The following is a 55,794-nucleotide window of genomic DNA, read 5'->3' on the forward strand; positions in this document are numbered from 1 at the left end:
CCTGTGGATCAATCATCAGCGCAGAGCTCCATTTGTGACGCAGTCATGGGGAGTACAACGGATGCTCGGAATGAACATCGTCTCCTCACGGTAAACAGCGCTGATGTCGGTCCAGTGTCCTCACTGTTAAAGCAGCGACCCCGGTACCGCCACTGGAACGGGTGCCGCGTTACGGCAGTACTACCGGACGGTTACCCGCGTTAACGTCAGCCCCGCTCAACGTCAACCCCGCAGGGCGAGTGCGAACGGCAGTACCGCCGTCGCACCCGCGCGACGTAGCTCGCGTCCGGCCACGGTCATCGCCCAGCGCGACCCGACCTCGGTGTCCACCAGCAGCACGACCTTCCCCTCGACCGCCGCCGCAGTCCCGGGGGAGACCACGAACGCACCGGCGAGGTTCTTCACCCGGAAGGCACTGTTGACGTCCGGCGTTCCGGGATCGCGGGTGAGCTCCAACGACCCGGCGTCCACCATCCGCCCGATCGTCGCCAGGCCGGACGCCAGGTCACCCGCCGTCGTCGGTCGGGTCACCGAGGGCATGCCGACGACCACGGAAGGACGCTCATCCCAACCCCACTCCTTGAGAACCTGGACACACCAGTCTGCGATGTTCTTCGGCACCGGCAGGTCCTCGGCGCCCTCGGCGAGGAAGCTCCGCAGCACCTGGCCGGCGCCGAGGTCGGTGAGACGGGCGATGGCGCGGCCCTCCGCCACCCGCTCGTCGGTCGGGATCTTCCCCTTGAGCTGCACGCCGACCTTCTCCATCCCGGAGGGCCACTGGCCCCGCGGATCGACGGGCACACCGATACCGGAGAGCACCTTGCGTGCCCCGGACTCGTTGTCGGCGCTGACGGTGGCGTCCCACCAGACCCTGGTGCAGACGTCGCAGCGTCCGCAGTCGTGGGCGGTCGGATCGTCGAGCGCCTCGGCGAGGAAGCGCATCCGGCACATCTGACCTGCCTCGTAGTCCAGCATCGCCTGCGCCTCACGCTTCCGGGCCTCGGCGACCGCGGCGTAGCGCGGCGCATCGTAGGACCAGGGCGCGCCGGTGGTGACGAAACCGGACCCGGCCCGGTCCACCGCGCCGTCGACCTGCAGGGTCTTGAGCAGCAGGGCCAGTTTCGTGCGCTTGATGCCGACCAGAGGTTCCAGCGCGGGGACGGACAGGGGAGCGGGGGAGTCAGCCAGGGCGCCCAGCACAGTCAGCGCGTCCTCCTCCTCGGGCATGGACGCGGTGGCGAAGTACTCCCAGATGTCAGGATCCTCGTCGCCGGGCAGCAGCAGGACGTCCGCGGACTCCGTGGCACGACCGGCGCGTCCGACCTGCTGGTAGTAGGCCACAGCGGAACTGGGTGCGCCGAGGTGGACGACGAACCCGAGGTCCGGTTTGTCGAAGCCCATGCCCAAAGCGCTGGTCGCCACCAGTGCCTTGAGACTGTTGTCCTTGAGTGCCTGCTCCAGGCGGGCGCGGTCCTCGGCGTCGGTGCGTCCGGTGTAGGCGGCGACGTCCCAGCCGGCGTCCTTGAGCGCACGGGTCGTGTCCTCGGCGGCGGAGACCGTGAGGCAGTAGATGATGCCGGAACCGGTGAAGTCCCCGAGGTGCTGGACCAGCCAGCCGATCCGGTGACCGGGGGACGCGGTCGGCGCGACGCCCAGGCGCAGGGAATCGCGCGACAGCGCGCCGCGGATGACGGCGGTGTCCGCCCCGAGCTGGGCGGCGACATCGTCGACGACGCGGCTGTTCGCCGTCGCCGTCGTCGCCAGCACCGGCAGGTCGGCGGGCAGGGACGCCAGCAGTGCGCCGATCCGGCGGTAGTCGGGCCGGAAGTCATGGCCCCAGTCGGAGATGCAGTGCGCCTCGTCGACGACGATCATGCCGACACCGGCACCGGCACCGGTCGCCCCCAGCAGCGGGTCGAGGACGCGCTCGCGGAAATTCGGGTTGGTCAGCCGCTCCGGCGAGATGAGCAGCACGTCGAGGCGTCCTTCCCGCAGGGCGGTGAGGACGTCATCCCACTCGGTGACGTTCGCGGAGTTGATCGTCGCCGCGTGCACCCCGGCACGTTCGGCGGCGGCGACCTGGTCGCGCATCAGGGCGAGCAGCGGCGAGATGATGAGGGTCGGGCCTGCGCTGCCGCCGAAGCCTTCCCTGATCAGTCGGGCGGCGACGAAGTACACCGCCGACTTTCCCCAGCCGGTGCGTTGGACGACGAGGACGCGTTTCCGGTCGCTGACCAGTACTTCGATGGCGTCGAACTGGCCGTCGCGGAAGTCGGCGTCCGCCCGTCCGGTGAGTTCGCGGAGGATCTCCGTGGCGCGGGTGCGGAGGTCGGTGGTGGAGGCGGCGGGAGTAGTGGCGGCGTCGGTCGGGCTCATGCGCCCCACCCTAGAGGAGGGACCGGACAGCTTAGGGACGGTCAGGGGTGACCCTTCGTCGGTGTGCGCGGCATCCTCGGCATCCGGACCAGCATGACTCCGCTCGCAAGCAGGGCGAGAACCACTCCGCCGCCGATGACGATCATCATGTAGCCGACACCCCACAGCGCGGTGTCGTCACTGTGTGCCATCTGGATGCCGCAGGCGGTGGAGAAGCCGAACAGGCCACCGAGGGCGCCGACGAAAGAGCCGGTCCAGCGCCACCGCGAGATGAATCCGAGTGCGATGACCGCGATGACGGAGGTGACCACACATCCGACGATCGCCCAGGTCGGGTACTCGAAGTTCCCCCAGCTGATCCATGCGGCCCACAGTAGGACGCCCACGACAATGCCTGCCAGAGCAGTGACTGTATTGCCGAACTTTCGGTGCGGGTCAATGAATCTGGAGGGTTCGGCGGCCTCACTGCGGTGGAACACGACGAGGGCGAGTATGGCCAGGATGAACGGAACGCCGCCGAGTACGGCGATGGCGAAAAGAATGCTCAGGACGCTGGCGGTATCCATGACCCCACGGTACGTATGCCCCGGGGAAAGGGGGTTCCGCTGGCGTCGATCGAACATTAGGGTCGCCTGACATGAGTAGAACGTCGAAGACCGTACCCTCACCACTCGACGCCCGGGCCCGCGAGGTCGTCGACCGGCTTCACGCGCAGAACCGGCACCAGTTCCTCCGCAGTATCTGGCCGCTGATCCGCGAGATGGTGAAGGCGAAGTTCGGGACCGGGAACTGGGACTCCACCCAGACCGACTCCGGCAAGGAGATGCTCGCCGACAAGATGGTGGCGCTCGATCCGTAGAAGGCCGCGCTGTGCCATCTGCTGTGTCGCAGCATCCGGGCACGCACCGTCGTCGAGATCGGGCATCATTCGGGGTGTCTACCATCTACCTTGCCGCCGCAGTGCGGGACGTAGGGATCGACGCCGGGGAGGACGGCCTGGTTATCGGTACGCAGCATGAACCCGGGAAGGTGAAGATCGCCGAGAAGAACCTGGCGGACGCAGGGGTCGATGAGCACGCCGAAATCCTCGCCGGTGACCTGCTGGAGACCCTGCCGCCCCGGCTGGCGGCGCTGGCTGACCTGGACCGGCCGGTGGACTTCGTCCTCATGGACATCCGGATCCCGATGGCGTTGCCGGCCCTGGAGCTCCTCATCCCGCACCTGCGCCTCGGAGCGCTGGTGGCCTGCGACAACGTGGTCTCGGTGGCATCCGACTACGCCGGGTACCTGGACCGGGTACGCAACTCCGGTGACTTCGTCTCGGTGACGGTGCCTGGCCAGGGTGGCACCGAGATCTCGATGAAGGTGTGACCTGGACTGACTGTCCGTGGCGGTCCACCGTCATTTCCCGGGGTCGCGCAGCGTCCTCGCCCGGTAGAGGTAGGCGCCGCCGCCGAGCACCGGGACCAGGAAGATCACGAAGAACCACGCCGTCGCCTCACCTGTGCTGAGTTGCGGCCTGGTCCGGTACCACCGGAGAAACCCGACGAACATCAGGATCACGGTGGCCAGCAGGAAAACGGACCAGACGCCGTCGACGCCGTCCTGCAGCAGCGGGTTGCCCGAGGTGTTCATGGTGCTCACGCTACCTGCCTCTCACATCCGGGGGTGACCCCTGCGTCGGGTCCCGTGCAGCACCGGCGGGTGGGTTCTACTCTCGGGAAGTGAACGACATGTACTTTCCAGGGAGCTGACCGTCGATGACCGCACCCGTCTGGCACACCACCGGTATCGAAGAGGTCAGAGCCGCTCTCGATCTCCCGGATGCCGGGACCGGCCTGACTTCCGCGGACGCCGCCGCCCGACGGGAACGCCACGGTCCCAACAAGCTCACCGAGACCACCGCCGACCCCTGGTACGTCGTCCTCGGGCGGCAGATCGCGTCCCCGATGGTGATCTTCCTGCTGCTCGCCGGCATCGTCACCCTTATCCAGCAGGAATGGTTCGAAGGCGCGGTGATCTTCCTCGTCGTCGTGCTGAACTCCTCGATCGGCTACTGGCAGGCCCGCAAGGCGGAGAAGGACGTCGCCGCCCTGGCGGAACTCTCCACCCCCGAGGCCACTGTCGTCCGCGACGGAGCAGTGACCGGCATTCCGGCCACGGATCTGGTCCCCGGGGACACGGTCCGTCTCGAATCCGGCGACATGGTGCCCGCTGACCTGCGGATCACGGCGTCCATCGGGCTGCGCGTCGACGAGTCGATGCTCACCGGCGAGGTCCTGCCGACCGCGAAGCGTTCCGGTGTCTCCGACCACGGCGTCGAGCTGGCGGAGGACGCCCCGCTCGGCGACCGTGTCACCATGGCCTACTCCGGCACGCTTGTCGTTTCCGGCCGTGCCACGGGCCTGGTCGTCACGACCGGCCGCGACACCGAACTCGGCTCCATCGCCGACCTGGTCCAGACCGACAGCGGGAAGACGCCGCTGCAGGTTCTCACCGACCGACTCGAGAAGACCATCGCCGTACTGTTGGTCGTCGTCGGCGTCGCGGTGTTCATCACCAATCTGATTCTCGGCACCGGACTGGGGGACGCCTTCCGCTCGACTGTCGCGCTGATCGTCTCCTCGATGCCGGAGGCGCTGCCGGTCGTCCTGTCGGTGGCGATGGGGGTGGGGGTGTCGCGCATGGCGACCCGCAATGCGGTGGTCCGTCATCTGCCCAGCGGGGAGACCCTGGGTTCCACCACCGTCATCGGTTCGGACAAGACCGGCACGCTCACCGTCAACCGGATGACCGTGGAGACCGTGTGGACGCCCACCGGTCTCGACGAGACCCCGTCGCTGCGCACCGGCGCGCTGACCAATGACGCCACCGTCCACCCTGACGGCGACACCCTCATCGGGGACGCCGTCGATGTCGCTATGGCCACCGCAGCCCTCGACCGGGGTGTGGTCACCGGTGAGGAGCGTAGTACGGCACCGGTGGCGGACATGCCCTACGAGCCTGAGTACGCCTACTCGCAGACGCTGCGCCGGGAGACCGGGGAGGACGGCACGGACCGGCTTGTCCTGCACGTCAAGGGGGCGCCTGAGGTCGTGGCGTCCTTCTGCCGGGGGATGGGCGGGGGAAGCGTCCGCCACGAGGCGATGGTGGAGGCGAACCACGCGATGGCTGCTGACGGGCTGCGCGTCATCGCCACCGCCTCCCGCGTGCTCGATGAGGGTGAGGCGGTTCCGAAGTCCCTTGACACCCCGCATGACCTCCAGTTCACCGGCCTGCAGGGGATGATGGACCCGCCGCGCGAGGGCGTGCGTGAGGCCATCGGTCAGTGCCGTTCCGCCGGCATCCACGTCATGATGATCACCGGTGACCACCCCGTCACCGCCGTGGCGATCGGCAGGCGGCTCGGGCTGGGACGTCCCGGCGACGAGCCGATCACCGGCCGAGACATGGCCGGGCTGGACGACGCCCAGCTGCGTGAGAGGCTCAGGCACACCAGTGTCGCCGCACGGATGAGTCCGCAGGACAAGCTACGGATCGTCAAGCTGCTCAAAGCCGACGGAGAGACCGTCGCCGTCACCGGTGACGGCGTCAATGACGCTCCGGCGCTCAAGGCGGCGTCCATCGGTGTGGCGATGGGAGATTCCGGCACAGATGTCGCCCGCGAATCCGCCGACGTGGTCCTCACCGACGACAACTTCGTCACCATCGTCGATGCCGTCCGGCTCGGCCGGGTGACCTTCTCCTCGATCCGGAAGGCCACGTTCTTCCTCATTTCCAACGGCCTGGCGTTGATGACCGCGGTGGTGGTGAACACCTTCACCGAACTACCGCTGATCTTCCTGCCGGTGATGCTGCTGTTCATGAACATCGTCACCAACGGCATCCAGGACATCGCCCTCTCCTTCGAGAAGGGGGAGGGCGACGAACTCGACCAGAATCCCCGGTCGAAGGATGAAGGTGTGCTCGACACCCACATGTGGATGCGCTCGGTCATCACGGGACTGTGGATGGGCATCGGCACGCTGCTGGTCTACCGTGTCGCCAACGACCAGGGACTGGCGCTGGAGGAATGCCGCACACTGGCCCTGATCACCATGGTGATGTTCAATTTCTTCCAGGTGTTCAGTGCCCGCGCCTTGCACATCTCCGCCTTCGCGATGAATCCGCTGGGCAACCCGCTGCTGCTCGGTTCCGCGGTGGCCGCGCTGGTGCTGCAGTGGGCGGCGACCGCGTGGACGCCGGCCGCGGACCTCATCGGACTGACCTCGTTGAGCTGGCAGCAGTGGCTCATGTGCACCGGCATCGGGGTTACGGTGTTGTTGATCGTCGAAGCAGAGAAACTCGTGGTGAGGTGGATGGAATGGCGGAACGCACGGCACGTACGGCACGCACGGCAGACGGCATGACGCGCACCGACGTCTGCGTCATCGGGGCGGGCGTCCTCGGACTGACGGCGGCACGGGAGCTGGCGTCCCGCGGGCACACGGTGACCCTGCTGGACGCCGAGGCGCCGTTCGCCGGGGCGTCCCACCGGTCGTTCGCGTGGATCAACGCGAACAACAAGCCGCCGCACGCCTACCACCGGCTCAACGCGCTGGGCATGGAGGAACACGACCGGCTGCAGGACGAGCTGGGTGGGCAGTGGTTCCACCGCTCCGGATCGGTGCTCGCCTCGTCCGCCGGGACGCCGGAGCAGCGCGCGGAGTTCATCTCCGAACGGCTCGACCGGCTGTACGCGGAGCACTACCCGGTCGAGCCGGTGACGCGGGACGACCTGGCCGGTCTGGAACCGGTCGTGGACTGGGCACACCTGCTTCCCGACGGCGGGGAGGCGCTGTTTTTCCCCGACGAGGGGTACCTGGACGCGGATCTGTTCGCCGCGGGTCTGCTGAACGACCTCGCGTCCCGCGGGGTGACGGTGCAGCAGGGGCGGGTGACACACCTGGCCTCGGACGCGGTGAGCGCCCACGTCCTGCTGGACAACGGGGTCGAATTGACGCCGGACGCCGTGGTCGTCGCCGCCGGTGCCGGATCGCGGGCGCTCGGGCTGCCGGTCGCTGACCTCGCGGCACAGGAGGGTGCGACCGCGCGCACCCACAGTTTCCTGGGACTGAGCGTGCCGACCGATGTGCCGCTGGGCCGGGTGGTGATCACCGACGTGATCAATGTCCGGCCCCGCCACGACGGACGCCTGTGGATACAGCTGCCGGGCGTGGAGCACCGGGTGGCCGAGGCGGTGGACGCGACGTCGACGGACGCCGTGTGCGATGAGGTCCGTCATCTCATGGAGATCGAACTGGAGAAGATTCTGGGCACGCCGGTGCCGGTGCCGACGGTGTACCTGTCCGGCCGCAGTGTGCCGGAGGACGGTTTCCCGCTCGTCGGGTTCACCGATGAACCCCGCCGGATCTACGCACTGGTCGCGCACTCGGGGATGACGCTGTCCGCGCTGCTCGGCCGACTGGTCGCCGAGGAACTTGATGGTGGTTCCGGTGCAGGGGAGGCTGGAGAGGCTGCTGAGCTGCTGGCGTCCTTCCGTCCGGACCGCCCGGCGGCCTCGGAACCTGCCCCGTCCACCCCCTTCATCGGGTGGCAGTAGGCGCAGCACTGCAGGTGCAGTGGGCGTGGACGCACAATGGAGGCATGACCACGCACACCGCCCCCACCACCATGCACGCCTGGCAGGTCACCACACCCGGGCCGGTCGACGGGGCGGACGCCCCACTGGAGCTCGTCGAGAAGTCGGTGCCCGCCCCGGGGCCGGGTGAACTGCTCGTCCACGTGCACACCTGCGGGGTGTGCCGGACCGACCTGCATGTTACCGAGGGGGACCTTGACGTGCACCATCCCCACGTCACGCCCGGCCACGAGATCGTCGGCGTGGTCGTGGCTGTCGGCGAGGGTGCCGATCCGTCCTGGAAGGACGCCAGGGTCGGCGTCGCCTGGCTGCGCTCGACCTGCGGGGAGTGCCGGTGGTGCCGGTCGGGGCGCGAGAACCTCTGCCCGCACTCGACCTACACCGGGTGGGACGCCGACGGTGGCTACGCCGAGTACACCGTGGTGCCCGCCGACTTCGCGTACCGGCTGCCGACCGGGGAGGACGCTGCGTCCGAAGTTGCGTCTGATACCGCGCTGTCGCCCCTGCTCTGCGCCGGCATCATCGGCTACCACGCCCTGCAGCGCGCCGGGCTGCCCGAATCCACCCCGGACAACCCCGCCCGGCTCGGTCTCTACGGCTTCGGAGGGTCGGCCCACCTGTGCGCCCAGCTTGCGCTGGCCTCCGGTGCCCGTGTCCACGTGCTGACCAGGGACAAGGCGGCGCAGGAGCTGGCTCTGTCGCTGGGATGTGCGTCGGCGGCCGGTGCCTACGACATGCCGCCGGAGCCCCTGGACGCCGCGGTACTCTTCGCCCCGGTCGGGGACATCGTGCCACCGGCCATGCGGGCGCTGGACCGGGGCGGCGTCCTCTCGATCGCCGGGATCCATCTCTCGGACACCCCGCCGCTGAACTACGAGAACGAGCTCTTCTACGAGAAGGAGATCCGGTCGGTCACCTCGAACACCCGGGCCCGGGGCCGCGAGTTCCTGTCGCTGGTGGAGGAGTACGGGGTGCGCGCGACGACGCACGAGTACCCGATGTCGCGCGGGCTGGACGCGCTGCGCGACCTCAAGGCGGGACGCTTCGACGGCGCGGCGGTGCTGGTCAATGACTTCTGACTCTGCGTCCGAATCTGCGTCCGCGCTGGTGGGCGGTGTGGGGTGCGCGCACTGGCGCTCACCGCTGGACATTGTGGCGATCCGTTTCCGCTGCTGCGGGCAGACCTACCCCTGTCTGCACTGCCACGACGAGGCCGAGGACCATCCGGTGACGCCGTGGCCGACGGCCACCGCATCCGACCGGGCACAGAAGGCCGTGCTGTGCCGGTCGTGCGGAGCGTGGCTCACCGTGGGGGAGTACCTCGACCTCTACGCGGCGAACACCGGCCCGGCCTGCCCGCACTGCGCGGCCTCCTTCAACCCCGGCTGCGCCCTCCACTCCCACGTGTACTTCGTGGTATGAGGGGCCTCGCCGATGTAGTCCACCCTGTGTCATGAGTTGACCCGGATCTGCAGTGTCGGAGGGACGGAACCGTCAGATTCGGGTCGCTCCATGACAGTGCGCACGACGCAGGCACCGGACAAGGTGCAGTGGTGACATACGACGAAACCCCGGTGCCTTCGTGACGAAGGAACCGGGGTCCGTGTGTTTGGGGTGGCTGACGGGACTCGAACCCGCGACACCCAGGATCACAACCTGGTGCTCTACCAGCTGAACTACAGCCACCATTGCTGCCCTCAAGCAGCGGGATTCATACTAGACCACGCCTGTCATCCAAGACAAAAGCGCAGGTAGGTCTAGCTGATCGGTGTCGCCGCCACTGCTGCGGCAGAGGCGGCGTCCACCGCGTCCTGGTCCGGAGCATCGGCGACGAAGGCGGCCCGACGGTAGTAGTCCAGCTCGCGGATGGACTCGAGAATGTCCGCCAGCGCGCGGTGCTGCATGCCCTTGGCCGGCTGGCCGCTGTAGACCCGCGGGTACCAGCGTCGGGTGAGCTCCTTGATGGAGGAGACGTCGATCATCCGGTAGTGCAGGAAGTTGTCCAGGTCAGGCATGTATTTCGCGATGAACTTCCGGTCGGAGGCGATGGAGTTGCCGCACAGCGGCGCCACGCCGGAGGACGCCACGAACTGCCTGATGTACTCCACGACCTGCTTCTCGGCGTCCGCCACGGAGACGGTCGACTGCCGGATCTCCTCGGTCAGCCCCGAGGTCCCGTGCATCTTCGTCACGAAGTCGTCCATCTCGGCCAGCTCGTCCTCTGTGGCGTGGATGACGATGTCGATGCCCTTGTCGAGGGGCTTGAGCTCTGCGTCGGTGACGACGACGGCGATCTCCACGAGGACGTGGCGGGAGGTGTCCAGCCCGGTCATCTCGCAGTCCGCCCACACGAGGCGGTCGATCTTGGCGGTCTGGTTCGGTGTCATGTCTTCTTCTCTCTGGTCTTCTGCCGTCATTCGTCGGCCATCCGGGCGTACGCCTTCCCCATCAGCGGGGCGGTGATCCGGCGCGGCAGGTAGGTCGACAACACGTTGGCGACCTTCGACAGCCCGCCGGGGACGACGCGTAGCTTGTTCGCGGCCAGCGCCTCGAGCGTCTCGGTCGCACAGTCCGGGTAGGTCGTCCACACGAAGTCCGGGGTGGCACGGTCAACGATGGTACGCGCGGCGTCCTCCTTGACCTCCTCGCGCACCGGGCCGGGGGCCAGCAGGGTGCAGCTCACCCCCGTGCCCTTCAGCTCGTAGTGCAGTGCCTCGGTGAAGGTGTTGACCATGGCCTTCGTGCCCACGTAGGTCGCGTTGTTCGGGATCGCGGCATTGCCGGCGACGGAACCGACGTTGACGATCCCGGCGTCCCCACCGGCCACCATGCCCGGCAGGACCGCGGCGGTGAGCTCGAAGACGGCGGTGGCGTTGAGCTCGAACTGGGTGCGCTCGTAGGCGGGGTCGAGCTTCCGGAACTCGCCGAAGGTCGCCACGCCGGCGGAGTTGACGATGATGCTCACGTCGCGTCTTTCCAGTTCCTCGATGAGGACGCCGCGCGCCCCGGCGTCCGCCAGATCGCAGGGGTGGATCTCGACGGCGACGTCCCGGCCCTCGGCGACCAGCGTGTCGCGGACCAGCTCCATCGGGCCGGTGGTGCGTGCGACGAGCAGGAGGTTGTGTCCGCGACGACCCAGCTCCAGGGCGACCGCCTGTCCGATGCCGGAGGACGCCCCGGTCACCACGGCGACACGGTCGGGGCCGGGGGAGGGCAGGGCAGGAGACTTACGGGGCTTACGTCGGAACAACAGGGACTCCTGGGGCAGGGGACGGGAACGGGCGTTCCTCAGGCTACCTGCTGGGCCTGGCGGTGGCCGGAAGTCCGGTAGACGGTGTGGAAAGGCGTGTGGGAGACTCGCGGGGGTATCGGAGGTGAAGTAAACGGGGGTAAATTTCTGTCATGAACCCCGTTTCATATGGCAGGTGATTAGTTTGTGCCCCTATCCCACCCTAGTGTGGGGCGCTGACGTTCCATACCATGAGAGGACATCCCATGTCTCAGAAAGACGAGAATCCGACCACTCCGCCGGAACCTGAGGACGCCGCCCCCACCTCCGGTGCCGTGACCTTCGAGGACTCCGGTAAAGAGACCCCGCTCAACGCCTCGGACGCCGTGGAAAGTGCCATGGACGGCGACGAGATCCGGGGTGGAGAGAGCGTGGAGCGAGCAGAGAACCGCAGGAAGTTCATCGGCCTGGGGGTCGGCCTTTTTCTCGCGGTGATCATCTACTTCATCTTCCCGTCGAACGGTGCCGACCTCGTCAACGATGCGGCACCCGACGCCGAGACCCCCTACGAGCTCAGTCCGATCCGGATCACCGCCGCGGTCATGGTGCTCATGGGTGCATGGTGGATGACCGGTGCCATCCCGCTGGCCGCCACCGCCATGGTCCCGCTCGTCGCATTCCCGGTCCTTCAGGTCGCCGAGATGGCAGATGTCTCCGCACCCTACGCTGAGCCGACGATCTTCCTGTTCATGGGCGGATTCGTCCTCGCGCTGGGTATCCAGCGCTGGGGGCTGCACCGCCGGCTCGCCCTCATGGTGGTTCTTGCCGTGGGTACGAAGCCGAAGCAGCTCGTCCTCGGTTTCATGATCGCCACCGGCTTCATGTCCATGTGGGTGTCCAACACCGCCACCGCGGTGGTCATGCTGCCGATCGGTATCTCTGTGCTGGCGCTGACCGCTGACAAAGTCGGCGGCCACGACAAGCAGAAGAAGTTCTCCACCGCCCTGATGCTCGCCATCGCCTACGCCGCGTCGATCGGCTCGCTCGGCACGATCATCGGTACCCCGCCGAACGCCTTCCTCGCGGCCTACATGTCCGGCACGCACGGCATCGAGATCGGCTTCGGCAAGTGGATGATGGTCGGCGTCCCGCTCGCCGCCGTCTTCACCGTCATCGCCTGGCTGGTCCTGGTCACCGTCTTCAAGCCGGAGATGAAGGAGATCCCCGGTGGTCGTGAGCTGATCAAGAAGGAGATCGACGACATGGGCAGGATGTCCCGTGCGGAGATCACCGCCGGCGTCATCTTCCTCATCACGGCCATCGCCTGGATCACCATCCCGCTGCTCGCCGAGTACACCAGCTGGTGGACGATCAGCGTGCCGGACGCTGCGATCGCGATGACCGCGGCTCTGCTCATGTACATCGTGCCCGTCAACAAGCGCGGTACCCGCGTCATGGACTGGGAACACTCCAAGGCCATCCCGTGGGATGTCCTGATCCTGTTCGGTGGCGGTCTGTCGCTGTCCACCATGGTCACCTCGTCCGGCCTCTCCCTGTGGATCGGTGAGATGGTCAAGGGCATGGAGGCCCTGCCGACCATCCTGCTGGTCTTCGCCATCGCCGCCGTCGTCCTGGCGCTCACCGAGTTCACCTCGAACACCGCCACCGCCGCGACCTTCATCCCGATCATGGGTGGTGTCGCCATCGGTATCGGCCTCACCGGCGACGGCATCATCAACGTCCTCATCCTCGTCATTCCGACTGCGCTGGCCGCCACCTGTGCCTTCATGCTGCCGGTGGCGACCCCGCCGAACGCGATCGCCTACGGCTCCGGCTACGTCAGGGCCGGCGACATGCTCAAGGGTGGTATCTGGCTCAACCTCGTCGCAGTCTTCCTCATCACGATCACCGTGTTCGCCCTGGCGGTGCCGGTCTTCGGCCTGACCTTTGGCTGATGACGGCCACAGGGGAGACCCCGGCCATCGGGCTGAAGGTTTGCGCCACCTGATGTGCGACTGAGTATCCGGCCTTGTTAGCGTCACCCGTGTGTTGAATATGAGATCCCCTGAACCGGAGAAGCCCGCCCCGGGGAAGGGGACTCCGCAGAGCGACGGTGCGACCTCTGCCGCACCTGCCGCCCCGCGCACGACCTACGGCAGGCTCGGGTGGGTGGACGCCGCCAAGGGCCTCTGCATCCTCCTCGTCGTCGCAGGTCACGCGATCATCAACCTCAACAACAACGGGTACGCCACCGGCATCTGGGAGGAGATCAATCTCGTCATCGGCCCGGTGCGGATGCCGCTGTTCTTCCTCCTGTCCGGTCTCTTCGCCGCCAAGGCCCTCTCCGAGAGCTGGCGGAAGTTCGCTGACCGGCGCATCTGGGTGATGCTCTGGCTGCTCGTCCTGTGGGTGCCGATCCGGGAGACCTGGCTCGCGATGATCCCCCGCACCACGGTGGACCACAGTGACGACATCACCGCCCCGGCCGGACTCGACCCGGAGAACTGGGGACCCATGGTGGGCAGGATGCTCGAGGCCGTCCAGGGCCCGCCGAGTTACCTCTGGTTCCTCTACGCACTGGCACTGTTCGCCGTGCTGTCGAAGGCGACCCGCCGCGTCCACCCCGTCCTCCAGATCCTCGTCGCCGGCGTGGTCGCGATGTACACCCCCGAACTCGACCTCGGGTGGCCGTGGAACGACATCCTCCACACCTACGTCTTCTATCTGGTCGGTATGTACGCCGCCCCGTGGATCCACCGGCTGGCACGCCTGCGCTCACTCCCGGTCATCCTCGGATCGACCGCCGTGTACACGGCGGTGGGACTGCGGATCTACACCACCAACGACCACTTCAACCTGGGGCTCAACGGTCCGGTGAGACTCTTCCTCGCGTCTGTCGGCATCATCGCGGTGATCTCCGCGGTCTCGGCGCTGGAGGGATCACCACTGCTGCGTCCGCTGATCGCCGTCGGTTCCCGCACCCTGCCGGTGTTCATCATGCATATCATGGTGCTCGCGACCGTCATCTTCGTCGCCGACCTCGTGCTGCCGGGTGATCCCGGTCTGCCGCTGCAGCCGCTGATCCTGGCGGCCATTGTGGTGACGCTCTGCCTCGGCCTGCACAGACTGCTCACCGCCTGCGGTTTCGAATGGCTGTTCCGGCGTGCGGCGTGGACGCGACAGTGGTACCTCCGTCAGGTCAGTCGCTCTTCGGCAGCCTGATGCGGACGAAACGGCGGCCGGTGGGGTATGAATCGATCGGAGTGGAAATCCTGCCCTGGTGGGTACCTGGGTGGATAGGCTGTGCCGCATGACGGACACCTCCAGGGAAACCTTCACCGACACACTGGTCGTCGCCTCCATCGAGTCGGACGAAGCCGCCCCGCTGCTCGCCGAGCTCGAGTACGAGTACACCACCCGTTACGAGGACTATCACGGCTTCGACAAGGACGAAGACGCTCCCGAAGAGATCGACCTTTTTCCTCCTCTCGTCTTCTCTGAGCCTCTCGGCAGCCTGCTGCTTGTCCGACGCGACGGTCGCACCATTGCCGGTGGCGCCTTCATGTACCTCGACGAGGAGACCGCCGAGATCAAGCGCGTGTGGACCTCGACGTCCCACCATCGACAGGGGCTGTCGCGCAGGGTGATGGGTGCGCTGGAGTCAGCCGTGGCGGAGCGCGGCTACCGCCGGATCTACCTCACCACCGGACCCCGTCAGCCGGAGGTCGTGAAGCTCTACCTGTCGTTGGGTTACACCCCGTTGTTCGACGTGAACGCGGACCCGGAGGACGTGGTCCACCTCGCCTTCGAGAAGGAGGTGGAGTCGTCGGGTGTACTGCCGGACATTCATCAGGACGCGGAAGACGCTGTGGTTGCCCGGGGGGCGGCACAACGCGACGAGGTTGAGGCGACCTACCGTTGGCGTCCGCGTCCGGAGCTCCGGCTCGTGGACCTCGACCGGAACTGACGGCGCGCGGCACCCCACCGTGACGCACGGTGCCCCCGGTACTGCCGCCGATAGTGCCCCCGGCAGGATTCGAACCCGCGACCGACCGGGTAGAAACCGGATGCTCTCATCCACTGAGCTACGGAGGCATGCACGCCATCAGGTGTGCGAGACGACATATTAGCCGACGGGCATGTCGATCACCGAAGCAGGCCGACCGAAGAACCGACCGGCGCCCACGAATCGGAATCGGCAGATCACGCTAGTAATGTCGGGGATCATGTCCGACACGTCCGACGCTGTCACCACGTCCCCCCGCCGCATCGGTTCCCCGGTCGGCCTCTACATCGGTGCAGCACTGCTCGCCGGTGTCGTCGCCGCGGTGATCGGGGCGGCCTTCCTCGGCCAGTCCCTCGACGCCCTCGGCCTCCCCGACCCGGGCTCTGCCACCACCTGGGGTCTGCCGCTGGTCCGTGGCATCGGTACCCTCGCCGCCTGCATCGGTATCGGTGGATTCCTCATGAGCGCCCTCGGCACCCCGCCGCGCAAGGACGGGTACCTGGACGTCGACGGTTTCCGGGCCTCCCGCACCGGCACCTGGGGCATGGCCGCCTGGGCGGTCTGCGCCCTGCTGCTGATCCCGCTCTACCTCTCCGACGCCTCCGGCGCGCCCCTGTCCGACACGCTGAAGCCCGACATGTGGGGCACCGCGATCTCCCAGGTCTCCACCGCCGGGGCGATGCGCTGGATCGCGATCCTCGCAGGTCTCGCTGCCGTGCTCTCACTGTTCAGCCGGAAATGGATCTGGCAGCCGGTCTTCCTCGCCCTGTCGGTGATCTCCCTGGTCCCCATCGCGCTGGAGGGACACTCCGCCTCCGGCGGCGACCACGACTATGGCGTGAACTCCCTGCTCTGGCACATTGTCCTCGGCGCCCTGTGGATCGGGGGCCTCGCTGCCCTGGTCGCCCACGCCGCCCGCCGCGGTCCGCACCTGCCTGAACTGGTGAAGCGCTACTCGTGGCTGGCGATGGTGTGCATCATCGGTGTGACGGCGTCCGGCCTGATCAACGCCGCGATCCGCCTGTCCTTCTCAGAATGGTTCACCACCGACTACGGTCGCGTCATCACGCTCAAGGCCGTGCTTACCGTCATCCTTGCGGCGTTCGGCTGGGCGCACCGCCGCTACATCATCCCGCAGCTCGAGACGGCCATGGACACGAAGGACGCCTGGTGGAAGCGTCCTTTCGTCCGCCTGGCTATCGTGGAGGTCCTCATCATGGCCGCCACCGTCGGTGTGGCGATCTCCCTGTCCCGCATCCCGCCGCCGGTGGAGTTCACCGCCGACATCTCCCCGGCGGAACTGACCCTCGGGTTCGACCTCACCGAGCCGTTCTCCGTGTCGGCCGTGTTCACCCACTGGCGCTTCGACCTGATCTTCGGCACCGTCGCACTGCTCCTGCAGGCCGTGTACCTGTGGGCGTGGCGCGTCCTGCGCAAGCGCGGTGTGGAGTGGCCGGTCAGCCGGGTCATCTGGTGGACACTCGGCAATCTCACGCTCATCTTCGTCACCTGCTCCGGGCTGGGCCTGTACTCCATGGCGATGTTCGCCCCGCACATGCTGCAGCACATGATGCTGACCATGCTCATCCCGGTCTTCTGGGTGCTCGGCGGGCCGATGACGCTGCTGCTGCGCGCCCTGCCGCCGGCCGGGAAGAACGGCATCCAGGGGCCGCGCGAATGGCTGGTCGTGTTCATCAACAACCCGGTCTCGAGGTTCCTCACCAACCCGGTCGTCGCCGCGGTGCAGTTCGTCATCGGTTTCTATGCCCTGTACCTGTCCGACATGTTCGAGTGGATGGCGCAGGAGCATGCCGGCCACGTGTTCATGAACATCCACTTCCTCATCTCCGGTTACCTGTTCTACTGGGTGGCCATCGGGGTGGACGCCGCGCCGCGTCAGCTCAGTCCCTTCATGAAACTGCTGATGACGCTGGCGGCGATGGCCTTCCACGCCTGGTTCGGCATCGCGATGATGCAGATGTCCGAGCCGCTGGCCGAGGCGTACTACCTGTCGCTGCAGCTGCCGTTCCCGGTGGACCTCATGGAGCAGCAGCACACCGGCGGCGCGATCGCCTGGGGACTCTCCGAGATCCCGCTGGTGCTGGTCAGCATCATGCATGGCGCGCAGTGGGCGAAGCAGGACAAGAAGGAGCAGAAACGGTTCGACCGCAAGGCCGACCGCGACGGGGACGCCGAGCTGGAGGCCTACAATGCGATGCTCGCCGGGCTGAAGACCGGCGAGAACTCCTCGCAGGCCGAGTACTACCGCGCCGAGTACCAGGGCGACGAGATCCAGGGCTTCATGCACTCTGACAAGGCGAAGCGGGAGTACCGGCAGAAACACCGGGAGTGAGGCGTCCTCCCGTTCCGGGGAAACCGCAGGTGAGTGGAGGTTGTGGACAACTCCTTTCCGATTCAGGCCGAGTTGTCCACAGCTTCCGGGCCGGTATTCGACAGATCCCGGGTGGTGGGGGACCATCTGCGGGCACCGGGGGAGAGGAGGCGGGGAACACCCCGCCGACCACCGGGAGTCGTCCGGCCGGTGCCGTGGCGCAGGTCCCGGGGCCGCGTTCCCGGGAGAGGGGGCTGACCATGGCCACACAACAGATGTCCGTGACGATGACGGGATTCGCGGCGGCGAACCCGGTCAGGAACTCGTCGATCATGAAGCTCGTGACGTTCCGCATGGCGTCCACCCCGCGGTGGAACACTGACGGAGAGTGGAAGGACGGCGGGACGCTGTTCATCGATGTCCAGTGCTGGGGGCGTCTCGGCGACCACGTCATGTCGTCCGTGGTGAGGGGCGCACCACTCGTCATCGCCGGACGCATGACCTCGTACTCCTTCAAGCCGGAGGACGGGCAGAAGCGGGCGGACGGGGAGCCCTTCACCGAGACGATCTGGCGGGTGACCGCGTCGAATGTCGGGCTGGACCTCAGCCATTCGCCGTCGACGTGGTCGCTGCGCGACAAGGTCAGGGAGAACCCGAACGGTGACGCGAAGAAGCCGGCCCCGGGCGAGAGTACGGGAGGCTACGCCACCGCCCTCGGGGAACCGTCCGATCCGGCCGCGGCGCCGACCTCAGGGCTCGGGGACGCGCAGGACGCCCGGCCGCCCGCGGAGCCGGACGACGGAGAGCGCGAGCTGACCTCCGTCGGCCACGACACCCCGTTCTGACCGATCGCCGATCAAAATAACTGAGCACGAATCCGTTGAACTCGGCAGTTCGCGCGATTCATGCTCAGTTATTTTGATGCAGGGCAGTCACAACCCCGGAAGCGACATGGAGAACAGGTCATTCATCACCCGTGGCGAACTGGCGCAGACGATGTCTGCGGCACAGGTGGATACCGCAGTGAGGCGCGGTGAACTCCACCGACTGGCGCGGGGCATCTACAGCACCGCGGAACCCACCGACGAACTCCGGCTGCAGGCCCTGCACGAGGTGCGCGGGCTGGTCTTCACCGGCCGGACGGCAATCGACCTCTACCAGAACCAGCCGGTGAGCTGGCCGCTCGAGGCGCGGCATGCGAGGTCCGGGCGGCGGACCTCCGAGGCGCATATCAGGTCGGGCATCCCGGGACGGCTGCGTACCGGCAACGGCCTGTCGCTGGTCAGTCCTTTGCAGGCGGTGATGGACGCGGCGTCCCCCGCAGAGGACGCCGGATTCCTCACCGAGGCGTACCAGGGGATCGGCGCGCATGAGGCGCTGGAACGGGACCTGGCGGCGTTGGTCACCGGCCGGTCGGAGGCGCGGGGCCTGCTCGCCGTCACACCGACCGGCACGATGAGCAAGCTGGAGCAGGAGGCCTTCCGCATCATCGGCGACGCCCTGGCAGACCTGCCGGTCACCGTCCTCACCAACCGGATGATCGGCAACTACTGCTATGACATCGTCATTCCCGAGACGAAGGTCGCGATCGAAATCGACAGTTTCACCTACCACGCTCTCGGCGGGCAGGGGACGACCGAGCAGAGTTTCGTGAAGCAGGCGTGGAAGGACAATGAGGTAGCCGACCTGGGGTGGACGGTCCGGCATTACACGCAGTTCTGCATCCACGGCGCTGCAGACAGAGTGGCCGCGGACATCCGACGCTGCGTCCTCCCGAGGATGTGCCGCGTCGGCGTCAGCCTGCCGGACGCCACCGACGCCGGGCAGGACGCCGTGTTCACCTGGCACCCGGTCTTCGAACCGACCTTCCGCTGAGCAGGCGGACGCGGAGGATGCCAGCCCCGGTGCGCGACGGCAGGGGCGTCCCCGTCCACGTCCTGTAGGGTGATGGGCTGACTGCAAAACACCCGCGAGATTCACTTGAAGGGGAACAATGGGCGAGTTCATCTACACGATGAAGAACGTACGTAGGGCTCACGGCGACAAGGTTGTCCTGGACAACGTCACCATGAGCTTCTACCCGGGAGCGAAGATCGGCGTCGTCGGACCCAACGGTGCCGGTAAGTCCTCGCTGCTGAAGATCATGGCCGGCCTCGACCACCCGTCGAACGGTGAGGCCTTCCTCGATCCGGGCGCCACCGTCGGCATCCTGCTGCAGGAGCCGCCGCTCAACGAGGAGAAGACCGTCCGCGGCAACGTCGAGGAAGGCCTCGGCGAGATCATGGACGTCAAGCGCCGGTACGAGGAGATCGCCGAGGAGATGGCGACCAACTACACCGACGAGCTCATGGAGGAGATGACCGTCCTCCAGGAGAAGATCGACGCCGCCGACGCCTGGGAGCTGGACTCCAAGATCGAGCAGGCGATGGACGCCCTGCGCTGCCCGCCGTCCGACGAGCAGGTCACCCACCTCTCCGGTGGTGAGCGTCGCCGCGTCGCCATGGCGAAGCTGTTGCTCAGCGAGCCCGACCTGCTACTCCTCGATGAGCCGACCAACCACCTGGACGCCGAGAGTGTCCTGTGGCTGGAGAACCACCTGAAGAACTACAAGGGTGCCGTCCTCGCCGTGACCCACGACCGCTATTTCCTGGACCACGTGGCCCAGTGGATCTGTGAGGTCGACCGCGGCAAGCTGTTCCCCTACGAGGGCAACTACTCCACCTACCTGGAGACCAAGGCCCAGCGCCTCGAGGTCGCAGGCAAGAAGGACCAGAAGCTCCAGAAACGCCTCAAGGAGGAGCTCGCCTGGGTCCGTTCCGGCGCCAAGGCCCGCCAGGCCAAGAACAAGGCCCGCCTGCAGCGCTACGAGGAGATGGCCGCCGAGGCCGAGCAGTACAAGAAGCTCGACTTCGAGGAGATCCAGATCCCGACCCCGCCGCGTCTGGGTAACCAGGTCGTGGATGTCAAGAACCTCACCAAGGGCTTCGACGGCCGCGTCCTGATCAAGGACCTGTCGTTCACCCTGCCGCGCAACGGCATCGTCGGCGTCATCGGCCCGAACGGTGTCGGTAAGTCGACGCTGTTCAAGACCATCGTCGGTCTCGAGCAGCCGGACGCCGGTGAGGTGCAGGTCGGCAAGACCGTGCAGCTGAGCTACGTCGACCAGAACCGCGAGAACATCGACCCGGAGAAGACCGTGTGGGAGGTCGTCTCCGACGGCCTGGACTACATCATCGTCGGCCAGAACGAGATGCCGTCGCGTGCGTACCTCTCCGCCTTCGGGTTCAAGGGTGCGGACCAGCAGAAGCCGTCGAAGGTGCTCTCCGGTGGTGAGCGCAACCGCCTGAACCTGGCGCTGACGCTGAAGCAGGGCGGCAACCTGATCCTGCTCGATGAGCCGACCAACGACCTCGACGTCGAGACCCTCGGTTCCCTGGAGAACGCCCTGCAGAAGTTCCCGGGCTGCGCAGTGGTCATCTCCCACGACCGCTGGTTCCTGGACCGCACCTGTACCCACATCCTCGCGTGGGAGGGCAATATCGCCGAGGGGCAGTGGTTCTGGTTCGAGGGTAACTTCGAAGACTACGAGAAGAACAAGGTCGAGCGCTTGGGTGCAGATGCCGCCCGACCGGCACGGGTAACGCATCGCCGCCTCTCGCGTTAGACTGTTTGTATAAACAAAACAGGCTAAAGGAGATTTGATGCCCTTCGTCGACAATGAGGCGACCGGGACCCGGTACCACAGCACCCGGGTGAACCTGCGTTGGTCGGACTTCGACCAGTTCCAGCACGTGAACAATGCCGCGTACCTGGAGTTCTCGCAGGACGCCCGGATCGACTTCGTCCGCGACGTCCTCACCGAGATGGACATCTCGGTTCCGGCGTTCGTCGTCCGGTGGGCGTCCGTCGACTACCGCAAGGCCCTGTCGTCGAGTGAGACGCAGGTCGTCGTCGAGTCCTTCATGTACGAGATCGGCGAGAAGTCCTTCAAGATGCGGCAGAACATCCGCAATGCCCAGCACAAGATCGTCGCTGTGGTGGACACGGTCAATGTCGGCGTGGACATCCTCTCCGGCAAGTCCCGGCCGTGGACCGAGGCGAACATCGAGGTCATCAACATGTTCATGATCCCGGTCGAGGAGGAGGACCATTCTCCCGTCGCCGAGGCGAAGAAGGACACCGAGGTGGACACGGGTCTCTGACCCCCGACCTGACCGGGCGGTACCCTGGGGGACTGTGACTTCTTCGCTGTTCTCCCTGTCCGGCGGCTCCCCGGCCCCGGTCACGCTCACTCTCACCCGCCCCGGCCGCGCCCAGGCGTCTACCCTGCGGCGCGTTGCCGCGGTGGTGACCCGCGTCCTGAAGATGGATTCCGGGGCGATGGTCCGGCTCGTCTCCCGGGGGGAGGACGCCACGGACCTCCTCATCGCCACTCCGTTGGGCTGTGTGGTGTCCCAACGCATCCACGCCACCGTCTCCGAGGACGGCGCCGTCATCTCCGCCGATCCGCTGCCGGCCCTGCTGGGGGACGCCGCGACGGCGGACGACGGGGCGGACGGTGCGTCCATCGGCCTGTCCGGCCGGATGGACATGCTCTGGGCGGGGACGCCACCTCCGGAATCCGGGTGGTCCCTGGTGGACACGATCCCCGGGGCCGATGTCCGTGAGGTCTTCGGCCAGCTCCAGGCCGAGGCGGAAGCGCACTCCGGCCCGGCGGGCCTGCCGCCGTCACTGCTGGACCAGCCGCTGCTGCGCCTGACGAGTAAGGGGCAGACAGGCATCATCGAGATTCCCGGCAGTGTCGTCGCCGCGATGGGCTCACTGGGCCTGGTGAAGGAACCACCGGCCCAGTTGGCCGACCATGACCTCATCCGGGTGAGCGTGACGGGGTCGTGGATCAGGATCGACGCGATTTTCGGCACCGCGTACCTACCGCGCCCCGGTGGTCTGGCGAGGATCCCGACGCCGCGCTGACCGGGCCGCTGACCAGGCAGCCGGTCAGAGCATGTCGACGATGAGCTTCGCCGACATCACGACGATGAGCACCAGCAGCGCGATGCGCACGAAGCCGGTGCCGCGGTCCAGGACGATCTTCGCGCCGACCTGTGCGCCGAGGACGTTGAAGACCGCCAGCACGATACCCAGCAGCCAGAGGACGTGACCTCCGGCGGCGAACACGACCAGACCTCCGATGTTCGTGGCGGTGTTCACCAGCTTCGTCATCGCCAGCGACTGGATGAGCGTCCGGGACATCAGCGCGGTAAACACGATGACCAGGAACATCCCGGTGCCGGGGCCGAAGAAACCGTCGTAGGCGCCGATCAGGGCGATGAGACCAAGCCCGAGGGCGAGCCTGCGACGGGAGGGTCGGGGAGTGGCGTCCACCCCGGAGGCCCCGGTGGCTCCGGTGTCTCGTCCGAAGGAGGGACGCAGTGCGACGAAGGCACCTGCCGCCAGCATGAGCACGACCACCACGGGACGCAGCACATCGCTGCTCACGGCGGACGCCATGAGGGCGCCGCCGGCCGAACAGAGTCCGGCCAGGGGAGCGCAGAGTCGCACGGCCCGCCAGTCGATCCGGACGGTGCGCACCATGCGCAGCCCGGCACTCGCGGTACCGAAGACGGCGGTGAACTTGTTCGTCCCCAGGGCGACCTGTGCGGGCAGGCCCGGGGCGCAGGCGAGGATCAGGGGGATAAGAACCAGTCCGCCGCCACCGATGACGGCGTCCACCCCGCCGGCGAGGACGGCGCCGAGAACGAGGATGAGAAGGCCAACAGGGGAGAGGTCGGAACCAGGGGCGACGAGGTCGAGGAAACCGGACACCTCAGGGCCGGTTGATGAGCATGTCGGCGACGCGCACCATGTGGTCCCACACGGCCTCGCGGGCCGGGCCGGGGAGTTCGTTGTCACTGACGGTACCCAGGGCGTCCGCCATGATCGTCAGCCAGTGTTCGCGGGCCTCGGGGGTCACGGCGAAGTGCACGTGCCGCATCCGCAGGCGGGGGTGTCCGCGCTGCTCGTTGAAGGTCTGCGGTCCGCCCCAGTACTGCACGAGGAACCAGCGCAGCCGGTCCTCGGCGCCGTCGAGATCATCGGCGGGGTACATCGGCCCGAGTACCGGGTCGTTCGGCACACGCAGGTAGAACTCGTGGACGATCTTCCGGAAGGTGTCCTCACCGATCAGGTCGTAGAGACTCTGGGCCTGCGGCTGTGCAGGCTGTGCAGGCTGGGCCGGCTGCGCCGCCTGCTGCGGCTGGCGGCGGGGTTCGCCGGGGACCGGGGAGATGGGGATCGTCATGCTCCCAGCCTATCCGGCGTCCTACTCGGCGTCGAAGGCCCGGGCCGCGGCGGCGCGCTCGGCGCGCGAGACGCCCTCGGAGAGGACGCGTCGCAGACCGGCCGGTGTCGCACCGTCATCGGCTAGCGCCTTGACGTCGGCCAGCACGGTGGGGCCGGACCAGGAGGGGAAGAGCCCCTCACAGTTGCGCAGCGCCATCTCGGAGGACAGCGAGTTCCACATGTCCACGACCCGGTCGACGTACTCGGTGCCGAAGTCCTCGAGCAGACCATCCTGTCCGACGTGGCCGAAGCCAGCGATCCGGTACCGCAGGGCGAGGTTGGACTGCTCGGCGCCGTGCCGGGTGAGCACGTCCCAGTTGTCCCGCTTGACGGTGGAGACCGGCAGTGCGGTCCGGGCCCGCAGTGCGTTCATTGCACCGGAGGAGGTCGGGTCCTCGGACTCCTCGATGGCGATGAGCGCCTCGGCCTCCTCCTCGTTGAGCACGCCGGCGGTGCCGACCAGGGAGGTGAGCAGTCGCCACTGCAGGTCGTGGTCGACGACGAAACCGGGCAGCAGCGAGTCGGCGGAGACGCCGTCCTCCAGGCCCAGCAGGCCCCGGACCCATTCGGTGGACGCCTCGGTCTGCGCGGAGTTGGTGTACGCGCGGACGAACGCGAGGCGCGCCTGACCGTCGGTCGCCTCGGCGCCGGCGCGGAAGGCGTCGAGCAGGGTGCGGCGTCCCTCCTCCTTCCAGTCTTCGGCGACGTAGTTCTCGACCGCGGAGATCGCCTGGGCGAGGACCTGCTCGAGGACGCCGAGCTGGTCTTCGGCGGCGGCGCCCCGGGCGACGAGGGCCACGAAGTCGCGGGCCTTCATCTGTGCGTTGCGGGTGGCCTGCCAGGCAGCGGACCAGATGAGGACGCGGGCCATCGGGTCGGCGATCCGGGCGATATTGGACACGGCGAAGGCCAGGGAGTCGGCGTCGAGGTCGACGAAACCGTAGGCGAGGTCGTCGTCGTTGACGATGACGAGGTCGGCCACCGGTTCACCGACGAGGTCAGGCACCTCCGTGCGCTCACCGTCGACATCGAGTTCGACGCGGCGGCGCAGTTCGACGGAGGGGGTGGTGCCGGTGTCATCGAGCTCGCCGACGAGGTCGTAGAGGCCTACGGCGAGACGGTGGGTGCGGGTCTCCCCGGCACCGGGCTGTGCGCCGGACTGGGTGACGGCGAAGGAGGTGTAGACCGAGCCCGGGGCACCCTCGCCCTCGGTTGCGAAGTCCGTGCCGAGGGTGTTGATGCCGGTGGTTTTCAGCCACTGGTCGGCCCAGTCGGACAGGTCGCGGCCGGAGGCCTTCTCCAGCGCGCCGAGAAGGTCGTCGAAGGTGGCGTTGGCGAAGGCGTGGTTGACGAAGTGGGCGCGGATGCCCGCGAAGAAGGCCTCCAGGCCGACGTAGGCGGCAAGCTGCTTGAGCACCGAGGCGCCCTTGGCGTAGGTGATGCCGTCGAAGTTGGCGTCCACCTCGACGAGGTCGTTGGCGCCGGAGAACACCGGGTGGGTGCTCGGCAGCTGGTCCTGACCGTAGGCCCAGGACTTCTCCTTGGAGTTGAAGGTCACCCAGGCGGTGGTGTGCTCGGTGGCGTGGGTCTGGGCCATGGCGCTCGACCAGGTGGCGAAGGACTCGTTGAGCCACAGGTCATCCCACCACTGCATGGTCACCAGGTCGCCGAACCACATGTGGGCGAGCTCGTGGAGGATCGTGTCCGCACGGCGCTCGTACTCGTAGTGCGACGCGGCGGAGCGGAAGACGTACTCGTCACGGATGGTGACGCAACCGGCGTTCTCCATCGCACCCATGTTGTACTCGGGGCAGAAGATCTGGTCGTACTTGTGGAACGGGTAGGCGACACCGAAGTTCGCGGCGTAGTAGTCGAAGCCGGACTTAGTGACGTCGAAGATCACGTCGGCGTCGAGGTACTCGGCCAGGGACTTCCGCACGAAAATGCCCAGCGGCACGGTGATGTCCTCGTCGGGGACCAGGCGGGTGTCGGTGACATCCTCGGTTTCGGGGGTTGGGAGAGGACTCCCGGTCCACTCGTCAGTGACGTGCTCCCACGGGCCGACGCAGAAGGCGATGAGGTAGGTCGACAGCGGGTAGTCGACCGTGGCGGTGTGCACGGCGACACCGTCCACCTCGGCGCCGAGTTCACCGGAGACGCCGACCGTGTTGTTGGTGACGACGGTCCAGTTCTCCGGGGTCTTCACGGCGACCTCGTAGGTGGCCTTGATGTCCGGCTGGTCGAAGCAGGCGAAGACGCGCTTGGCGTCCGCCGCCTCGAACTGGGTGTACATGTACACCTCGTTGTCGGCGGGGTCGGTGAAGCGGTGGAGGCCTTCGCCGGTGGTGGAGTACACGGCGTCCGCGGTGACGGTGAGGTCGTGGTGCCCGGCGGAGAGGTCGAGCTGGAGGCCCTTCTCCTCGTCGTAGGTTCCGGCATCCGTGAGTGGGACGGCGGTGGCGGTGATGTCGGTGCCGTCGAGGACCACCGAGGTGACGGTGTCCGCCCGGAGATCGAGGAAGGTGGAGCCGTCGGTGGAGGAGGCGAAGGTGATCGCCGTCGTCGACGGGAAGGTGCGGTGTGCAGGATCGCCGCCGGCGGTGAGGTCGAGGTCGATGATGTAGTGGACGTCACTGATCAGGGCCGAGCGCTCTGCGGCCTCGGCGCGGGTGAGGTTGGTTGAACTCATGGAAGCCGAGTCTAACCGGCGGTCGGTACACCCGCGCGGCACTCCCTGTTCGCGCGTAAGATCGGCGCACATGAGCACACCAGTCACCATGTATTTTGATGCGATCTGTCCCTTCGCCTGGGTCACCAGCCGGTGGCTCAAGGAGGTGGAGAAGGTCCGAGACATCGACCTCAGTTACTCACCGATGAGCCTGGCGGTCCTCAATGAAGGACGCGACGAGCTGCCGGAGGACTACCGGAAGTCCATGGAGGCGGCCTGGGGGCCGGCACTGGTCGCTGCTGCGCTGCAGATCAACGACCCGTCGAAGGTGGACGCCTACTACACGGCGATCGGCACGCTCATCCACAACAAGGGTGAGGGTCACAAGCAGGGCGCCGGCGCCTACGATCCGCTCATTGCCGCGGCACTGTCCGAGGCGGGGGCGGACGCCTCCTACCTGGACTACGCCCACAAGCGTGGCTCCGAGGACGGTTCGGTCGAGGCCGATCTGCGGACATTCCAGGACAAGGCGATGGAGAAGGTCGGCAATGACGTCGGTACCCCGGTCGTCGAGCTGGGCGGTCACGCGTTCTTCGGACCGGTCATCACCCGGGTGCCGAAGGGTGAGGAGGCCGGCGCCCTGTTCGACGCCGCCGTGACCCTCGGCAGCTACGAGCACTTCTTCGAACTCAAGCGCTCCCGCACCGAGGACCCGGACGCCGCAATCTAGTCACTGAACTGCACAGGAATCATCACCCGTGAGGTCATCCGAGGCAGTAATTTCACCATTCTGCCCTTTTTCTGCCCTCACCAGATCCAGGACACCAGCCGCAGCGTCCCGGATCCGGGCGTCCGCCTTCGGCCACAGGTGCGTGTAGATGTCCAGCGTCGTGGACGCCTTCGCGTGCCCCATCGCCGCCTGCACCTCAGACGCCGGCGATCCGGCGGCGATCAATGCGGAGGCGTAGAAGTGGCGTAGGTCGTGCCACCCCACGTCCCGCAGACCGTGCGCGGTGATTACTGCCCGCATCACCGAACCCAGTGACGACCGGTCGTGCCACACTCGGTCCTTCACCGACCGACTGGTGCCCCGGTAGGGGAAGACGGGTCCGGACCGGTCCAGCTGTGGGTGCTCCCGCAACTGCTCCGCGATGACGAGGATCGTCTCCTCTGCCACGGGGATCGTCCGGTGCGACTTCTCCGTCTTCGGCACCGGCACCCACCTGGCACCACCCGGTGCGACCTGACCATTCACCGTGATGGTGCGGCGCAGTGTGTCCACGTCCTGGACCCGCAGCCCGGCGATCTCGGAGATACGCAGACCGGCACCGACGACGACGGCCTGCATCATCCGTGCCGCCTCTGGCCGCTTCGGGGTGTCCTTCGTGTGTGGTTGCCGCCGGCCATTCTTCTGCCGCGGTGCGGGCTTCCCGTCACGGGTCGCGGTGATCAGCGTGGCTACCTCAGCGACGGTGAGGAGGTCCTGCCGGGACACTGCGCGCTCCGGCGCAGCCTTCGGTATCTTCACGACCGGGACGCGGCCGATCATGCGGTCCTCGTGGGCGCGTTTCAGGAGGCCGCAGACCTGTCCGACCATCGTCGCAGCGGTGGACTCCGCGAGAGGCTTCCCCTGCTGCCATGGCCTGCCGCCGTTGAGCTGGTTCCGCCACGCGGTGATGGTGGACGCCCGGATCTTCCCGACTGGTGTGCGGTCGAGGGGCCCGAGGTTGTCGACCAGGGCCTGCCGATTGCTGACAGTGTTCTCCTTCGTTGCTTCGGCCAGCCACTCGCGGGCAATCACGCCGAGGGGTGTGGCGGCATCCTCTGGGGCTATGTAGGTGCCGCTACGGACGGAGACTGCCTGGGCCTGCTCGAAGGCGATGGCGGCTTTCTCCGTGTCGAAGATTTGCCGCGCTGCTCGCCGGCGTCGTCGTAGTAGCGGGCGACCCATCGGACTTTCCCGGTCTTTGGTTTGCCTTTCTTCGGCCGGCGCTGTGCCATTGCTACACTGCTCCTTGTCTGATGCTTCGGACACTCCTGCGCCCGCCACCTTTCCCGGTCACGGGGGGCCGCTTTCGTGCGCCTGGTGGTCTAGCAGTTGAGCGCTTCTGAATCTTCGTGGGCGCCCTGGAAACCGTCGCAGTTCGCTGCCGTGCCCGCTCCGCCGATCTCCGCATTGCCAACGTTCCCGCCGCGCATGGCGTCCTCTTCGGTCCAGTTCGGATCCACCTGACCGAAGCTGTAGTCGGGGAACTGGCCGGATGCGTCCATCGCGTCTTCCATCTGCTGTTGGCAGGATGCGCTGTACCCGCTTGTTCCATCTCTGTAGAAAACGGTGCCGGGCTGGTAGAGGGTGAAGTCAGTGGCGGGGTCTGATGTAGGAACTGGTGACAGTTCTGGTTAGGCCGCGAGGGCCAGTTCGTCGTTCATGATGGTCTCGAATTCGATCGGCGTCAAACGGGCTCTTCGCCTTTCAGAGTGCGTCAACTGCTCCGCGGAGTCCTCCCGAGTGGATCAGTGACCTCAAGATGTAGTGTTCCAGGTTCCTGAACCCCAACGCGATCCCGCGTAGGTGCTCCAACCGTCCGTTGAGTCGGGCCTCGACCGGCCCGTTGGACGCGCCGGTGTCGAAGTACGCCAGGATTGCGGCCCGCTTACGCCACAGGGTCCGCCCCAACGTCGCCAGCTCCGTCAACCCCTTGGGAACCCCGGCCCTGATCCTCTTGATCAGCTTGAACATCCGCTTCTTCCCGTCCCGGGCCACCGACTCGTTGTAAGCGGCGATAATCTCCTGGTAGAAGTCCCACGTCACCTGGACCGCCACGTGTTCCTGCGCGGTGAGGACCTCATCGAGGCGTTCGGTACGTTTCGGGGTGACCAGGCTCCGGCGGGTCAACATCGCACGGCGGACCCCGTACAACGGATCACCCGCCCGGCCCCGGTGACCCAACGTGTCGTTCTGGACCCGCTGACGGCACAGATCCAGCTTCCCGGCGGCCAGATCCACGACATGGAACGGATCCATCACCTGCCTGGCTTTGCTGACCTGCTCAGACGCGCCCTTCGCATAACCGGAGTACCCGTCCATCGTCACGGTCTTCACCGTGTCACGGAACCGCTGCGGCCGGTCGGCGAGCCAGTCACCGAACGCGTCGGTCGACCGGCCGGGCACCATGTCCAGCAGGCGGGCCGGACCAGTGCCATCGACCTGCGGGGTCAGATCCACGATCACGGTGACGAATCCCGGTGTGCCGTCGCCGCGAACATGCTTCCACTTGTGCTCGTCGACGCCCCAGGACCCGGACATGGTCAAGACGACCCGGGTCACCGCCGGTGAGATGCCGGCACGCGGACAAGGCCAGGGTGCAGGTCTTCTTCCAACCGATCCCCAGGCCGCGGGCGCAGGCTTTCACGCTCATGCCGTCTGTCGCCATGCGCTGCAGGATCCAGCGGGTGACCCGGCGGGTCACCGATTGCCGGTCGTCGGCTGCCTGGGGGATCGAAGCACGGAAGATGGCGACGTTGCAGTCGTCGTTGCCGCAGACCAGCCGGGGTACACGTACGTGCAGGACGCTGGGGTGCCCGGCGATGGGCAGGTCTGTGAGTCGTCGTTCGACGTGGTCACGGACCCGGCAGCCCTGTCCGCAGCCCGGGCAGCTGAGGTCGACGGTCACCGGGTGGCAGTACAGGTGGGTGACGTCGCCGGCGTCGGCGGCGTTGTCGATGCTCAGGCCGAGTTCGGCGGTTCTGCAGATCGTGTCGGCGACGAGGTTCGGGGCAGCAGCAGGCGTGACGGTAGGGTGAGACATGGATCCTGGAGTGACTGATGAGGACGTTGAACACCTTCATCCTGTCACTGCAGGATCCTTCTACTTTCCCGGCCCCTGACCCCTTACATGTTGTAGCGGCCCATCCCGACGGCTTCACACTCGCTACTCACTCCGAAAGGCGAAGGGCCACTTTTCTCGTGTCTGAGGGAGGGGAGTTTTGCCCTTATCTGCCCTCCCCAGACCTTGGTCACCCCAGATTCCCCAGACGAGCAAGACATTTCAGAACATGCTGACCTGCATGACCGCAAAACCAGCTGGTGGCGAGACCCGCCCACTTCTTCGAGCTCAAGCGCTCGCGGACCGAGGGGCCGGACGCCACGGCGTAGACGAGAGGGGCCGGGTGGGACAGTAAGTCGGACGGGAAAAGTTTTCCGGTTTTGTCGGCGACACCGGTTCGGGTCCGATAGTGTTGTGCGCAGTGCACCGGGAATTCCCCGGAGACGGCACGATATCCCTTCTGACTTCCCCTAGGAGAACACCCATGGGCTCTCTCGACAGCATCGGCGCCTCCCTCGGCGACCTGACTGACCTCATCCACATCCTCGTCGGCCTGCTCAAGGGCGACGCCTCCGTCCTGAGTACCGACGGATCCATCGCCGGCAGCTTCGGCGGCGAGGGTCTCGGTTCCTCCACCGGGGAGTAACGGCATGGAACCGTTTTCCCAGCTCCTGTCTGACCTGGGCGATCTCAAGGACATCCTCCTGGGTGTCCTCGCCGGAAACGGTGGAGACGTGCTGAGTACTGAAGGTTCTCTCGCCGGCAGCTCAGGTGCCGGTGAGATCGCCGGTAGTGGCGTCGGTTCGGTGATGGGTTCGCTCGGCATCGACGAGGACACCGTCGGCCGGATTCCGACCAGTTGGCCGGACCTGATTACCGCAGGGTCCTGACCGGCCCCGGCCCCCGGCTCCACACGGCGGGCACCTGACATGACGTCAGGTGCCCGTCGTTGATGTGTGGTCACCCGTACCTGAGGGGTAGAAGGTGAGTACCCCCCCCTTAAATATTTCGGGTACTTAAAGAATAAAGTGTCACCAGACATTCATCATTCTTATGACATTCACACCTTCAAGGGGTACCAACCATGCTTGACACGATCAAGGCCCTTGTTTCTGATCTGACCCAGTTCGTCCACATCATCGTCGGTCTGCTCAAGGGCGGCGCTGTAGTCCTGAGCACCGAAGGCTCCCTGGCCGGTAGTTTGGGTGGCGAGGGTCTCGGGTCCTCCGCCGCGGATGTCGCTGACAACGCCGCAGGGGAGTAGCAGCATGGGAGAGTCTTGACATCCTCGGTCTTCTCAGCGACCTCTGGAAGGAAGTCGGCCCGCTCAAGGACATCCTCCTTGCGGTCCTCGGGGGCGACAACAGTCAGCTCAGCACCGAAGGCTCCCTGGCCGGAAGCAGTGCCGCCCGGGACACCGCCGGCAGCGTCGTCGGCTCCACGGTCGGTTCACTGTGGGGGCAAGATCTCGTGAACAAGCTCCCGAGCACCAACGGCCAGGCGTATTCGTCGGCGGAGGAACTCGGGATCCTCGACGACATTCTCGGCGCGCTCTGATCCCGCCCTCTCCATTCCTGCCCTACCGTGCCCTCGCTCGTTCCTGTCCGATACACTCACTGACATGCGTATCTACCTCGGCGCCGATCACGCCGGTTTCGACATGAAGAACATCATCGCCGACCACCTCAGGGCCAAGGACGGCATCGAGGTCATCGACTGCGGTGCCCACACGTACGACGCCGAGGACGACTACCCCGCCTACTGCATCGAGGCTGCCAAGCGGACCGTCGCCGACGAGGGCTCCCTGGGCATCGTGCTCGGCGGCTCCGGCAACGGTGAGCAGATCGCCGCGAACAAGGTCCCCGGTGCCCGCTGTGCTCTCGCCTGGTCCGTGGAGACCGCCAAGCTCGCCCGCGAGCACAACAACGCCCAGCTCATCGGAATCGGTGGCCGGATGCACTCCGAGGAGGACGCCCTCGCCATCGTCGACGCCTTCATCGCCCAGGCCTGGTCTGAGGCCGAGCGTCACCAGCGCCGCATCGACATCCTCGCCGAGTACGAGAAAACCGGCGTCGCCCCCGCCCTCCCGGAGGCCTGAGTTTCCCTCCCGTCGACCCCCCCCTGAGATCCCCCTGTCAGCCTTCGCGGCGACGGGGGGATCTCTTGTCGGACCACTCGGTCACCACCTCGGCGTCCCACAGCGTCAGACCGTGGACCTTCGCCACCGGCTCGGGGGCGCGTCCCCGGGTCGCGTAGCTGGTGAAGGTTCCCCTGGCGGTTCCGGAGAAGTCGGCACACTGCTGAGCGGTCCACAGCTCGTGGCCGGTGTCCGCGTCTATTATTTTCGGTCTCATACATTCACAGTCTACTGAAAAATCATGGACGGCCAGGGGGTGCGGTACGACCACAACGCGTCTATGGTCGGTTTCTATGGCACGTACTTATGCAGAACAGCTCGTCGACGCCCTCGAGGCACAGGGCGTCCGGCGCATCTTCGGTCTCGTCGGCGACAGCCTCAACCCCATCGTCGACGCCGTCAAACGCAGCAGCATCGAATGGTTCCACGTCCGCAACGAGGAGGCCGCCGCGTTCGCGGCCGGGGCGGAGTCCCTCGTCACCGGTCGGCTGGCGGTCTGCGCCGGTTCCTGCGGCCCGGGCAACACCCACCTCATCCAGGGTCTCTATGACGCCCACCGCAACGGCGGCAAGGTCCTGGCCATCGCCAGCCACATCCCGTCGCAGTTCATCGGCTCCCACTACTTCCAGGAGACCCACCCCGAGGCGATCTTCCAGGAGTGCTCCGGCTACTGCGAGATGGTGAACTCCGCTGCGCAGGGTGCCACCGTCCTCCACCACGCCATCCAGTCCACGATGGCCGGCAACGGCGTCTCAGTGCTCGTCGTCCCCGGCGACATCGCCGGGGACCGGGCCGTCGAATCCCCGCAGCTGAACTCGGCGATCTCCGTCGAGAAGCCCGTCGTCCACCCGGCCGCCGGTGAGCTCAAGGCCCTGGCCGAGGCGATCAACAAGGCCCGCAAGGTCACCATCTTCGGTGGCGCGGGCTGCGCAGGTGCCCGCGACCAGGTCTTCGCGCTCGCCGGGCACATCAAGGCCCCGGTCGGTCACGCCTACGGTGGCAAGGAATTCCTCCACTACGACAACCCCTACGACGTCGGCATGTCCGGCCTTCTCGGCTACGGCGCCTGTTCCGAGGCTTTCGAGGACGCCGACCTCCTCATCCTGCTGGGCACCGACTTCCCCTACTCGGAGTTCCTGCCCCGGGACACCGACACCGCCCAGGTCGACATCAAGGGCCGCAACATCGGTCGCCGCACCACCGTGAAGTACCCGGTCACCGGTGACGTCGCCGCGACCATCGACGACCTGCTCCCGCTGCTCGACGAGAAGACCGACGCGTCCTTCCTCGAGCGGATGCTGAAGCGTCAGGCGTCCAACCTGGAACACGTGGTTTCCGCGTACACGAGGAACATCGAGAAGCACACGCCGATCCACCCGGAGTACCTCACCTACGTCCTCGACGAGCTCGCCGACGAGGACGCGGTGTTCACCGCCGACACCGGAATGTGCAATGTGTGGCACGCCAGGTACATCAACCCCAACGGCAGGCGTCAGCTCCAGGCGTCCTTCCGCCACGGGACGATGGCTAACGCCCTGCCGCAGGCGATCGGCGCGTCCGCCGCGACCGAGGGGAAGCGTCAGGTCGTCGCGATGTGTGGTGACGGCGGGCTCGGCATGCTCATGGGTGAGCTGCTCACCGTCAAGCTGCACCAGGTCCCGCTCAAGGCGATCGTCTACAACAACTCCACCCTCGGCATGGTGAAGCTGGAAATGCTGGTCAAGGGCCTGCCGGACTTCGGTACCGACCATGAGAAGGTCAACTACGCCGACATCGCCGAGGCCTGCGGCATCAAGTCCTTCCGCATCGAGGACCCGAAGGATGTCCGCCGCGTCCTCACCGAGGCGCTGGCCTATGACGGCCCGGTGCTCGTCGACGTGGTCACCGACCCGAATGCGCTGTCCATCCCGCCGGAGATCTCGCTGGAACAGGTCGCCGGATTCACCCGGGCCGCCACGAAGACGGTGCTCGAGGGTGGCGTGGGCAAGATGCTGGACCTGGCGAAGTCCAACCTGCGCAACATCCCGCGTCCCTCCGGTTTCAAGGGGTTGTAGGACGCTGCCGGTACGCCCCGGGTGCCCCGCATTTGCACCCTCCGGGCACCGGTGGTGTATGGTCAATGACGGATTCCCGGTAGCCGGGAGACCGCAGGGGAATGTCGTATAGTGGCTAATACCTCAGCCTTCCAAGCTGAAGACGCGGGTTCGATTCCCGTCATTCCCTCCACGTGAGACCCCGACCGGACGGTCGGGGTCCCTTTTTGTTTCGTGGGTAGGGGAGCACCGACCCCGGTAGTGTTCCGCTGCGTGAATCTCTACCTCCGACTTCTCACCACCGTGCTCCGCGGCCGGTTCCTGCCGCGCCTGAGCCCCTGGCACACCAGCGTCAAACCGATGCGCGTCCTGCCGAACGACCTGGATCTGCTCGGCCACATGAACAACGGCCGCTACCCGACGGTCCTCGACCTCGGACGCATCGAGCAGATGTACCGCAGCCGGATCCGTCAGGAGACCCGGGCCCACGGTGCGTACTTCGTCGTCGCCGCGCTGACCATCAACTACCGCCGGTCCCTGCTGCCGTGGCAACGCTATGAGATCCGCACCCGGTTCCTCGGCGCCACGAAGTACGGCACCTTCGTCGAGCAGGTCTTCGTCGGCGTCGGTGATCACGACGGCGAGGTCTACGCCCATGCCGTGGTCCAGCTGCGTGCCCTGAAGAAGAACGGCGGCTCACTGTCGGACGCCGAACTGGCCGAGATCTTCGGCCCCGCCCCCGACGACCGCGTCGTGCCCGAATGGGTCATCAGGTGGGCGGAGGACAACCGCGAGGCTGCGAAGGTCGCACGGTAACGGCACCCCACCGTTGCCCTGCTCATCCGGCACCCCGTAACATCTGGCAGGTGGTACCGCCGGTGTGACCGGAGGTGCCGGAGACCCGGGATATGGCGCAGCTTGGTAGCGCACTCGCTTTGGGAGCGAGGGGTCGTGGGTTCAAATCCCGCTATCCCGACGGATGCCGTCGCGAAGGTCGCCGCGTGTACGGCTCACACCGCAGGAACCTGTCAGGAACCTGTGGTGACGGACCCCGGCGACCGCCGTCGACGGTCGCACGATAAAATCGGTCCCGACCGATGCCGGTGGCCGTGAGATACAGGCCGACCCGGATGCCGCACAACGGTGTGGTGAGGGTCAGGGAGCCGGACGCCACCGCGTCCCCGGATCCCGCCGGACGATGAATAACACCAGACAAGAACACACAGGAGTGTGCACCCGTGAAGAGCTCCGTTGAATCGCTGAGCGCAACCCGCGTCAAGCTCACCGTCGAGGTCCCCTTCGACGAACTGAAGCCCGAGTTCGACAACGCCTTCAAGAACCTGGCGCAGCAGGTTTCGCTGCCCGGTTTCCGCAAGGGCAAGGTCCCCGCGAAGATCCTGGAGGCCCGCCTGGGCCGCCCGGCGATCCTCAACGAGGTGCTCAACGACATGCTGCCGAGCCGTTACGGCGAGGCCGTGCAGGAGCATGACCTCAAGGTCCTCGGCCAGCCGGACATCGACATCGCCGAGCTCGAGGACAACGACCACGTCACCTTCACCGCCGAGGTCGACGTCCGCCCGGAGATCGAGGTCCCCGACTTCGCCGGTATCTCCGTCGAGATCGACGCCGTCGAGGCCGACGCCGAGGCTGTCGACCACGAGCTCGGCCACCTGCAGGCCCGCTTCGGCACCCTGAAGCCGGTCGAGCGCGCCGTCGCCGACGGTGACTTCGTCTCCATCGACATGTCCGCCACCATCGACGGCGAGACCGTCGACGACGCGACCACCGAGGGCCTGTCCTACGAGGTCGGCACCGGTTCCCTCGTCGAGGGTCTCGACGAGGCCCTCATCGGCCTGTCCGAGGGCGAGTCCAAGGAGTTCACCTCCAAGCTGGTCGCCGGCGAGCACACCGACGAGGACGCCGAGGTCTCCGTGACCGTCAAGTCCGTCAAGGAGCGCGAGCTCCCGGAGCTGGACGACGACTTCGCCCAGCTCGCCTCCGAGTTCGACACCGTCGAGGAGCTCCGCGAGTCCATCAAGGGCCAGGTTGAGGAGCAGCTCAAGGGCCAGCAGGCCACCGACATCCGCGACAAGGTCCTCGCCGCCGCTCTCGAGCAGACCGAGGTCCCGCTGCCGGAGTCCGTGGTCCAGGAGCAGGTCGACGGCCAGATGCAGCAGCTGCTGAGCCAGTTCGGTGGCGACGAGAAGATCTTCGAGCAGATGCTCGCCGCCCAGGACATCACCCGCGAGAAGTTCGAGGAGGATGCCCGCGAGGCCGCCGAGGATTCGGTCCGCACCCAGCTCTTCCTCGACTCCGTGGCGGACATCGAGAAGCCGGAGGTCTCCCAGCAGGAGCTCACCGACCACATCATGTTCACCGCGCAGCGCTACGGCATGGACCCGAACCAGTTCGTCATGCAGCTGCAGCAGTCCGGTCAGATCGCCAACCTCTTCGCTGACGTCCGTCGCGGCAAGGCCCTGGCCCTGAACATCTGCAAGGTCACCGTCACCGACTCCAAGGGCGCCTCGGTCGACCCGAAGGAGTTCTTCGGTGAGGAGGCCGGCGAGGCTGAGGTCGAGGCCACCGACGCCGAGTAGTACCCGCGAATCACCCGCACCGGGTGATTCGCACCGAGGACGCCGTACCTGTGGGTGCGGCGTCCTTCTGTATGTCCGGGGGACGCCGGGCCACCCGTGCGCTGTCAGCGAACAGGGCCGGGGGACGCGGGCGCACCTCCCGTGCGTTGACTACTGTGGAGCCCAGTCACTCCACAAATCACACCCCGGTGACCCGGGGCGGACGCCGTCCGCCCTCCCGGATGCCGTGGTCACACCTTGAACGAGGAGCCTAAGTGAGCATGAACGATATGTCGGCCGGCCAGGCACTGCAGTCCGCGCAGATGAGCGCCGCGTCGGGGATGAGCCTCAACGACTCGGTCTTCGAGCGGCTGCTGCGCGAGCGGATCATCTTCCTGGGGACCCAGGTCGACGATGAGATCGCCAACAAGCTGTGCGCGCAGATCCTGCTGCTCAGCGCGGAGGATCCGGAGCGGGACATCTCGCTCTACATCAACTCCCCGGGTGGTTCCGTGACCGCCGGTATGGCGATCTTCGACACGATGCAGTTCGCCCCCTGCGATGTCGCCACCTACGGCATGGGACTGGCGGCCTCGATGGGGCAGTTCCTGCTTTCGGCCGGCGCCCCCGGCAAGCGTTATGCGCTGCCGCACGCCCGGATCATGATGCACCAGCCGTCCGCTGGCGTCGGCGGCACCGCGTCGGACATCGCCATCCAGGCGGAGCAGTTCGGTGAGGTGAAGAAGGAGATGGCCGCGCTCATCGCCGAGCACACCGGACAGTCGGTGGAGACCATCCGCAAGGATTCCGACCGCGACCGGTGGTTCAAGGCCCAGGAGGCCAAGGAATACGGTCTGGTCGATCACGTGATCAGCTCGCTGAAGGACAAGTAGGAAGATGGGAATCGAGAACATGACAGGTTTCACGCACGCCAGCGAACTGACCGGTGAGGTTGCCGGGGCGCAGCTCCCGCAGTCCCGCTACATCCTCCCTTCCTTCGTCGAGCACTCGTCGTACGGGGCCAAGGAGTCCAACCCCTACAACAAGCTCTTCGAGGAGCGCATCATCTTCCTGGGCACCCAGGTCGACGACGCCTCCGCGAACGACATCATGGCCCAGCTTCTGGTCCTCGAGGGTCTCGACCCCGACCGGGACATCACCATGTACATCAACTCCCCGGGTGGTTCCTTCACCTCCCTGATGGCGATCTACGACACGATGCAGTATGTCCGCCCGGACATCGTCACCGTCTGCCTCGGCCAGGCCGCGTCCGCCGCCGCCGTGCTGCTCGCCGCGGGTACCCCGGGCAAGCGTGCCGCGCTGCCGAACTCGCGCGTCCTCATCCACCAGCCGGCGACCCAGGGCACCCAGGGCCAGGTTTCCGACCTGGAGATCCAGGCCCGGGAGATCGAGCGCATGCGTCGCCTCATGGAGGAGACCCTGTCCCGCCACACCGGCCAGACCGCTGAGCAGGTCCGGCTCGATACCGACCGTGACAAGTTCCTCACCGCCGATGAGGCGAAGGAGTACGGCATCATCGACCAGGTCTTCGAGTACCGGAAACTCTCGGCGCAGAAGTAGTATCTCTCCGAGATACCATAACCCGTACGCTGCCCCCTTTTTTTCCTGACCCGGATTCACCGGCTAAGGACAAGTGCAGCGTACGGGTTGTTTTTTCGCATGTAGCTGTTCGCATAGTGAACGCTTTGGCGTGGAGCGCACACGATCGTAGAGTGAGAGCCACATCACTTGTAGTCATCACCTGTAGCCGATCAGCGCAGAGAAGGTTGTCGCACATGATCCCCATCGGCAATGCCACCGTCGACGGGACCTTTGCGCCGCTGCACTTCCCGGAGTACCGCACCACGGTGCTGCGTAACCCGAGCAATGACCTGCTCATGGTGCCGCAGCGGCTGGGCGAGCTCAGCGGCCCGGTCTTCGGTGCCGCCGATCTGCGTGGCGAGGACAATGACCTGACCAAGGTCAACGGGGGAGAGGCCATCGGGCAGCGCATCTTCGTCCACGGCCGCATCACCGGCGAGGACGGTCGCCCCGTCCCCGAGACCCTCATCGAGGTCTGACAGGCCAACTCCGCCGGCCGCTAGCTGCACTTCCCGGGGAGGTTGTGAACACGACCAGCGGGGCTGACATGAAAGAAGACCTCCGGTAACCGTTGAGGGTGAACCACCACCAACAACGAGGAACTGGGAGGCCTCCATGTCACACCGTAACGCACCCCTGACCTCGACGGGCAGGGCACGACTCGTCAGTCTGATCATCGATCACGGATGGAGCCAACGCCGCGCCGCGGAACGGTTAAACGTTTCACCGGCCACCGCCAACCGGTGGGTAACCCGACACCGGGCCGGCGAGTCACCTGACACCGGGCCGGCGAGTCACTGGGCGACCGCGCCGCCGAGGGACAGTCCGGCCAGGTGGAAGGACGCCACCCTCAGTGCGTCGAGGGTCGTGAGCAGGTCGGTGGCGATGTCGGAGACGGTGTAGCGCGTGGTGTCGTCGGTGGGGACCGGGGAGCCTCCGTGACCGGGGTGGTCGACGGCGATGACGCGGGCGTCGGCGGACAGGGCGTCCATCTGCGGCAGCCACATGTCGGTGGTCGAGCCGATGGAGCCGGTGAGGACGATGACGGGGGCGTCGGAGCGGCCGGAGCGGGGCCCGACGGACACGGAGTGCAGGATCATGGTCTCTTCCTTACACGGCACGGTCGATGACGGCGGCGAGGCCCTGGCCACCGCCGATGCACATGGTGGCCAGACCCAGGTCACCGCCGGTGCGGGCGAGCTCGTGGCACAGGGTCACGAACAGGCGGGCACCGGTGGCACCGACCGGGTGCCCCAGGGAGATACCGGAGCCGGACGGGTTGAGGCGGGAATCTGAAGGATCGAGGTCCCACTCGGAGAGCACGGCGAGGACCTGCGCGGCGAAGGCTTCGTTGAGCTCGATGATGTCGAGGTCGTCGAGGCTCAGTCCCAGTCGGGACAGGACCTTCGCGGTCGCCGGGACCGGGCCCACACCCATGGTCTCCGGGGCGACACCGGCCACGGCCCAGCCGCGCAGTCGGGCGGCCGGAGTCAGTCCCAGCTCGGCGGCCCTGGCACGGGTGGTGACGATGAGGGCGGCGGCACCGTCGTTCTGGCCGGAGGCGTTACCGGCGGTGACAGTGGCGTCCTCGTCCTGACGTGCCCGGACCGGACGCAGCCCGGCGAGCGTCGAGGCGGTCGTGCCGGGACGCGGGTGCTCGTCGGCGGTGACGGTGATCTCGGGGTCCTTGCGGCGACGGCCGGGCACGATGACCGGCACGATCTCGGCGTCGAAGAGTCCCTGCTCCTGGGCGGCGACGGCGCGCTGCTGGGAACGGGCGGCCAGGGCATCCTGCGCCTCGCGGGACAGGGAGTACTGCTCACGGAGATTCTCGGCGGTCTCGATCATGCCGCCGGGGATCGGGTGGTTGCGTCCACCCGCAGTCTCGCGACCCTGGGCCAGACGGTCGTGGAGCACGAGGTCACCGCCCTTGACGCCCCAGCGGATCGAGCCGTCGACGGCGTACTCAATGGTGGACATGGACTCCGCACCACCGGCGATGACCAGGTCAGCGGCACCGCAGGCGGTGTGGGCGGCGGCGGTGGCGACGGCCTGCAGACCCGAACCACAACGGCGGTCGAGCTGCATGCCGGGGACGGAGTCGCCGAGGCCGGCGTCGAGGGCGACGACGCGGCCCAGGGCGGGAGCTCCACCCGCGGGGGACGCCTGGCCGAGGATGACGTCGTCGATGTCCTCAGGGGAGATGCCGGAGCGTTCGACGACCGCCTTGACGACGGTGGACGCCAGATCCTGGACGGGGATGCCGGAGAATACGCCGCCGTAGGTGCCGACCGGGGTGCGCAGCGGGGCGCACAGGACGATGTCAGAGTCGGCGGGGGCGGGAATGCGGGAGTCGGTTATCGGGGTGCCTTTCTGGTGGGTGATCAGTGGGTGAGCGCGTAGTCGGTGGAGATGAGGTCCGCGGTGCGGATGACCGCGGGAAGGAAGGTGCGCTACAACACCGACGGCACCCCGGCCGAGCTGTCCCCGCCGAAGGAGTCCCGCGTCTTCAACGGCGAGGAGTACATCCTCGAGACCGCGATCCGTTCCGACTTCGGGCTGATCCACGCCCACAAGGCCGACCGCAAGGGCAACCTCGTCTTCAAGGAGACCGCCCGCAACTTCAATCCCGAGGCCGCCCAGTGCGCCCGGGTCTCCGTCGCCCAGGTCGAGTACCTCGTCGACGACCTGGACCCGGATGAGGTCCACCTGCCCGGCATCTACGTCGACCGCGTGGTCGTCGTCGGCCCGCAGGAGACCGGCATCGAGAACCACACCACCCGCCCCGCGCAGACTGCAGAGGAGCTCTCATGACCTGGGACCGCAATCAGATGGCCGCCCGTGTGGCCGCCGAACTGAGCGACGGACAGTACGTCAACCTCGGCATCGGCATGCCGACCCTCGTCCCCGGACACCTGCCCGAGGGCATCGGGGTCATGCTCCACTCCGAGAACGGCGTCCTCGGCGTCGGCCCGTACCCCACCGAGGACGAGGTCGATCCGGAACTGATCAACGCCGGCAAGGAGACCATCACCGTCGTTCCCGGCGCGAGCTTCTTCAGCTCCTCCGAGTCCTTCGGCATGATCCGGTCGAAGTCGATCGACGTCGCCGTTCTCGGCGCGATGGAGATCTCCCGGTTCGGTGACCTCGCCAACTGGATGGTGCCGGGCAAGATGGTCCGCGGCATGGGCGGGGCGATGGACCTGGTCCACGGCGCGGCGAAGATCATCGTCATGACCGAGCACCTCACCAAGAAGGGCACCTCGAAGATCGTCGAGCAGTGCTCCCTGCCGCTGACCGGTGCGAAGTGCGTGGACCTCATCGTCTCCTCGCACGGTGTCTTCGAGGTCGACCCGGTGACCGGGCTGACCCTCGTCGAGTGCGCCGACGGTGTCACCGTCGACGAGCTCCGCGAGATCACGGACGTGACGTTCGAGGTCGCCCCGGCGCTCATCAACGCCTGAGGCTGACCAGGCGGAGTCAGAACACGATCGTGTGGTTCCCGGTGCGGATCACCCGGTCCTGGGCATGCCAGGACACGGCACGCGAGAGCACCGACCGCTCGACCTCCGCGCCACGCTGACGCAGGTCAGTGACGGAATCGGCATGGGTGACCCGCACCGTGTCCTGCTCGATAATCGGACCCTCGTCGAGATCCTCGGTGACGTAGTGGGCGGTGGCACCGATGAGCTTCACACCGCGCTCCCACGCCCGGCGGTAGGGGTCCGCGCCGACGAACGCCGGCAGGAACGAGTGGTGGATGTTGATCACCGGGACGCCGAGCTTCTCGAGGAAGTCATTCGAGATGATCTGCATGTACCGGGCGAGGACGACGAAATCGACGTTGCCCTTGAGCAGGCGCAGGATCTCCGCCTCTGACTCGCTCTTGTCCGGTCCCTTCTGGGAGGGAACGTGGAAGAAGGGGACGCCGAAGGACCTGACATCCTCGGCGGTGGTGGTGTGGTTGGAGATCACCATGGGGATGGTGACCGGCAGATCACCACGACGGTGACGCCACAACAGGTCCAGCAGGCAGTGGTCGCCCGACGAGGTGAGGATCGCCATCCGCTTCGGCACGGTGCGGTCGCTGAGTGACCACTGCATGCCGTAGGGGGCGAGGGTTTCGGCGAGATCGGCCTGGATGTCCTCCATCGCGGTGACGAGGTTGTCGCGGTGGAAGACGATGCGCTGGAAGAACTCCCCGTCCTGGTCGTTACTGGAGTACTGGTCCAGGGCGGTGATGTTGCCGCCGTTGCGGGTGATCACCGCGGAGACATGGGAGACGATGCCGGGCTGGTCAGGGCCGTGGACGATGAGGCAGGCCTGGTCGATCAGGGAGGGGATGGACGGTCCTGTCATGCCGGACGTGCTCACTTAGGGTTCCTTAGGGTACGGGGGTTGGTCGTACGAGTCGTACGGGGCGTCCCCTCAGTATGCCGTCCAGTGCTTCCGCAGTGCGTCACCGACCTCCCCCGGCAGCTCCACCGGGAGTAGATGGGCCCCGGGGAGGACGAGATGGCGCACCGCTGTGGGGATCGCGTCATTCATCTGTGCCAGGGTCGCCGGGGGACAGGTCGGGTCCTGTTCACCGGCCAGGGTCAGGGTGGGGGCCGTGATCTGGCCCAGGAGTTCCTGCCCGTGGAAGGTGGACAGGGCATCGCACGCTCCGGCGTACCCCTCGACGGTGGTGCGGGTGATCATCTCCTGGACCGCGAGCGCGGTGCCGGGCCGGGTGCGCCGGAAGTCCCCGGTCAGCCAGCGGGGGACCGTGCCCACGGACAGTTCCCGCAGGGTGATGATCCCGCGGCTGCGGATCGCCAGCGCCTTGGTCGACCAGTCCGCGGGATCCCCGAAGGAGGGGGCGGTGCACATCAGGGTCAGGGTGCGGACGCGCTGCAGGGCATGTGCCGCGATGTGCTGGGCGACGGCTCCGCCGATCGACAGGCCGACGAGATCGACGGCGCCGGTGCCGAGGATGTCGAGGGTGTCGCAGACGTCGGCGGCCAGATCGGCGATCGTGGTCGGACCGGCCGGTACCGCCGGCCGACCCCCGGCGTCCTCGTCATCGACGGTCTCCGACCTGCCGGGCAGCGCGCCGGGCAGCGGGGACGCCCCGTGGCCGCGGTGGTCCAGGGCGATGAGACGGAAAGACTCCCCGTCCGGGATGCCGCTGACGGCGTCCTGGAGGGGAGTCCACATGTCCACGGAGGAGCCGAGCGCGCCGAGCAGGACGACGGAGCGGGCGTCCGGACCTTCGTGGCCGGTGATCCGGGAATGCAGGATGGTCATGGCGACCAGCCTACGGAAAAGCCGGGGTGGAGCCGGGCAGACTACCGGGCCGACTACCGGGCTGGCTACCGGGCAGAGGAGTCTGCGGAGGCCTCCGGGGTGGCCGGCGTCGCGACCTCCGGGTTGGACAGCTGCTCGATCTCCTCGAGGGCACCTCCGTCGAGCGTCTCGAGGACTCCCTGAGGTGGAACGCCGTGTAACAGCGCGTCTCCCATGGGTTCTGATCCGCCAGGGGTACACTCGAGCGAAGCTGACCGGTCCGCTGTGCCCCTCTTCTCCGGGGGAGTACCGCCGGACCGGCCCGACGAGTCAGATGAGCCCCGACGAGATCACAGGAGTGGCCCGAGACCATGGCGTCAATGCAGGAAAGCGGCGAGCTGCTGAAGTGCTCGTTCTGCGGCAAGAGCCAGAAGCAGGTGCGCAAGCTGATCGCCGGCCCCGGCGTGTACATCTGCGACGAGTGCATCGAGCTGTGCAACGAGATCATCGACGAGGAGCTCTCCGCCGGTGGCGGTGACGTGGACACCACCGATCTGCCGCACCCGGCCGCCATTACCCGCTTCCTCGACGAGTACGTCATCGGCCAGGATGACGCCAAGCGCACCCTCGCGGTCGCCGTCTACAACCACTACAAGCGGACCAGGGCCGAGTCCTCGGACGCCACCGCCCGCCGTTCCGACGACGAGGTCGAGCTCTCGAAGTCGAACATCCTCATGCTGGGACCCACCGGTTCCGGCAAGACCTACCTCGCCCAGTCCCTGGCCCGCATGCTGGACGTCCCCTTCGCCATCGCGGACGCCACCAGCCTCACCGAGGCCGGCTATGTCGGCGAGGACGTGGAGAACATCCTCCTCAAGCTGCTGCAGGCCGCCGACTTCGATGTCGCCCGCGCCCAGCAGGGCATCATCTACGTCGACGAGCTCGACAAGATCTCCCGGAAATCCGAGAACCCGTCGATCACCCGCGACGTCTCCGGTGAGGGCGTGCAGCAGGCACTGCTGAAGATCCTCGAGGGTACGGTCGCCGCCGTCCCGCCGCAGGGGGGACGCAAGCACCCGAACCAGGAGTTCATCCAGTTCGACACGAAGAACGTCCTGTTCATCGTCTCCGGTGCCTTCGCCGGCCTGGAGAAGGTCATCTCAGACCGTCGCGGGAAGAAGGGCGTGGGCTTCGGCGCGGAGATCCGCGGCAAGGCCGACGAGGAGAAGGACCCCTTCCGGTACGTCGAGCCGGAGGACCTGGTGAAGTTCGGTCTGATCCCCGAGCTCATCGGCCGGCTGCCCGTCATCACCCACGTCGGTCACCTCGACTCCGACGCCCTGGTGAAGATCCTCACCGAGCCGAAGAACTCCCTGGTGCGCCAGTACCAGCGACTCTTCGAGATGGACGGGGTGCGCCTCAGCTTCGAGGAGGACGCCCTGCGCGCCATCGCGGAGAAGGCTCTGGACCGGGGGACCGGTGCCCGTGGTCTGCGGTCGATCGTCGAGTCGATCCTGCTGCCGGTGATGTTCTCCATTCCGGACGACACCGGCACCGGCGAGGTCATCATCACCGGGGACAGTGTACGTACCGGTGCCGACCCGCAGCTGCTGACCCATGAAGAGGTCGCCGAGCGCGAGCAGCGCTCCGCCTGATCTCTCAGTCGTCGTAGAGTGAGCTGATTCCGTCGTCGGCGGTGTTCTCGTCGTCGTCGGCACCCTCGCGGTACTCGAGGTAGTCGAGGAAGCCCGGCTCTGTGTCCACGGCGACTCCGCTCCACGGCGTCACCGGCACGGGATCGGCGTCCTCGCCGTCCTCGTCGGCCGGAGTTGCCGCAGCGTCCTCCTCCTCGGGCACGGTGTGGTCGCCCCCGTCCCCGGCGGAGTACAGCGACGCCGACACCGAACCGGGGGTCATGACCGTGGGGGAGGCGTGGGTGTAGGAACTGCCCTGCGCCGTCGGCATCGACGTGGTGAGGAACGCCAGGACAGTGTCACAGGCCAGCATCTCCAGCCCCTCGACGGTCGGACCGTAGTCCACGTCGGTGGCGTAATGGCCGTAGAAGGTCGAGCCCTGGGCGGCGGGGAAAGCGCACAGGGAGGTGATGAGGACGTAGACGTCCTCGGCGGAGATCCCGGGGCGGAAGGCACCGAAATCCTGACCTCGCATCAGCACCCGGTCGATCTGGAGGACCACCGGGGAGGATTCGAGGGTCTCAGGGCGTCGGGTGACGTGGGCGTGACCCTGGATGTTCTCGGTGAGGATCAGCCGCACGGCATCCGGGTGGGCGCGGTGACGCCGGTAGGCGGTGCGTACCAGCGCGCGGACCGCCTCGGCGGGGGAGTAGTCCTCGACGTCCATGTCGGACGGTCGGGGCCACACCAGCCGGAAGGCGTAACGCAGTGCCTCGTCGTAGAGTCCCTCGACGTCGGAGAGCAGCGGGTGGTCCGCCGGGACTCCGGCGCCGACGGCGATGTCCCCGGTGTTCGCCTGGAGACCGGACCTGACCAGTTCGGGCAGGGCGGTGTCGAGGATGAGGCGGTACTCGTCAATGGAGCAACCGTAGCGTCGGAAGGTGTCGGGCAGGACCTCGAGGCGCGCGGCAACGTGGTTCCAGTCGGAATCGTCGGTGATGACCGGAGTTGCGGGGTGCAGCGTCATGCCGGGCGTTCCTTCCTGGGGTGGGCGATCCGGGCTTTCGGGGGTGAGACGGAAGTTGTTTTCACCCCCGTACTGACCGGCGTCCTGATGAATACGGGCAAATGCCAGACTAGTAGGTCTACTACATACGGTGGATACACCCGAACCGGTGTCCACCTAACAGGGGGTGATCCGCGGAATGCACTTAGACTGGCGAACGGACGACCCGCCGACCCATAAGGAGTGCCCACCGTGCAATCCCCCGCCCCTGTCACCTCACCTGTCACCGTGACCGTCACCGGCGCCGCCGGACAGATCGCCTACGCCCTTCTCTTCCGCATCGCCGCCGGCGAGGTCTTCGGCCGCGATACCGTCGTCAACCTCAACCTCCTGGAGATCCCCGCGGCCACCACCGCCGCCGAGGGCGTGGCCATGGAGCTGCAGGACGCCGCCTTCCCGCTGCTCGGTACCGTCACCGTCACCGATGACGCCGCCGTCGCCTTCACCGGGGCGGACGCGGCGTTCCTCGTCGGTGCCAAGCCCCGGGGCAAGGGTGCGGAGCGCTCCGAACTGCTCGCCGACAACGGCGGCATCTTCGGCCCGCAGGGTAAGGCCATCGCCGCTAACGCCCACTCGGGCGTCCGCGTTCTGGTGGTCGGTAACCCGGCGAACACCAACGCCGCCATCGCCGCAGCCGCTGGCGGACTGCCTGCCGGTTCCGTCACCGCGATGACTCGGCTGGACCACAACCGTGCCCTGTCCCAGGTCGCCCAGCGGCTCGGGACGCCGGTCGCCGGCCTGCACCGGATGACGGTGTGGGGCAACCACTCCACCACACAGTTCCCCGACATCACCGAACTCGTCGACGACACCGGACGCCCGCTCGCCGAGGATCTCGGTGGACCGGAGGGGACCTGGAACACCGACGAGTTCATCCCGAGGGTCGCCAAGCGCGGCGCGGAGATCATCAGTGTGCGCGGTTCTTCCTCGGCGGCGTCCGCGGCCTCGGCGGCGGTGGACCACATGCATGACTGGGTCCACGGCACCCCGGAGGGGGACTGGGTCTCGGTCGTCCTGCCGTCCGACGGTTCCTACGGCGTGCCTGAGGGTCTGATGTGCAGCTTCCCGTGCCGCTCGGTCGACGGCGCCTGGCAGATCGTGCAGGGCCTGGAGCTGTCCGAGGTGCAGCGGACGCGGTTGGACGCCTCGGTCGAGGAGCTCGCCGACGAATGGTCGACGGTGCAGGAACTCGGTCTCGTGTAACCCGGGCCGAAACTTTTTCGGGGGGTAGATATTCCCTCGGGTGGGGTCTACCTCCTATAGTTGTGATCTATGTCACAGTCTTCGCAACTGAATGCCCGTTCCAGCGCCAACCAGGGGGCGGAGACCTACCGCCCCTCTGTGCCCGACCGGGTCATCGCCGCCGGGGCCCGCGCCCTCCGCTTCATCCCCGCTCCGCTGCTCTCGGTCTTCTCCCGGACGAACAACTCCGGCGACCGGCTCGACGGTGACGTCGCCCTCTCCCTGCTCACGCTGAAACTCGTCGGCGGACCCGACATTGCCGACCAGGACGCCGTGGACGCCCGACGCAACGTCGACCGGCAGGCCTACCTCGCCGGCTCCTGCGGGACGAAGTCACCGGAGGTCGGACTCGTCGACCACCGCATCGTCGACGGCGTCCGCGTGCGCGTCTACACCCCGGCCGGTGCGGCCCGGTGGCAGGGCGGTAAACCGGCGCCGGCCATCATCTACATGCACGGGGGAGGGTGGGCGACCGGGTCCCTCGACAGTCACGACTCGACCTGCCGCTTCCTCTGCCGTCGCAGCAGTGTCCAGGTGTACTCCATCGACTACCGCATGGCCCCCGAGCACCCGTTCCCCGCGTCGCTGGAGGACGCGACCACCGTGATCTCGGCGGCCGTGTCCGGACGGATCGCCGAGATAGACCCGGAGAAGGTCATCATCGCCGGCGATTCCGCCGGTGCGCACCTCGCCACCGCGTCCACGCTCTGGCTGCGTGACCGGGGACTGCCGCAGCCGGCCCTGCAGATGCTCTTCGCGCCGATCGTGGACCTCCGGGAGGTCGACGAGGTGATGGCGACCTACGCGAGCCGCCGCGAATTCCACGACGGCCCGTACATCACCGAGGACCACTTCCGCTGGTACGACAAGGCCTTCGTCGGTGAACTCAGCGACGAGGAGCGACGGGGTGACCTCGTCTCCCCGATCCTGGCCGAGGACTTGTCCGGGATCGCCCCGGCCTATGTCGCCGTTGCCGGACATGACCCGCTGCGTGACGAAGGCGAGGCCTATGCCGCCCGCCTGGATGAGGCCGGGGTGCCGGTGACGGCACGTCGACACCGCGGCCTGGTGCATCCCTTCGTGAACTCCAGTGTGATGTGGTCGGGGTCCGGGCGAGCCCTGGATGAGGCGGTCGGTGCGGTGCGGCACGTGCTGGGTATCTGAGCGTCTCCGTCCCCGGCATCACCTACCCCAGGTGGTCGAACTTCGACTCCCACGCGGCGGCGACCGGATTGGCGTCCGCGATGAGGTTGTTGAAACGGTCATTGGAGATCTCCACAACCTCACCGAGCAGCTGCAGGTGCTCCTGCTCCGGGGAGTTCTCCAGCCGGCGCAGACCCTCCGTGACGATCTGACTGCGGGAGTCCATCCGGCCCAGGCAGGCGACGAAGGGCATACTGAACCGCTGGTGGTACTGGTCGGAGAGATCCCGGAGCTGCTCCTGCTCCACATCGTCCATCTCCTCCAGGGCGAGTGAACCGGCGAACCCGGATTCGCGCTTCAGTGCCTCCGCGTCGAGCAGGAGCTCGGCCATCGACGGGTAGTCCCGGATCAGGGCGTCCTGCTGCTCGCGCGGGGCGGTGAGTACGGCGTCCTGCACCGCATCGCGCAGGTCCTGGACCGTGGCGAAGGGGCCGACGGCATGGGCGCGCTCCAGCGGCCACGTCGCATTGTTGAACAGCGGCGAGAAGGTGCGCAGGAAGGACGCCTGATCCATGGCGTTGACGTCCTCCAGAGTGAGCATCCGGCCCGCCGCATCGCGGGTGACGTCGGGGGACGGGCGGCGTCCCACATGGAAGAACAGCAGGTTCAGCACGATCGCGGCGATCGAACCGGTCGTCACACCCGAAGCGAAGAAGACCTGTGCCCAGTCCGGGAAGACCTCGGCGATGCCCGGCTTGAACGTCACCAGCATGCCCAGACCCATCGAGATCGTGAGGATCGTGGCATTGCGCGTGTCCGTCAGATCGACCTTGCCGAGCGTCTGGATACCGACCAGTGCGACATTGGCGAACAGCGCCAGACTCGCCGCGCCCAGCACCGGCGAGGGGATCGCCGAGACGACCGCGCCCGCCTTCGGGATCAGCCCGATGACGATCATGAGGACGCCTGCCGCGGCGACGACCCAACGGGAACGCACCCGCGTCATCCGCACCAGGCCCACGTTCTGCGCGAAGCAGGTGTACGGGAAGGAGTTCATCACGCCACCGAGGGTGGTGGAGAGGCCGTCGGCGCGCAGCGCCCGGGCGATGTCATCCTTGGTGGTGCGGCGTCCGACGATCTCGCCGGCGGCGAAGACGTCGCCGGTGGACTCCACCATCGTGATGAGCATGACGATGATCATCGAGATCGCACCGGTGAGCACGAACTCCGGGGCACCGAAGTAGAACGGGGTGGTGAAGCCCACCCAGTCGGAGGTGCCCACGTCGTCGAAGCCGGCGTCGCCGAAACCGAAGGCCACCGCGGTGCCGATGACCAGTCCGACGAGGATCGACAGGGTGCCGAGGAAGCCCTTGAAGAAGCGCTGCATGACGATGATGATCGCCAGGGTCAGACCGGCGTAGGCCAGGTCCTTCGTCTCAGGCGTGCCCTCGGAGTAGTTCGTGAAGTCGTTCGCGGCGACCGACAGCAGGGTGAGGCCCATTGTCGCCAGCACCGTGCCGATGACCACCGGCGGGAAGAACCGGATGAACTTCGCGAAGTACGGGGCGGCGAGGAAGGTGAAGATGCCCGAGATGATGATCGAGCCGTAGATCGCCGGGAGGACGCCCACCCCTCCGTCACTGTTGACGGCCAGACCGATGGCGACGATCGGGGCGACGGCTGTGGTCGTCACACCCTGGATGATCGGCAGTCGCACACCGACCTTCCAGAAGCCGACCGACTGGATCAGTGTGGCGATACCGCAGGTGAACAGGTCGGCGTTGATGAGGTGGATCGTCGTCTTCGCGTCGAGGTTCAGCTGCCCGGCGATGAGCAGCGGGACGACGACGGCACCGGCGTAGAACGCCAGAAGGTGCTGGACAGACAGGACCACGAGCTTGCCGGCGGGCGGGACCTGGTCGACGGGATGCTTCTGGGCGTTGGATGTGGCCGGCGCGACCGGTGGGGTCGGCGGCGTCACTGGCGCGGACGCAGGTGTGCTCATGCGGGATCTCCGGTGATGGACCGTCCGGATCAGAGGCCGGACAGGGGCTGGGAAACGTCAGTGGTCCGCTGTCCCTCCCCTGCGGATCGCGCAGGTGGGCGTACGGTGGACCGGGTACTGACACAGGGTAGTCCGCCGGTGGGGTGCCCCGGAATCGCGGGGTGCTTCACATGTTCTGTGACCTGCACCGGGTGTCCGGATCGTGGGTTTCACCGTGCAGTGCAGCAGACATGAGGCAGTATGGGTGGATATCGGGACTGCTTTCCGGGTTCACCCTCACGTTCACGGACCGCGGTGCCGGCAGCATCAGCATGGTTGTCGGTGGCGTCGTCATTTTGCCGGTGGGCGTCGTCTGCGGCACTCTGAACAAGTTGGGCGTGGGCTACGGCGTGCAGATCGATACGCTGTAATCTTCCCCCAGGATCGTCCTGAACCTGCTGTAGCGAGAAAGGCTTCCGTGGCACCTCACGTCGGACACGGCCAGACCGTGGCCAAGATCATCCTTTTCGGGGAGCATTCCGTGGTCTACGGGCACCCCGCTATCGCGATGCCGCTGCGCACGCTGCGCATGATCGCGCGCGTCGAGCCCACCGACGGTCCAGGCACCCTCTCCGGCCTGGGCTGGACCGGTCCCATCACTGAGGCTCCGGCCAGGTTCTCCAGCATCGTCAAAGCCGCGGAGGTCGCCTCCGACTTCGCCGGTCACCCCGGCGCCGGCCTGAACATCTCCACCGAATCCGAGTTCCCCCCGGAGCGCGGTCTCGGTTCGTCCGCCGCCGCCGCCGGTGCAGTCATCCGTGCGGTGCTCGACGCCTTTGACACACCCGCCACTCCGCGCGAGCTCTTCGATCTCACCCAGGAAGCCGAGACAGTCGCCCACGGGCGTCCCTCCGGGCTGGATGCCGTCGCCACATCTGCGGAGGCACCGGTCCACTTCCAGGCGGGTCAGGCCACGGACCTGGAGTTCAGCCCGGACGCCTGGATCGTCATCGCCGATTCCGGTGTCGAAGGCTCCACGCGGGAGACCGTGGGACACGTCCGTGCCCGCTTCGAGGCCGAGCCGGACATCATCACGGCACTGCTCAACCGGCTCGGCGAGATCACCGACGAAGTCGTCGTCGATCTGCGCACCGGTGACGTCCAGGGCATGGGTGCCCGTATGACCGAGGCGCACGGCATCCTGGGCCAGCTCGGTGTCAGCAACACCCAGCTGGACGCCCTGGTCACCGCGTCCCTCGGGGCAGGCGCCCTGGGGGCGAAGCTCACCGGCGGTGGACGCGGTGGCTGCGTCATCGCCCTGGCAGCCACCGAAGAGGACGCCGAGAACGTCGAGAAGGCACTGGTGGACGCCGGTGCCCGGGGAACCTGGGTCCATGCCCCCGCCACCGGACAGATGGCCGGGGAGGTCATGCAGTGACAGATGCCAGCAGCCCGGCGACCGCGACAGCGCACGCGAATATCGCGCTGATCAAGTACTGGGGCAAAGCCGACGACGAGCTCATCATCCCGGTGACCTCATCCCTGTCGCTGACCCTCGATGCGCTGTACACGACGACGACCGTCCGCTTCGGCATTGACGGGGACGCAGATGAAGCGACCCTCGACGGTGAGGTTGTCACCGGCAAGGCCTACAACCGGATCGTCGACCTGCTCGACCTGGTGCGTGAGCGCGCCGGGATCACCGACCGGGCCGAGGTCGTCTCAGTCAACACCGTGCCGACCGCTGCCGGCCTGGCCAGTTCCGCCTCCGGCTTCGCCGCCCTGGCCGGTGCCGCCGCCGCAGCCGCGGGCCTGGAACTCAGTGACCGTGAACTGTCGCGACTGGCGCGGCGGGGGTCCGGTTCTGCGTCCCGCTCGATCTTCGGCGGGCTCGCCGTGTGGCACGCCGGGACCGACGACGACTCCTCCTACGCCGAACCGGTCGCGGACCCGACCGGTCTGTCCGGGGATCTGGCCATGGTCGTGCTGGTCCTCGACGCGGGGGAGAAGTCTGTCTCCTCCCGTGAGGGGATGCGGCGGACGGTGCAGACCTCGCCGGACTACCGGCCGTGGGTCGAGGCACACGCCGGCCACCTGGCGTCCGCCATGGAGGCCGTGAAGAACGGTGACCTGGAGCGTCTTGGGGCTGTCGCCGAGGAGAATGCCGCCGGGATGCACGGGACGATGGCATCCGCCGTACCGCCGGTGGAGTACGTCACCGACCAGTCCCGGGCCGCGCTCGCCGCGGTGAAGACGCTGCGTGAGGAAGGGCTTCCGGCCTGGGCGACGATGGACGCCGGCCCGAACGTCAAGGTGCTGACCCGTGCCTCCGAGGCGGAGCGGGTGGACGCGCGGCTGCGCGAGATGCTCGCCGAGGTCGCTCCGCAGCTCGGTACCGTCGTGGCCTACTCGGGCCCCGGCCTGGAGATCACCCGACCCGACACCCGGGAGGCCAACTGATGAGCGGACTGTTCACCCGTGCTGTCACCGAGGTGCGCGCGCCGGGCAAGCTCTACATCGCCGGTGAGTACGCCGTGGTCGAGCCCGGCTACCCGGCGGTGCTCATCGCCGTGGACCGCTACATCACTGTGCGGGTCAGTCCGGCGTCCGCGGACACCGGTCACATCACCACCGACCAGAACGCGGGCAGTCACCTGGAGTGGTACCGGCAGGGCAGTGACATGCTCATCGAACCGGACCAGGACCAGTTCAGCTTCGTGCTCGCCGCGGTGCGGATCGTGGAGGAGGCGGCGGTCGCTCTCGGCGTCCCGCTGCAGGTCTTCGATCTGGACATCACCAGTGAGCTCGACGATGACTCGGGCCGGAAGTTCGGCCTGGGCTCGTCCGCCGCGGTGACCGTGGCGACGGTGCGGGCACTGTGCGCGCACTACAAGCTGAAACTCACGCTGATGGAGCAGCTGAAGCTGGCCCTGCTGGCCAGCATCGAGGTGCAGCGGTCGGGGTCCGGCGGTGATGTCGCGGCCTCGATGTTCGGCGGCTGGATCGCCTACACCTCTTTCGACCGGGAGTGGGCCCGGGAGCAGCGGGCAGAGCGTCCGCTGGTCGAGCTGGTGAAAGCGGAGTGGCCGGGGCTGTCGGTGCGTCCGCTGACCCCGCCGGAGTCGCTACGTCTGCTGGTCGGCTGGACCGGGTCGCCGGCGTCCACCTCGCGGCTGGTAGGGGACGTACAGTCCAACAAGCGCGGGGACGCCGCGTGGTCCTACGCGGGCTTCCTGGCGGACTCCCGCGACTGTGTGGAGTCCTTCGTCTCGGCTCTGGATGCCGCAGACACCGAGGGCGTGTTCGCCGGGATCCGGCGCAACCGTGCCCTGTTGCGTGAGCTCGGGGAGCACACCGGCACGACCATCGAGACGCCGACGCTGCGTCGGCTCATCGAGTCCGCGGAGGACCGCGGTGGTGCCGCGAAGACCTCGGGCGCCGGTGGCGGCGACTGCGGCATCGTGCTCATCGGGGAGGACGCCGACATCGACGGCCTGCTCGCGGTGTGGGAACGGGCGGACATCCGTCTGCTCAACCTGCATCAGCACCAGTCCACCAGGGGGAACTGACATGGCGATTTCACGGGACACGCTCGGGGGAGGACGCAAGGACGAGCACGTCCGGCTGGCTGAAGAGCTGCGGGAACTCCGCGATGCCGGTGTGGTGCGTGGTGTTTCTCCGCACGGCGTGTGGGATGACGTGCGCTTCATGCACCACTCCTTCCCGGGCGGGTCCTTCGACGGCGTGTCGTTGAAGACCTCGGTGTGCGGGCGTGACTGGGCGGTGCCCTTCTACATCAACGCGATGACCGGCGGGTCGGAGAAGACCGCGCTGATCAATGCCGATCTGGCCCGGGCCGCTGCGGCGACCGGGGTGGCGATGGCGACCGGCTCGGCGTCCCCGGCGCTGAAGGACCCGTCGCTGGCGCATTCCTTCGCCGTGGTGCGGGAGAACGCGCCTGACGCGTTCCTGTTCGCCAATGTCAGCCCGGAGATGACGGTGGACCAGGCGCGGGACGCCGTCGGTTTCCTCGACGCGGACGCTCTGCAGGTGCACGCGAATCCGGCGCAGGAACTGGTCATGCCCGAGGGTGACCGGGACTTCAGCGGCTGGCTCGACCGGCTGTCGGACATTGTCGCCGGGGTCGATGTGCCGGTGGTGGTCAAGGAGGTCGGCTTCGGGCTGTCGGCCCGGTCTGTCGCGGAAGTCGTGGCGCGCGGTGTGCGCACCATCGACGTCAGTGGTCGGGGCGGGACGAACTTCATCGACATCGAGAACCGGCGTCGGGAGAAGCAGGAGTACGCCTACCTCTCCGGCTGGGGACAGACCGCCGCGGAGTGCCTGCTGGATCTGCAGGGGTCGCCGGTGATGCTTCCTCGTGATGTCTCCGAGGAGGAGCCGGTGCAGGTGATCGCGTCCGGCGGAGTCTCGACGCCGCTGGACGTGGTCCGTGCACTGTCACTGGGTGCCTCGGCGGTGGGTGTCTCCGGACACTTCCTGCATGTGCTGATGACCGACGGACTGGACACTCTGATCGACGAGATCACCGAGTGGATCTCCCAGGTCCGCACCCTGATGACGCTGCTGGGTGCTGCCTCTGTGGCGGAGTTGCGGCAGGTTGATGTGCTGGTGACCGGTACGACCGCCGAGTTCGCCCGGCTGCGTGGTGTGGACCTGGCGGCGCTGGC

53 protein-coding genes, 4 tRNA genes and 3 pseudogenes (2 of these 60 running past the window's edge) are annotated in these 55,794 nt (G+C 67.1%); 38 read left to right on the forward strand and 22 right to left on the reverse strand.

The features are described 5' to 3' along the window. The 3 genes from CVA01_RS09765 to CVA01_RS09775 all read right to left on the reverse strand — a co-directional run. On the reverse strand, positions 1-16 hold the beginning of the coding sequence (locus CVA01_RS09765; RefSeq protein ID WP_141330385.1) for an ammonium transporter. 1,208 nt of this gene lie to the left of the window's left edge; 16 of the gene's 1,224 nt are visible here — the first part of the coding sequence; it begins with the start codon at positions 14-16; its stop codon lies off the left edge, out of view. A gap of 206 nt (positions 17-222) precedes the next feature. Beyond that, positions 223-2,376 (reverse strand): RecQ family ATP-dependent DNA helicase, encoded by a 2,154-nt coding sequence (locus CVA01_RS09770; protein ID WP_141330387.1) that lies wholly within the window; start codon positions 2,374-2,376, stop codon positions 223-225. Between the two features lie 41 nt (positions 2,377-2,417). Continuing rightward, the gene (locus CVA01_RS09775; RefSeq protein ID WP_141330389.1) at positions 2,418-2,942 is read right to left on the reverse strand and encodes a hypothetical protein; all 525 of its coding nucleotides are present in this window, start codon (positions 2,940-2,942) and stop codon (positions 2,418-2,420) included. Positions 2,943-3,013: 71 nt separating this feature from the next. On the opposite strand from CVA01_RS09775, the gene CVA01_RS15300 reads away from it, so the two are divergent. Both CVA01_RS15300 and CVA01_RS15305 read left to right on the forward strand, forming a co-directional pair. Then, positions 3,014-3,235: a hypothetical protein gene (locus tag CVA01_RS15300; RefSeq protein ID WP_244938240.1), complete on the forward strand. Its 222-nt coding sequence runs from the start codon at positions 3,014-3,016 to the stop codon at positions 3,233-3,235. 74 nt (positions 3,236-3,309) lie between these two features. Next, on the forward strand, positions 3,310-3,747 hold the full coding sequence (locus CVA01_RS15305) for an O-methyltransferase (RefSeq protein ID WP_244938241.1): 438 nt from the start codon (positions 3,310-3,312) through the stop codon (positions 3,745-3,747). Between the two features lie 30 nt (positions 3,748-3,777). On the opposite strand, the gene CVA01_RS09785 is transcribed toward CVA01_RS15305, so the two are convergent. Beyond that, positions 3,778-4,011 carry a PLDc N-terminal domain-containing protein gene (locus CVA01_RS09785; protein WP_373862676.1) on the reverse strand — a complete coding sequence of 78 codons (234 nt, stop codon included), beginning with the start codon at positions 4,009-4,011 and terminating at the stop codon, positions 3,778-3,780. A 125-nt stretch (positions 4,012-4,136) separates the two neighbouring features. Between CVA01_RS09785 and CVA01_RS15310 the strand changes: the two genes are divergently transcribed. The 4 genes from CVA01_RS15310 (at position 4,137) to CVA01_RS09805 (ending at position 9,439) form a co-directional block, all read left to right on the forward strand. Next, on the forward strand, positions 4,137-6,785 hold the full coding sequence (locus tag CVA01_RS15310; protein ID WP_141330393.1) for a cation-translocating P-type ATPase: 2,649 nt from the start codon (positions 4,137-4,139) through the stop codon (positions 6,783-6,785). Then, positions 6,740-7,978 carry an NAD(P)/FAD-dependent oxidoreductase gene (locus CVA01_RS09795; protein ID WP_244938242.1) on the forward strand — a complete coding sequence of 413 codons (1,239 nt, stop codon included), beginning with the start codon at positions 6,740-6,742 and terminating at the stop codon, positions 7,976-7,978. Before CVA01_RS15310 ends, CVA01_RS09795 begins: the two co-directional genes overlap by 46 nt. Positions 7,979-8,049: 71 nt before the next feature. Continuing rightward, a complete protein-coding gene (locus CVA01_RS09800) occupies positions 8,050-9,096 on the forward strand; it encodes a zinc-binding alcohol dehydrogenase family protein (protein ID WP_218024575.1) in 1,047 nt (348 codons plus the stop codon). Further along, complete coding sequence (locus CVA01_RS09805; protein WP_073883728.1) at positions 9,086-9,439, forward strand: CHY zinc finger protein; 354 nt, start codon at positions 9,086-9,088, stop codon at positions 9,437-9,439. The genes CVA01_RS09800 and CVA01_RS09805 overlap by 11 nt, the downstream gene beginning before the upstream one ends. A gap of 188 nt (positions 9,440-9,627) precedes the next feature. Here the strand turns inward: CVA01_RS09805 and CVA01_RS09810 are convergent. The 3 genes from CVA01_RS09810 to cmrA form a co-directional block, all read right to left on the reverse strand. Next, a tRNA-His gene (locus tag CVA01_RS09810) sits at positions 9,628-9,703 on the reverse strand. Positions 9,704-9,774: 71 nt separating this feature from the next. After that, positions 9,775-10,404, reverse strand: coding sequence for an oligoribonuclease (gene orn / locus CVA01_RS09815; RefSeq protein ID WP_141330402.1), 630 nt, complete (start codon positions 10,402-10,404; stop codon positions 9,775-9,777). A gap of 26 nt (positions 10,405-10,430) precedes the next feature. Beyond that, the gene (cmrA, locus tag CVA01_RS09820) at positions 10,431-11,267 is read right to left on the reverse strand and encodes a mycolate reductase (protein WP_141330404.1); all 837 of its coding nucleotides are present in this window, start codon (positions 11,265-11,267) and stop codon (positions 10,431-10,433) included. Between the two features lie 377 nt (positions 11,268-11,644). Here cmrA and CVA01_RS09825 point away from each other — a divergent pair, with 377 nt between their 5' ends. The 3 genes from CVA01_RS09825 to CVA01_RS09835 all read left to right on the forward strand — a co-directional run bounded on the left by CVA01_RS09825 (position 11,645) and on the right by CVA01_RS09835 (position 15,213). Further along, entirely contained in the window at positions 11,645-13,201 is a 1,557-nt protein-coding gene (locus tag CVA01_RS09825) for an SLC13 family permease (protein WP_244938250.1), read from the forward strand. A gap of 100 nt (positions 13,202-13,301) precedes the next feature. Then, positions 13,302-14,468: an acyltransferase family protein gene (locus CVA01_RS09830; RefSeq protein ID WP_141330408.1), complete on the forward strand. Its 1,167-nt coding sequence runs from the start codon at positions 13,302-13,304 to the stop codon at positions 14,466-14,468. An 88-nt stretch (positions 14,469-14,556) separates the two neighbouring features. Next, a complete protein-coding gene (locus CVA01_RS09835; protein ID WP_244938243.1) occupies positions 14,557-15,213 on the forward strand; it encodes a GNAT family N-acetyltransferase in 657 nt (218 codons plus the stop codon). 54 nt (positions 15,214-15,267) lie between these two features. On the opposite strand, the gene CVA01_RS09840 is transcribed toward CVA01_RS09835, so the two are convergent. Continuing rightward, positions 15,268-15,341, reverse strand: a tRNA-Arg gene (locus tag CVA01_RS09840). 119 nt (positions 15,342-15,460) lie between these two features. Here CVA01_RS09840 and CVA01_RS09845 point away from each other — a divergent pair. From CVA01_RS09845 to CVA01_RS09870, 6 genes are all read left to right on the forward strand, one after another. After that, positions 15,461-17,605, forward strand: a complete 2,145-nt coding sequence (locus CVA01_RS09845) for a bifunctional copper resistance protein CopD/cytochrome c oxidase assembly protein (RefSeq protein WP_141330410.1) — start codon at positions 15,461-15,463, stop codon at positions 17,603-17,605. A gap of 239 nt (positions 17,606-17,844) precedes the next feature. Continuing rightward, positions 17,845-18,429, forward strand: a complete 585-nt coding sequence (locus CVA01_RS09850; RefSeq protein ID WP_014009342.1) for a single-stranded DNA-binding protein — start codon at positions 17,845-17,847, stop codon at positions 18,427-18,429. 106 nt (positions 18,430-18,535) lie between these two features. Continuing rightward, positions 18,536-19,459: a type IV toxin-antitoxin system AbiEi family antitoxin domain-containing protein gene (locus tag CVA01_RS09855; protein ID WP_244938244.1), complete on the forward strand. Its 924-nt coding sequence runs from the start codon at positions 18,536-18,538 to the stop codon at positions 19,457-19,459. Between the two features lie 118 nt (positions 19,460-19,577). Beyond that, on the forward strand, positions 19,578-21,248 hold the full coding sequence (gene ettA, locus CVA01_RS09860; protein ID WP_014009344.1) for an energy-dependent translational throttle protein EttA: 1,671 nt from the start codon (positions 19,578-19,580) through the stop codon (positions 21,246-21,248). Between the two features lie 37 nt (positions 21,249-21,285). Continuing rightward, a complete protein-coding gene (locus CVA01_RS09865; RefSeq protein WP_141330412.1) occupies positions 21,286-21,786 on the forward strand; it encodes an acyl-CoA thioesterase in 501 nt (166 codons plus the stop codon). A gap of 34 nt (positions 21,787-21,820) precedes the next feature. Next, a complete protein-coding gene (locus CVA01_RS09870) occupies positions 21,821-22,558 on the forward strand; it encodes a DUF8185 domain-containing protein (protein WP_014009346.1) in 738 nt (245 codons plus the stop codon). 24 nt (positions 22,559-22,582) lie between these two features. Here the strand turns inward: CVA01_RS09870 and CVA01_RS09875 are convergent, their stop codons facing one another. Genes CVA01_RS09875 through pepN form a run of 3 tightly spaced genes read right to left on the reverse strand, consistent with a single transcriptional unit; the run spans position 22,583 to position 26,615 of the window. Beyond that, entirely contained in the window at positions 22,583-23,410 is an 828-nt protein-coding gene (locus tag CVA01_RS09875) for a TSUP family transporter (protein WP_014009347.1), read from the reverse strand. A 1-nt stretch (position 23,411) separates the two neighbouring features. Beyond that, positions 23,412-23,885, reverse strand: a complete 474-nt coding sequence (locus tag CVA01_RS09880) for a globin (protein ID WP_014009348.1) — start codon at positions 23,883-23,885, stop codon at positions 23,412-23,414. A gap of 21 nt (positions 23,886-23,906) precedes the next feature. Then, complete coding sequence (gene pepN, locus CVA01_RS09885; protein WP_141330414.1) at positions 23,907-26,615, reverse strand: aminopeptidase N; 2,709 nt, start codon at positions 26,613-26,615, stop codon at positions 23,907-23,909. A gap of 70 nt (positions 26,616-26,685) precedes the next feature. Between pepN and CVA01_RS09890 the strand changes: the two genes are divergently transcribed. Continuing rightward, positions 26,686-27,324, forward strand: coding sequence for a mycothiol-dependent nitroreductase Rv2466c family protein (locus CVA01_RS09890; protein ID WP_141330416.1), 639 nt, complete (start codon positions 26,686-26,688; stop codon positions 27,322-27,324). On the opposite strand, the gene CVA01_RS09895 is transcribed toward CVA01_RS09890, so the two are convergent. The 3 genes and pseudogenes from CVA01_RS09895 to CVA01_RS09905 all read right to left on the reverse strand — a co-directional run bounded on the left by CVA01_RS09895 (position 27,325) and on the right by CVA01_RS09905 (position 30,403). Further along, on the reverse strand, positions 27,325-28,545 hold the full coding sequence (locus CVA01_RS09895; RefSeq protein WP_141330418.1) for a tyrosine-type recombinase/integrase: 1,221 nt from the start codon (positions 28,543-28,545) through the stop codon (positions 27,325-27,327). A gap of 140 nt (positions 28,546-28,685) precedes the next feature. Continuing rightward, entirely contained in the window at positions 28,686-28,865 is a 180-nt protein-coding gene (locus tag CVA01_RS09900; protein WP_141330421.1) for a hypothetical protein, read from the reverse strand. Positions 28,866-29,067: 202 nt separating this feature from the next. Further along, positions 29,068-30,403: pseudogene (locus tag CVA01_RS09905) on the reverse strand (ISL3 family transposase). Between the two features lie 502 nt (positions 30,404-30,905). Between CVA01_RS09905 and CVA01_RS14925 the strand changes: the two are divergent. From CVA01_RS14925 to CVA01_RS09925, 4 genes are all read left to right on the forward strand, one after another. Then, the gene (locus CVA01_RS14925; protein ID WP_014009360.1) at positions 30,906-31,067 is read left to right on the forward strand and encodes a hypothetical protein; all 162 of its coding nucleotides are present in this window, start codon (positions 30,906-30,908) and stop codon (positions 31,065-31,067) included. A gap of 4 nt (positions 31,068-31,071) precedes the next feature. After that, positions 31,072-31,311, forward strand: a complete 240-nt coding sequence (locus tag CVA01_RS09910) for a hypothetical protein (protein ID WP_014009361.1) — start codon at positions 31,072-31,074, stop codon at positions 31,309-31,311. A 194-nt stretch (positions 31,312-31,505) separates the two neighbouring features. After that, complete coding sequence (locus CVA01_RS09915) at positions 31,506-31,685, forward strand: hypothetical protein (protein WP_141330423.1); 180 nt, start codon at positions 31,506-31,508, stop codon at positions 31,683-31,685. A gap of 357 nt (positions 31,686-32,042) precedes the next feature. Further along, on the forward strand, positions 32,043-32,519 hold the full coding sequence (locus CVA01_RS09925) for a ribose-5-phosphate isomerase (protein ID WP_014009364.1): 477 nt from the start codon (positions 32,043-32,045) through the stop codon (positions 32,517-32,519). A gap of 37 nt (positions 32,520-32,556) precedes the next feature. Here the strand turns inward: CVA01_RS09925 and CVA01_RS09930 are convergent, their stop codons facing one another. Then, positions 32,557-32,775 carry a hypothetical protein gene (locus CVA01_RS09930; protein ID WP_141330425.1) on the reverse strand — a complete coding sequence of 73 codons (219 nt, stop codon included), beginning with the start codon at positions 32,773-32,775 and terminating at the stop codon, positions 32,557-32,559. 76 nt (positions 32,776-32,851) lie between these two features. On the opposite strand from CVA01_RS09930, the gene CVA01_RS09935 reads away from it, so the two are divergent. The 9 genes and pseudogenes from CVA01_RS09935 (at position 32,852) to CVA01_RS15585 (ending at position 39,672) form a co-directional block, all read left to right on the forward strand. Beyond that, entirely contained in the window at positions 32,852-34,612 is a 1,761-nt protein-coding gene (locus CVA01_RS09935; protein WP_141330427.1) for a pyruvate dehydrogenase, read from the forward strand. A gap of 97 nt (positions 34,613-34,709) precedes the next feature. Beyond that, positions 34,710-34,784, forward strand: a tRNA-Gly gene (locus CVA01_RS09940). 80 nt (positions 34,785-34,864) lie between these two features. Further along, a complete protein-coding gene (locus CVA01_RS09945) occupies positions 34,865-35,407 on the forward strand; it encodes an acyl-CoA thioesterase (RefSeq protein ID WP_041630466.1) in 543 nt (180 codons plus the stop codon). 86 nt (positions 35,408-35,493) lie between these two features. Beyond that, a tRNA-Pro gene (locus tag CVA01_RS09950) sits at positions 35,494-35,567 on the forward strand. Positions 35,568-35,829: 262 nt separating this feature from the next. After that, positions 35,830-37,188, forward strand: coding sequence for a trigger factor (tig, locus tag CVA01_RS09955; protein ID WP_141330429.1), 1,359 nt, complete (start codon positions 35,830-35,832; stop codon positions 37,186-37,188). Positions 37,189-37,448: 260 nt separating this feature from the next. Next, the gene (locus CVA01_RS09960; protein WP_174775631.1) at positions 37,449-38,060 is read left to right on the forward strand and encodes an ATP-dependent Clp protease proteolytic subunit; all 612 of its coding nucleotides are present in this window, start codon (positions 37,449-37,451) and stop codon (positions 38,058-38,060) included. A 19-nt stretch (positions 38,061-38,079) separates the two neighbouring features. After that, a complete protein-coding gene (locus CVA01_RS09965) occupies positions 38,080-38,748 on the forward strand; it encodes an ATP-dependent Clp protease proteolytic subunit (protein WP_052302586.1) in 669 nt (222 codons plus the stop codon). A 215-nt stretch (positions 38,749-38,963) separates the two neighbouring features. Beyond that, a pseudogene (locus CVA01_RS09970) lies at positions 38,964-39,245 on the forward strand (dioxygenase family protein); the annotation flags it as partial. A 139-nt stretch (positions 39,246-39,384) separates the two neighbouring features. Beyond that, positions 39,385-39,672, forward strand: a complete 288-nt coding sequence (locus CVA01_RS15585) for a helix-turn-helix domain-containing protein (RefSeq protein ID WP_141330431.1) — start codon at positions 39,385-39,387, stop codon at positions 39,670-39,672. Here CVA01_RS15585 and CVA01_RS09980 read toward each other — a convergent pair. Together CVA01_RS09980 and CVA01_RS09985 are read right to left on the reverse strand one after the other, a co-directional pair. Continuing rightward, on the reverse strand, positions 39,564-39,869 hold the full coding sequence (locus CVA01_RS09980; RefSeq protein ID WP_141330433.1) for an alpha/beta fold hydrolase: 306 nt from the start codon (positions 39,867-39,869) through the stop codon (positions 39,564-39,566). The genes CVA01_RS15585 and CVA01_RS09980 overlap by 109 nt on opposite strands. 10 nt (positions 39,870-39,879) lie before the next feature. Then, positions 39,880-41,130 carry an acetyl-CoA C-acetyltransferase gene (locus CVA01_RS09985; RefSeq protein WP_141330484.1) on the reverse strand — a complete coding sequence of 417 codons (1,251 nt, stop codon included), beginning with the start codon at positions 41,128-41,130 and terminating at the stop codon, positions 39,880-39,882. Between the two features lie 78 nt (positions 41,131-41,208). Here CVA01_RS09985 and CVA01_RS09990 point away from each other — a divergent pair. Both CVA01_RS09990 and CVA01_RS09995 read left to right on the forward strand, forming a co-directional pair. Then, positions 41,209-41,583: pseudogene (locus CVA01_RS09990) on the forward strand (CoA transferase subunit A); the annotation flags it as partial. Beyond that, the gene (locus CVA01_RS09995; protein ID WP_141330435.1) at positions 41,580-42,233 is read left to right on the forward strand and encodes a 3-oxoacid CoA-transferase subunit B; all 654 of its coding nucleotides are present in this window, start codon (positions 41,580-41,582) and stop codon (positions 42,231-42,233) included. The pseudogene CVA01_RS09990 and the gene CVA01_RS09995, both read left to right, overlap by 4 nt. A 16-nt stretch (positions 42,234-42,249) precedes the next feature. Here the strand turns inward: CVA01_RS09995 and purU are convergent, their stop codons facing one another. The 3 genes from purU to CVA01_RS14930 form a co-directional block, all read right to left on the reverse strand. Continuing rightward, positions 42,250-43,128: a formyltetrahydrofolate deformylase gene (purU, locus tag CVA01_RS10000; protein ID WP_141330486.1), complete on the reverse strand. Its 879-nt coding sequence runs from the start codon at positions 43,126-43,128 to the stop codon at positions 42,250-42,252. Positions 43,129-43,197: 69 nt separating this feature from the next. After that, the gene (locus tag CVA01_RS10005; protein WP_141330437.1) at positions 43,198-44,058 is read right to left on the reverse strand and encodes an alpha/beta fold hydrolase; all 861 of its coding nucleotides are present in this window, start codon (positions 44,056-44,058) and stop codon (positions 43,198-43,200) included. Between the two features lie 65 nt (positions 44,059-44,123). Next, positions 44,124-44,273 carry a hypothetical protein gene (locus CVA01_RS14930; protein WP_158307490.1) on the reverse strand — a complete coding sequence of 50 codons (150 nt, stop codon included), beginning with the start codon at positions 44,271-44,273 and terminating at the stop codon, positions 44,124-44,126. Positions 44,274-44,417: 144 nt separating this feature from the next. Between CVA01_RS14930 and clpX the strand changes: the two genes are divergently transcribed. Beyond that, positions 44,418-45,692, forward strand: coding sequence for an ATP-dependent Clp protease ATP-binding subunit ClpX (gene clpX, locus CVA01_RS10010; protein ID WP_014009438.1), 1,275 nt, complete (start codon positions 44,418-44,420; stop codon positions 45,690-45,692). 4 nt (positions 45,693-45,696) lie between these two features. Here clpX and CVA01_RS10015 read toward each other — a convergent pair whose 3' ends face one another. Further along, positions 45,697-46,698, reverse strand: coding sequence for a TetR family transcriptional regulator (locus CVA01_RS10015; RefSeq protein ID WP_141330439.1), 1,002 nt, complete (start codon positions 46,696-46,698; stop codon positions 45,697-45,699). A gap of 231 nt (positions 46,699-46,929) precedes the next feature. Here CVA01_RS10015 and CVA01_RS10020 point away from each other — a divergent pair, with 231 nt between their 5' ends. Continuing rightward, on the forward strand, positions 46,930-47,940 hold the full coding sequence (locus tag CVA01_RS10020; protein ID WP_141330441.1) for a malate dehydrogenase: 1,011 nt from the start codon (positions 46,930-46,932) through the stop codon (positions 47,938-47,940). Positions 47,941-48,009: 69 nt separating this feature from the next. Beyond that, on the forward strand, positions 48,010-49,143 hold the full coding sequence (locus CVA01_RS10025; protein ID WP_141330443.1) for an alpha/beta hydrolase: 1,134 nt from the start codon (positions 48,010-48,012) through the stop codon (positions 49,141-49,143). Between the two features lie 22 nt (positions 49,144-49,165). Here the strand turns inward: CVA01_RS10025 and CVA01_RS10030 are convergent, their stop codons facing one another. Beyond that, positions 49,166-51,127 (reverse strand): solute carrier family 23 protein, encoded by a 1,962-nt coding sequence (locus tag CVA01_RS10030; RefSeq protein ID WP_141330445.1) that lies wholly within the window; start codon positions 51,125-51,127, stop codon positions 49,166-49,168. Positions 51,128-51,584: 457 nt separating this feature from the next. Here CVA01_RS10030 and mvk point away from each other — a divergent pair, with 457 nt between their 5' ends. The 4 genes in view from mvk to fni are tightly spaced (at most 1 nt apart) and all read left to right on the forward strand, a layout consistent with a single transcriptional unit that may run on beyond the window. Then, positions 51,585-52,544: a mevalonate kinase gene (gene mvk / locus CVA01_RS10035; protein ID WP_244938245.1), complete on the forward strand. Its 960-nt coding sequence runs from the start codon at positions 51,585-51,587 to the stop codon at positions 52,542-52,544. Next, positions 52,541-53,566 (forward strand): diphosphomevalonate decarboxylase, encoded by a 1,026-nt coding sequence (mvaD, locus tag CVA01_RS10040; protein ID WP_073883750.1) that lies wholly within the window; start codon positions 52,541-52,543, stop codon positions 53,564-53,566. The genes mvk and mvaD overlap by 4 nt, the downstream gene beginning before the upstream one ends. Then, on the forward strand, positions 53,566-54,675 hold the full coding sequence (locus CVA01_RS10045; protein ID WP_141330447.1) for a phosphomevalonate kinase: 1,110 nt from the start codon (positions 53,566-53,568) through the stop codon (positions 54,673-54,675). The genes mvaD and CVA01_RS10045 overlap by 1 nt, the downstream gene beginning before the upstream one ends. A gap of 1 nt (position 54,676) precedes the next feature. Further along, positions 54,677-55,794 carry the 5' portion of a type 2 isopentenyl-diphosphate Delta-isomerase gene (fni, locus tag CVA01_RS10050; RefSeq protein ID WP_141330449.1) on the forward strand. Its footprint extends 13 nt past the window's final position, so the window shows 1,118 of its 1,131 coding nt (coding positions 1-1,118); its start codon is at positions 54,677-54,679; the stop codon falls past the right edge of the window.

Source organism: Corynebacterium variabile, from assembly GCF_006539825.1.
GTDB classification, from domain to species: Bacteria; Actinomycetota; Actinomycetes; order Mycobacteriales; family Mycobacteriaceae; genus Corynebacterium; species Corynebacterium variabile.

What these genes read in the sequence shown, in the direction of transcription:
- CVA01_RS09770 (WP_141330387.1), bottom strand. Translation starts at nt 2,376, where the DNA reads ATGAGCCCGACCGACGCCGCCACTACTCCCGCCGCCTCCACCACCGAC.
- CVA01_RS09775 (WP_141330389.1), bottom strand. Translation starts at nt 2,942, where the DNA reads ATGGATACCGCCAGCGTCCTGAGCATTCTTTTCGCCATCGCCGTACTC.
- CVA01_RS15300 (WP_244938240.1), top strand. Translation starts at nt 3,014, where the DNA reads ATGAGTAGAACGTCGAAGACCGTACCCTCACCACTCGACGCCCGGGCC.
- CVA01_RS09785 (WP_373862676.1), bottom strand. Translation starts at nt 4,011, where the DNA reads ATGAACACCTCGGGCAACCCGCTGCTGCAGGACGGCGTCGACGGCGTC.
- CVA01_RS15310 (WP_141330393.1), top strand. Translation starts at nt 4,137, where the DNA reads ATGACCGCACCCGTCTGGCACACCACCGGTATCGAAGAGGTCAGAGCC.
- CVA01_RS09795 (WP_244938242.1), top strand. Translation starts at nt 6,740, where the DNA reads ATGGCGGAACGCACGGCACGTACGGCACGCACGGCAGACGGCATGACG.
- CVA01_RS09800 (WP_218024575.1), top strand. Translation starts at nt 8,050, where the DNA reads ATGCACGCCTGGCAGGTCACCACACCCGGGCCGGTCGACGGGGCGGAC.
- CVA01_RS09805 (WP_073883728.1), top strand. Translation starts at nt 9,086, where the DNA reads ATGACTTCTGACTCTGCGTCCGAATCTGCGTCCGCGCTGGTGGGCGGT.
- orn (WP_141330402.1), bottom strand. Translation starts at nt 10,404, where the DNA reads ATGACACCGAACCAGACCGCCAAGATCGACCGCCTCGTGTGGGCGGAC.
- CVA01_RS09825 (WP_244938250.1), top strand. Translation starts at nt 11,645, where the DNA reads ATGGACGGCGACGAGATCCGGGGTGGAGAGAGCGTGGAGCGAGCAGAG.
- CVA01_RS09830 (WP_141330408.1), top strand. Translation starts at nt 13,302, where the DNA reads ATGAGATCCCCTGAACCGGAGAAGCCCGCCCCGGGGAAGGGGACTCCG.
- CVA01_RS09835 (WP_244938243.1), top strand. Translation starts at nt 14,557, where the DNA reads ATGACGGACACCTCCAGGGAAACCTTCACCGACACACTGGTCGTCGCC.
- CVA01_RS09845 (WP_141330410.1), top strand. Translation starts at nt 15,461, where the DNA reads ATGTCGGGGATCATGTCCGACACGTCCGACGCTGTCACCACGTCCCCC.
- CVA01_RS09850 (WP_014009342.1), top strand. Translation starts at nt 17,845, where the DNA reads ATGGCCACACAACAGATGTCCGTGACGATGACGGGATTCGCGGCGGCG.
- CVA01_RS09855 (WP_244938244.1), top strand. Translation starts at nt 18,536, where the DNA reads ATGGAGAACAGGTCATTCATCACCCGTGGCGAACTGGCGCAGACGATG.
- ettA (WP_014009344.1), top strand. Translation starts at nt 19,578, where the DNA reads ATGGGCGAGTTCATCTACACGATGAAGAACGTACGTAGGGCTCACGGC.
- CVA01_RS09865 (WP_141330412.1), top strand. Translation starts at nt 21,286, where the DNA reads ATGCCCTTCGTCGACAATGAGGCGACCGGGACCCGGTACCACAGCACC.
- CVA01_RS09880 (WP_014009348.1), bottom strand. Translation starts at nt 23,885, where the DNA reads ATGACGATCCCCATCTCCCCGGTCCCCGGCGAACCCCGCCGCCAGCCG.
- pepN (WP_141330414.1), bottom strand. Translation starts at nt 26,615, where the DNA reads ATGAGTTCAACCAACCTCACCCGCGCCGAGGCCGCAGAGCGCTCGGCC.
- CVA01_RS09890 (WP_141330416.1), top strand. Translation starts at nt 26,686, where the DNA reads ATGAGCACACCAGTCACCATGTATTTTGATGCGATCTGTCCCTTCGCC.
- CVA01_RS09895 (WP_141330418.1), bottom strand. Translation starts at nt 28,545, where the DNA reads ATGGGTCGCCCGCTACTACGACGACGCCGGCGAGCAGCGCGGCAAATC.
- CVA01_RS09900 (WP_141330421.1), bottom strand. Translation starts at nt 28,865, where the DNA reads ATGGACGCATCCGGCCAGTTCCCCGACTACAGCTTCGGTCAGGTGGAT.
- CVA01_RS14925 (WP_014009360.1), top strand. Translation starts at nt 30,906, where the DNA reads ATGGGCTCTCTCGACAGCATCGGCGCCTCCCTCGGCGACCTGACTGAC.
- CVA01_RS09910 (WP_014009361.1), top strand. Translation starts at nt 31,072, where the DNA reads ATGGAACCGTTTTCCCAGCTCCTGTCTGACCTGGGCGATCTCAAGGAC.
- CVA01_RS09915 (WP_141330423.1), top strand. Translation starts at nt 31,506, where the DNA reads ATGCTTGACACGATCAAGGCCCTTGTTTCTGATCTGACCCAGTTCGTC.
- CVA01_RS09925 (WP_014009364.1), top strand. Translation starts at nt 32,043, where the DNA reads ATGCGTATCTACCTCGGCGCCGATCACGCCGGTTTCGACATGAAGAAC.
- CVA01_RS09930 (WP_141330425.1), bottom strand. Translation starts at nt 32,775, where the DNA reads ATGAGACCGAAAATAATAGACGCGGACACCGGCCACGAGCTGTGGACC.
- CVA01_RS09935 (WP_141330427.1), top strand. Translation starts at nt 32,852, where the DNA reads ATGGCACGTACTTATGCAGAACAGCTCGTCGACGCCCTCGAGGCACAG.
- CVA01_RS09960 (WP_174775631.1), top strand. Translation starts at nt 37,449, where the DNA reads ATGAACGATATGTCGGCCGGCCAGGCACTGCAGTCCGCGCAGATGAGC.
- CVA01_RS09965 (WP_052302586.1), top strand. Translation starts at nt 38,080, where the DNA reads ATGACAGGTTTCACGCACGCCAGCGAACTGACCGGTGAGGTTGCCGGG.
- CVA01_RS15585 (WP_141330431.1), top strand. Translation starts at nt 39,385, where the DNA reads ATGTCACACCGTAACGCACCCCTGACCTCGACGGGCAGGGCACGACTC.
- CVA01_RS09980 (WP_141330433.1), bottom strand. Translation starts at nt 39,869, where the DNA reads ATGATCCTGCACTCCGTGTCCGTCGGGCCCCGCTCCGGCCGCTCCGAC.
- CVA01_RS09995 (WP_141330435.1), top strand. Translation starts at nt 41,580, where the DNA reads ATGACCTGGGACCGCAATCAGATGGCCGCCCGTGTGGCCGCCGAACTG.
- purU (WP_141330486.1), bottom strand. Translation starts at nt 43,128, where the DNA reads ATGACAGGACCGTCCATCCCCTCCCTGATCGACCAGGCCTGCCTCATC.
- CVA01_RS10005 (WP_141330437.1), bottom strand. Translation starts at nt 44,058, where the DNA reads ATGACCATCCTGCATTCCCGGATCACCGGCCACGAAGGTCCGGACGCC.
- CVA01_RS14930 (WP_158307490.1), bottom strand. Translation starts at nt 44,273, where the DNA reads ATGGGAGACGCGCTGTTACACGGCGTTCCACCTCAGGGAGTCCTCGAG.
- clpX (WP_014009438.1), top strand. Translation starts at nt 44,418, where the DNA reads ATGCAGGAAAGCGGCGAGCTGCTGAAGTGCTCGTTCTGCGGCAAGAGC.
- CVA01_RS10015 (WP_141330439.1), bottom strand. Translation starts at nt 46,698, where the DNA reads ATGACGCTGCACCCCGCAACTCCGGTCATCACCGACGATTCCGACTGG.
- CVA01_RS10025 (WP_141330443.1), top strand. Translation starts at nt 48,010, where the DNA reads ATGTCACAGTCTTCGCAACTGAATGCCCGTTCCAGCGCCAACCAGGGG.
- CVA01_RS10030 (WP_141330445.1), bottom strand. Translation starts at nt 51,127, where the DNA reads ATGAGCACACCTGCGTCCGCGCCAGTGACGCCGCCGACCCCACCGGTC.
- CVA01_RS10045 (WP_141330447.1), top strand. Translation starts at nt 53,566, where the DNA reads ATGAGCGGACTGTTCACCCGTGCTGTCACCGAGGTGCGCGCGCCGGGC.